The 54665-nt window shown below is 63.9% G+C and carries 59 protein-coding genes (2 of these 59 cut by a window edge); 39 read left to right on the top strand and 20 right to left on the bottom strand.

All coding sequences use genetic code 11. The annotated features are described in order from the left end of the window. Window positions 1–660 carry the 3' portion of a LysR substrate-binding domain-containing protein gene (locus AC1DMA_RS09515; protein WP_478144030.1) on the top strand. 300 nt of this gene lie to the left of the window's left edge, so 660 of the gene's 960 nt are visible here — the last part of the coding sequence; its start codon lies off the left edge, out of view; the stop codon is at window positions 658–660. Here AC1DMA_RS09515 and AC1DMA_RS09510 read toward each other — a convergent pair. Beyond that, window positions 636–1070 carry a DUF1841 family protein gene (locus AC1DMA_RS09510; RefSeq protein WP_478144029.1) on the bottom strand — a complete coding sequence of 145 codons (435 nt, stop codon included), beginning with the start codon at window positions 1068–1070 and terminating at the stop codon, window positions 636–638. The genes AC1DMA_RS09515 and AC1DMA_RS09510 overlap by 25 nt on opposite strands. Window positions 1071–1132: 62 nt before the next feature. On the opposite strand from AC1DMA_RS09510, the gene AC1DMA_RS09505 reads away from it, so the two are divergent. From AC1DMA_RS09505 to AC1DMA_RS09430, 16 genes are all read left to right on the top strand, one after another. Next, window positions 1133–2083, top strand: coding sequence for a LysR family transcriptional regulator (locus AC1DMA_RS09505; protein ID WP_478144028.1), 951 nt, complete (start codon window positions 1133–1135; stop codon window positions 2081–2083). A gap of 175 nt (window positions 2084–2258) precedes the next feature. After that, window positions 2259–2768: a cupin domain-containing protein gene (locus AC1DMA_RS09500; RefSeq protein ID WP_478144027.1), complete on the top strand. Its 510-nt coding sequence runs from the start codon at window positions 2259–2261 to the stop codon at window positions 2766–2768. Window positions 2769–2814: 46 nt separating this feature from the next. Next, entirely contained in the window at window positions 2815–3822 is a 1008-nt protein-coding gene (locus AC1DMA_RS09495) for a hydroxyquinol 1,2-dioxygenase (RefSeq protein ID WP_478144026.1), read from the top strand. A gap of 38 nt (window positions 3823–3860) precedes the next feature. Continuing rightward, a complete protein-coding gene (locus tag AC1DMA_RS09490) occupies window positions 3861–4331 on the top strand; it encodes a nuclear transport factor 2 family protein (protein ID WP_478144025.1) in 471 nt (156 codons plus the stop codon). Between the two features lie 68 nt (window positions 4332–4399). Then, window positions 4400–5863: an aldehyde dehydrogenase family protein gene (locus AC1DMA_RS09485; RefSeq protein WP_478144295.1), complete on the top strand. Its 1464-nt coding sequence runs from the start codon at window positions 4400–4402 to the stop codon at window positions 5861–5863. A gap of 5 nt (window positions 5864–5868) precedes the next feature. Further along, window positions 5869–6936 carry a maleylacetate reductase gene (locus tag AC1DMA_RS09480; protein ID WP_478144024.1) on the top strand — a complete coding sequence of 356 codons (1068 nt, stop codon included), beginning with the start codon at window positions 5869–5871 and terminating at the stop codon, window positions 6934–6936. 66 nt (window positions 6937–7002) lie between these two features. Continuing rightward, window positions 7003–8262, top strand: a complete 1260-nt coding sequence (locus AC1DMA_RS09475; RefSeq protein ID WP_478144023.1) for an ABC transporter substrate-binding protein — start codon at window positions 7003–7005, stop codon at window positions 8260–8262. Window positions 8263–8269: 7 nt separating this feature from the next. Continuing rightward, on the top strand, window positions 8270–8989 hold the full coding sequence (locus AC1DMA_RS09470; RefSeq protein WP_478144022.1) for an ABC transporter ATP-binding protein: 720 nt from the start codon (window positions 8270–8272) through the stop codon (window positions 8987–8989). Between the two features lie 4 nt (window positions 8990–8993). Further along, complete coding sequence (locus tag AC1DMA_RS09465) at window positions 8994–9695, top strand: ABC transporter ATP-binding protein (RefSeq protein ID WP_478144021.1); 702 nt, start codon at window positions 8994–8996, stop codon at window positions 9693–9695. Window positions 9696–9710: 15 nt separating this feature from the next. Continuing rightward, window positions 9711–10571: a branched-chain amino acid ABC transporter permease gene (locus AC1DMA_RS09460; RefSeq protein WP_478124798.1), complete on the top strand. Its 861-nt coding sequence runs from the start codon at window positions 9711–9713 to the stop codon at window positions 10569–10571. A gap of 23 nt (window positions 10572–10594) precedes the next feature. After that, window positions 10595–11665 carry a branched-chain amino acid ABC transporter permease gene (locus AC1DMA_RS09455; protein WP_478124797.1) on the top strand — a complete coding sequence of 357 codons (1071 nt, stop codon included), beginning with the start codon at window positions 10595–10597 and terminating at the stop codon, window positions 11663–11665. Then, complete coding sequence (locus AC1DMA_RS09450; RefSeq protein WP_478144020.1) at window positions 11649–12518, top strand: intradiol ring-cleavage dioxygenase; 870 nt, start codon at window positions 11649–11651, stop codon at window positions 12516–12518. The genes AC1DMA_RS09455 and AC1DMA_RS09450 overlap by 17 nt, the downstream gene beginning before the upstream one ends. 130 nt (window positions 12519–12648) lie before the next feature. Next, on the top strand, window positions 12649–13668 hold the full coding sequence (gene dctP / locus AC1DMA_RS09445; RefSeq protein WP_478144019.1) for a TRAP transporter substrate-binding protein DctP: 1020 nt from the start codon (window positions 12649–12651) through the stop codon (window positions 13666–13668). Continuing rightward, on the top strand, window positions 13665–14249 hold the full coding sequence (locus tag AC1DMA_RS09440; RefSeq protein WP_478144018.1) for a TRAP transporter small permease: 585 nt from the start codon (window positions 13665–13667) through the stop codon (window positions 14247–14249). The genes dctP and AC1DMA_RS09440 overlap by 4 nt, the downstream gene beginning before the upstream one ends. After that, complete coding sequence (locus AC1DMA_RS09435) at window positions 14249–15610, top strand: TRAP transporter large permease (protein WP_478124793.1); 1362 nt, start codon at window positions 14249–14251, stop codon at window positions 15608–15610. Before AC1DMA_RS09440 ends, AC1DMA_RS09435 begins: the two co-directional genes overlap by 1 nt. A gap of 78 nt (window positions 15611–15688) precedes the next feature. After that, window positions 15689–16504, top strand: coding sequence for a class I SAM-dependent methyltransferase (locus AC1DMA_RS09430; protein WP_478144017.1), 816 nt, complete (start codon window positions 15689–15691; stop codon window positions 16502–16504). Here the strand turns inward: AC1DMA_RS09430 and rbsK are convergent. Beyond that, window positions 16501–17439, bottom strand: a complete 939-nt coding sequence (rbsK, locus tag AC1DMA_RS09425) for a ribokinase (RefSeq protein ID WP_478144016.1) — start codon at window positions 17437–17439, stop codon at window positions 16501–16503. The genes AC1DMA_RS09430 and rbsK overlap by 4 nt on opposite strands. 126 nt (window positions 17440–17565) lie before the next feature. Here rbsK and AC1DMA_RS09420 point away from each other — a divergent pair, with 126 nt between their 5' ends. Then, window positions 17566–18579, top strand: a complete 1014-nt coding sequence (locus AC1DMA_RS09420) for a Bug family tripartite tricarboxylate transporter substrate binding protein (RefSeq protein WP_478144015.1) — start codon at window positions 17566–17568, stop codon at window positions 18577–18579. Between the two features lie 18 nt (window positions 18580–18597). Here the strand turns inward: AC1DMA_RS09420 and AC1DMA_RS09415 are convergent, their stop codons facing one another. Then, window positions 18598–19383, bottom strand: coding sequence for an IclR family transcriptional regulator domain-containing protein (locus AC1DMA_RS09415; RefSeq protein ID WP_478124789.1), 786 nt, complete (start codon window positions 19381–19383; stop codon window positions 18598–18600). A 128-nt stretch (window positions 19384–19511) separates the two neighbouring features. Here AC1DMA_RS09415 and AC1DMA_RS09410 point away from each other — a divergent pair, with 128 nt between their 5' ends. The 5 genes from AC1DMA_RS09410 (at window position 19512) to AC1DMA_RS09390 (ending at window position 22853) form a co-directional block, all read left to right on the top strand. Continuing rightward, window positions 19512–20213 carry a 3-oxoacid CoA-transferase subunit A gene (locus tag AC1DMA_RS09410; RefSeq protein ID WP_478124788.1) on the top strand — a complete coding sequence of 234 codons (702 nt, stop codon included), beginning with the start codon at window positions 19512–19514 and terminating at the stop codon, window positions 20211–20213. A 2-nt stretch (window positions 20214–20215) separates the two neighbouring features. Continuing rightward, on the top strand, window positions 20216–20860 hold the full coding sequence (locus AC1DMA_RS09405; protein ID WP_478125273.1) for a 3-oxoacid CoA-transferase subunit B: 645 nt from the start codon (window positions 20216–20218) through the stop codon (window positions 20858–20860). A gap of 22 nt (window positions 20861–20882) precedes the next feature. Next, window positions 20883–22088: a 3-oxoadipyl-CoA thiolase gene (pcaF, locus tag AC1DMA_RS09400; protein WP_478124787.1), complete on the top strand. Its 1206-nt coding sequence runs from the start codon at window positions 20883–20885 to the stop codon at window positions 22086–22088. 132 nt (window positions 22089–22220) lie between these two features. Further along, window positions 22221–22442, top strand: coding sequence for a hypothetical protein (locus tag AC1DMA_RS09395; protein ID WP_478124786.1), 222 nt, complete (start codon window positions 22221–22223; stop codon window positions 22440–22442). A 33-nt stretch (window positions 22443–22475) separates the two neighbouring features. Further along, window positions 22476–22853, top strand: a complete 378-nt coding sequence (locus AC1DMA_RS09390; protein ID WP_478124785.1) for a hypothetical protein — start codon at window positions 22476–22478, stop codon at window positions 22851–22853. Window positions 22854–22885: 32 nt separating this feature from the next. On the opposite strand, the gene AC1DMA_RS09385 is transcribed toward AC1DMA_RS09390, so the two are convergent. The 10 genes from AC1DMA_RS09385 to AC1DMA_RS09340 form a co-directional block, all read right to left on the bottom strand. Beyond that, entirely contained in the window at window positions 22886–23293 is a 408-nt protein-coding gene (locus AC1DMA_RS09385; RefSeq protein WP_478124784.1) for a MarR family winged helix-turn-helix transcriptional regulator, read from the bottom strand. 121 nt (window positions 23294–23414) lie between these two features. Beyond that, window positions 23415–25139 carry an acyl-CoA dehydrogenase family protein gene (locus AC1DMA_RS09380; protein ID WP_478144014.1) on the bottom strand — a complete coding sequence of 575 codons (1725 nt, stop codon included), beginning with the start codon at window positions 25137–25139 and terminating at the stop codon, window positions 23415–23417. A gap of 10 nt (window positions 25140–25149) precedes the next feature. Continuing rightward, on the bottom strand, window positions 25150–26877 hold the full coding sequence (locus AC1DMA_RS09375; RefSeq protein ID WP_478124782.1) for a tannase/feruloyl esterase family alpha/beta hydrolase: 1728 nt from the start codon (window positions 26875–26877) through the stop codon (window positions 25150–25152). A 40-nt stretch (window positions 26878–26917) separates the two neighbouring features. Beyond that, entirely contained in the window at window positions 26918–27646 is a 729-nt protein-coding gene (locus tag AC1DMA_RS09370; RefSeq protein ID WP_478124781.1) for an ABC transporter ATP-binding protein, read from the bottom strand. A 1-nt stretch (window position 27647) separates the two neighbouring features. Further along, entirely contained in the window at window positions 27648–29459 is a 1812-nt protein-coding gene (locus AC1DMA_RS09365) for a branched-chain amino acid ABC transporter ATP-binding protein/permease (RefSeq protein ID WP_478124780.1), read from the bottom strand. A 155-nt stretch (window positions 29460–29614) separates the two neighbouring features. Beyond that, window positions 29615–30655 carry a branched-chain amino acid ABC transporter permease gene (locus AC1DMA_RS09360; RefSeq protein ID WP_478124779.1) on the bottom strand — a complete coding sequence of 347 codons (1041 nt, stop codon included), beginning with the start codon at window positions 30653–30655 and terminating at the stop codon, window positions 29615–29617. 30 nt (window positions 30656–30685) lie between these two features. Next, entirely contained in the window at window positions 30686–31828 is a 1143-nt protein-coding gene (locus tag AC1DMA_RS09355; protein ID WP_478124778.1) for an ABC transporter substrate-binding protein, read from the bottom strand. A gap of 43 nt (window positions 31829–31871) precedes the next feature. After that, window positions 31872–32636, bottom strand: a complete 765-nt coding sequence (locus AC1DMA_RS09350) for an SDR family NAD(P)-dependent oxidoreductase (protein WP_478124777.1) — start codon at window positions 32634–32636, stop codon at window positions 31872–31874. Window positions 32637–32669: 33 nt separating this feature from the next. Then, window positions 32670–34580, bottom strand: a complete 1911-nt coding sequence (locus tag AC1DMA_RS09345; protein ID WP_478144013.1) for a feruloyl-CoA synthase — start codon at window positions 34578–34580, stop codon at window positions 32670–32672. Window positions 34581–34588: 8 nt separating this feature from the next. Beyond that, complete coding sequence (locus AC1DMA_RS09340; RefSeq protein ID WP_478124775.1) at window positions 34589–35362, bottom strand: crotonase/enoyl-CoA hydratase family protein; 774 nt, start codon at window positions 35360–35362, stop codon at window positions 34589–34591. A 114-nt stretch (window positions 35363–35476) separates the two neighbouring features. On the opposite strand from AC1DMA_RS09340, the gene AC1DMA_RS09335 reads away from it, so the two are divergent. Then, window positions 35477–36343, top strand: a complete 867-nt coding sequence (locus tag AC1DMA_RS09335; protein WP_478097890.1) for an amidohydrolase family protein — start codon at window positions 35477–35479, stop codon at window positions 36341–36343. Window positions 36344–36349: 6 nt separating this feature from the next. Here AC1DMA_RS09335 and kefC read toward each other — a convergent pair whose 3' ends face one another. Continuing rightward, entirely contained in the window at window positions 36350–38197 is a 1848-nt protein-coding gene (kefC, locus tag AC1DMA_RS09330) for a glutathione-regulated potassium-efflux system protein KefC (RefSeq protein ID WP_478144012.1), read from the bottom strand. 2 nt (window positions 38198–38199) lie between these two features. Next, complete coding sequence (gene kefF, locus AC1DMA_RS09325; protein ID WP_478125272.1) at window positions 38200–38838, bottom strand: glutathione-regulated potassium-efflux system oxidoreductase KefF; 639 nt, start codon at window positions 38836–38838, stop codon at window positions 38200–38202. A gap of 67 nt (window positions 38839–38905) precedes the next feature. Here kefF and AC1DMA_RS09320 point away from each other — a divergent pair, with 67 nt between their 5' ends. Both AC1DMA_RS09320 and AC1DMA_RS09315 read left to right on the top strand, forming a co-directional pair. Beyond that, entirely contained in the window at window positions 38906–39526 is a 621-nt protein-coding gene (locus AC1DMA_RS09320; protein ID WP_478125271.1) for a nucleotide-binding protein, read from the top strand. An 81-nt stretch (window positions 39527–39607) separates the two neighbouring features. Beyond that, a complete protein-coding gene (locus AC1DMA_RS09315; RefSeq protein WP_478124773.1) occupies window positions 39608–40066 on the top strand; it encodes a MaoC family dehydratase in 459 nt (152 codons plus the stop codon). A gap of 123 nt (window positions 40067–40189) precedes the next feature. Here the strand turns inward: AC1DMA_RS09315 and trmL are convergent, their stop codons facing one another. Both trmL and AC1DMA_RS09305 read right to left on the bottom strand, forming a co-directional pair. After that, the gene (trmL, locus tag AC1DMA_RS09310) at window positions 40190–40651 is read right to left on the bottom strand and encodes a tRNA (uridine(34)/cytosine(34)/5-carboxymethylaminomethyluridine(34)-2'-O)-methyltransferase TrmL (RefSeq protein ID WP_478124772.1); all 462 of its coding nucleotides are present in this window, start codon (window positions 40649–40651) and stop codon (window positions 40190–40192) included. A gap of 25 nt (window positions 40652–40676) precedes the next feature. Next, on the bottom strand, window positions 40677–41393 hold the full coding sequence (locus AC1DMA_RS09305; RefSeq protein ID WP_478124771.1) for a ComF family protein: 717 nt from the start codon (window positions 41391–41393) through the stop codon (window positions 40677–40679). 22 nt (window positions 41394–41415) lie between these two features. Here AC1DMA_RS09305 and AC1DMA_RS09300 point away from each other — a divergent pair, with 22 nt between their 5' ends. The 8 genes from AC1DMA_RS09300 (at window position 41416) to AC1DMA_RS09265 (ending at window position 47735) form a co-directional block, all read left to right on the top strand. After that, window positions 41416–42330, top strand: a complete 915-nt coding sequence (locus tag AC1DMA_RS09300) for a biotin synthase (RefSeq protein WP_478144011.1) — start codon at window positions 41416–41418, stop codon at window positions 42328–42330. Between the two features lie 121 nt (window positions 42331–42451). After that, complete coding sequence (locus AC1DMA_RS09295) at window positions 42452–42928, top strand: DUF2244 domain-containing protein (protein ID WP_286567805.1); 477 nt, start codon at window positions 42452–42454, stop codon at window positions 42926–42928. 66 nt (window positions 42929–42994) lie between these two features. After that, window positions 42995–44173, top strand: a complete 1179-nt coding sequence (coxB, locus tag AC1DMA_RS09290) for a cytochrome c oxidase subunit II (RefSeq protein WP_478124769.1) — start codon at window positions 42995–42997, stop codon at window positions 44171–44173. A 41-nt stretch (window positions 44174–44214) separates the two neighbouring features. After that, a complete protein-coding gene (gene ctaD / locus AC1DMA_RS09285; protein WP_478124768.1) occupies window positions 44215–45846 on the top strand; it encodes a cytochrome c oxidase subunit I in 1632 nt (543 codons plus the stop codon). A 13-nt stretch (window positions 45847–45859) separates the two neighbouring features. Continuing rightward, on the top strand, window positions 45860–45970 hold the full coding sequence (locus tag AC1DMA_RS09280) for a cytochrome oxidase small assembly protein (RefSeq protein ID WP_478124767.1): 111 nt from the start codon (window positions 45860–45862) through the stop codon (window positions 45968–45970). Between the two features lie 8 nt (window positions 45971–45978). Then, window positions 45979–46596: a cytochrome c oxidase assembly protein gene (locus AC1DMA_RS09275; protein WP_478124766.1), complete on the top strand. Its 618-nt coding sequence runs from the start codon at window positions 45979–45981 to the stop codon at window positions 46594–46596. Continuing rightward, on the top strand, window positions 46593–46808 hold the full coding sequence (locus AC1DMA_RS09270; protein WP_478144010.1) for a DUF2970 domain-containing protein: 216 nt from the start codon (window positions 46593–46595) through the stop codon (window positions 46806–46808). Before AC1DMA_RS09275 ends, AC1DMA_RS09270 begins: the two co-directional genes overlap by 4 nt. Before the next feature lie 45 nt (window positions 46809–46853). Next, complete coding sequence (locus tag AC1DMA_RS09265) at window positions 46854–47735, top strand: cytochrome c oxidase subunit 3 (protein ID WP_478124764.1); 882 nt, start codon at window positions 46854–46856, stop codon at window positions 47733–47735. Between the two features lie 71 nt (window positions 47736–47806). Here the strand turns inward: AC1DMA_RS09265 and AC1DMA_RS09260 are convergent, their stop codons facing one another. Next, window positions 47807–48028 carry a twin transmembrane helix small protein gene (locus AC1DMA_RS09260; RefSeq protein WP_478124763.1) on the bottom strand — a complete coding sequence of 74 codons (222 nt, stop codon included), beginning with the start codon at window positions 48026–48028 and terminating at the stop codon, window positions 47807–47809. 36 nt (window positions 48029–48064) lie between these two features. On the opposite strand from AC1DMA_RS09260, the gene AC1DMA_RS09255 reads away from it, so the two are divergent. The 5 genes from AC1DMA_RS09255 to AC1DMA_RS09235 are packed head-to-tail and all read left to right on the top strand — an operon-like array spanning window position 48065 to window position 52249. Beyond that, window positions 48065–48862, top strand: coding sequence for an SURF1 family protein (locus AC1DMA_RS09255; protein ID WP_478124762.1), 798 nt, complete (start codon window positions 48065–48067; stop codon window positions 48860–48862). After that, window positions 48801–49529 (top strand): SCO family protein, encoded by a 729-nt coding sequence (locus AC1DMA_RS09250; RefSeq protein WP_478144009.1) that lies wholly within the window; start codon window positions 48801–48803, stop codon window positions 49527–49529. The genes AC1DMA_RS09255 and AC1DMA_RS09250 overlap by 62 nt, the downstream gene beginning before the upstream one ends. 7 nt (window positions 49530–49536) lie before the next feature. Beyond that, a complete protein-coding gene (locus AC1DMA_RS09245) occupies window positions 49537–50721 on the top strand; it encodes a COX15/CtaA family protein (protein ID WP_478124760.1) in 1185 nt (394 codons plus the stop codon). Then, window positions 50718–51623, top strand: coding sequence for a heme o synthase (gene cyoE, locus AC1DMA_RS09240; protein ID WP_478124759.1), 906 nt, complete (start codon window positions 50718–50720; stop codon window positions 51621–51623). The genes AC1DMA_RS09245 and cyoE overlap by 4 nt, the downstream gene beginning before the upstream one ends. Next, window positions 51620–52249 carry an SCO family protein gene (locus AC1DMA_RS09235; protein ID WP_478144008.1) on the top strand — a complete coding sequence of 210 codons (630 nt, stop codon included), beginning with the start codon at window positions 51620–51622 and terminating at the stop codon, window positions 52247–52249. The genes cyoE and AC1DMA_RS09235 overlap by 4 nt, the downstream gene beginning before the upstream one ends. 110 nt (window positions 52250–52359) lie before the next feature. Here AC1DMA_RS09235 and rpoH read toward each other — a convergent pair whose 3' ends face one another. Next, window positions 52360–53301: an RNA polymerase sigma factor RpoH gene (gene rpoH, locus AC1DMA_RS09230; protein ID WP_478124757.1), complete on the bottom strand. Its 942-nt coding sequence runs from the start codon at window positions 53299–53301 to the stop codon at window positions 52360–52362. Window positions 53302–53564: 263 nt separating this feature from the next. After that, a protein-coding gene (gene ftsY, locus AC1DMA_RS09225) for a signal recognition particle-docking protein FtsY (protein WP_478144007.1) crosses the window boundary here: on the bottom strand, window positions 53565–54665 show its 3' portion. Its footprint extends 159 nt past the window's final position; the window shows 1101 of its 1260 coding nt (coding positions 160–1260); its start codon lies beyond the right edge, outside the window; the stop codon is at window positions 53565–53567.

Below are 54665 nucleotides of genomic sequence, written 5' to 3'. Positions count from 1 at the left end.
TCCGGCGAACGTCCAGCGCGGCTTCGTATAGGCGCGCTGCCCAGCGTCGGGCCCTCACTGCTGCCGCCAGCATTGGCTGCGCTGCGCGAGCGCGTCCCTTCGCTGCAAGTGCAAGTCCAGACGGGCGCCAACGCGTCCTTGCTCGACGCCCTTCGAGCGGGAGACCTGGACCTGGTCGCAGGTCGCATGAGCGACCCGCAGTTGATGACGGGGCTGACCTTCGAATTGCTCTACACCGAGCCGCTGGCTGTGGTCGCCAGAGTCGGGCACCCCTTGGCAGCCGGCACGCCGTCGGTCCAGGATGTGTTGGCCTATCCGCTCGTGATCTACGGCGAGGGGACGATACCGCGCCATCACACCGAGAGCTTTCTTTCGGGGCTCGGGCTGCGCCTGCCGCCCCATACGACCCAGACGCTGGACCTCTCGGTGGCGCGTGCGTTGCTGGTTCGATCGGATGCCCTGTGGTTCACACCGATCGGCGCCGCTTCCGACGACCTGGCTTCGGGACGGCTTGCGCGGCTGGCGATCGACACGGCCGGCACCGAAGAGCCAGTGGGTCTCCTGCTGCGAACCGACGCTGAAGCATCACCCGCGAGGCAGGCATTGATCGCGCTGCTGCGCGAAGCGGGCGCGAATCAGTCGCGCGTGGCGCGCCGCTGAACGCAGGCGACGTAGGCTTCGCCATCAGGCGGGCGGCCGGCGCGCTGGCTTTCCCACATCATTTGGCCGAGGCACTCCATGGCCTCGTGGTGCGCGTCGAGCAGCGAGTCGCGGCGCGCAGCGAGAAGTTCGACAGCCTGCCGGATGCCGCGCGGCTGATCGATCGAGCACTGCTCGCTGATCGACAGATGCATCGACAGATGCAGGAATGGGTTCTCGCGACCGTCCTTGCCGTCGTACACGCGCGCCACGGCGGCGTCGGCGTCGGCAAGATCGGGGTGGTATTCAGGGTGCTCGTCAATCCATCGGCTGGCGATGATTTCGAGCGCTTCCATCGGCTCGCCGCGACGGCTCTTGGCGAAGACGTCGCAAAAAAAACGACGCACTTCCTCTTGGGAGGGATTGAACATCCGCCGAGGTTAGCACCGACCCTCAGAGCGCATTGCCCCGCTCGCCGCTACATTGCCAAGCCATGGATCGCCTGGAAAACATCGAGACCTTCGTCCGCGTTGCGCAGACCCAGAGCTTCGCGGAGGCCGCACGGCAGATGCGGGTCGCGAAGTCGGTGGTGACGAGCCGCGTCAAGCAGCTCGAGGATCACGTCGGCGCGCCGCTCTTTCATCGCAGCACGCGCGTTGTGAGGCTCAGCGACGTGGGGCAGGCTTTCTTGCGCGACTGCACGGAGCTTGTCGGCCGCGCCAACGACATCATGGACCAGATGCGCGGCGCGCGGGTCGGGCCGACGGGCACGCTACGAATTCATGCGCTGACGGGATTCGTGCTCGGTCATTTCGCGACCTTGCTGCGGGCGTTCCAGGTGAGCTTTCCGGATATTCACCTCGAGCTGATCGTCAGCGACGCGGTCGTCGATCCAGTCAAGGCAGGCGTCGACTGCGCGCTGCAGATCTTTCCGGCCGCTTCGACCGAACTGGTGTCGCGGCCGCTCTTTCCGGTGAGGCGCGTGTTCTGCGCCACGCCGGAATACCTGCGCATGCACGGCACGCCGGAGAGTCCGCGCGATCTGCACAAGCACACGCTGGGGCTGTATTCGGGCTATCCGACGCGCGATCGCTGGACGTTTCACCATGAAGGCGAACAGATCACGCTCTACATGAGCGCGGCATTGCTGACGAACAGCGTGCATCTGCTGCGCGAATACGCCATGGAGCACGCCGGGATCGTCTGCCTGCCGACGCTGGTGGCCGGAGATGCGATCCTTCGCGGCGACCTGCAGGTCGTTCTTGCCGAGCACCAGCTGTCGTCGTTCTCCCTGAGCGCGGTTTATGCGGGGACTTCGCGCAATGCCTTCAAGCTCAAGTTGTTCATTGAGCACATCACGGCGGCTTTCACACGGGTGCCGCCATGGGACGCGGCCATGGTTGAACGCGGGCTCCTGCCTGCGGAGTTGATCGCCGACGTGTAGACCGCTTGGCCATGCAGCCCGCGTCGAAAACTCGTCCGATCGGGTAAACCCTGCCGATTGACCGGAATCGGCGAACAATGCGGCCCGGTTTTGATGCCTACCGCAGACCGTCCCTGTTTCCTACAGTGCGTTCACCGCAGCAGAAACGCTGCCTTTGCCACTCAGGAGACAACCCATGACCACTGCCTACCAGACCCGCTTCGGGTCGCTGAAGCATTTCGAGAAGGGCCATGTCGAGCCGATCGACGATGACGTCCGGCACTACGCGATGTCGAACTGCTTCGACATCGCGAACAAGAGCAAGCCGTACGAGAAGGTCGTTTTCGGCCAGAACCAGATCTACGTGCTGGAGGCGCTTCGCGCTGAAGGTACGTCGCCCTGGTACACGAGCGCGCACGACGAGTTCGCGCTGGTGATGGACGGTGAGGTCGAGGTGCATCTGGTCAAGCTGGACGCGAGCCAGACAGTCCTCGACGAAAACAAGAACGGCGCCGTGCTCGTCCAAGGCGAGCCCAAGGGCCAGAAGATGGGCTGGATGAAGCTCACGCGGGGCCATCAGGGGCTGTTGCCGAAGAACACCGCCTATCAATTTCGCGTCGCTGGCGATCCGGGAGTGATCGTCCTGCAAACGTGCAAGGGCGACCTCTCCGTCGAAAAGTGGGCAGACATCTGCCAGACCCACTGAGCCAGACCCACTGAGCAGACACGTTGATTCAAAAAGGAGCACCTCCATGAACGCACCCGCTGAACTCGCTAACGTCATCGCGTCGCAACCCGACGCCACGCTTGGCTACAAGGATTTCTCTCTTGGGAGTTTCGGCTTCCGCCGCGACGAGTATTTCGCCCACGTCACCTGGAAGACCCGCGACGGCCGGCCGATGAGTCACACGATGGATATCGGCAATTACCTGCGCGCGCTCATGCGCGACGTCGCCTGGGGCTTCTTCTATGGTTGGGTCAACTTCGACGACGTAGTCGGCACCGTGAATCACTACCAGTCGGTGGACCTGTATGCAGGCAGCTTCAACGGCACGATGAAGGAAGCCGGCATCGACTTGCTGGAGAACTTCCCGACCGCGCAGATCCGCGCGACCTTCGAAGCCATGCTCGACGACTGGACCAACGAGAGCTTCGATCCGTTCTCGGCACCGCAGGAAACCGGCTCGCCCTACGGTCGCAAGAACGGCAACAACACCGCCAAGATCACCCGAGCGCGCGAACTGGCCAAGCGCTGCGTCGGCCTCAAGGGCGATCTCGATCTGCGCAGCGACGAGCGGGGTGCGCCCATCAACCGTGCTTTCGCGGATGTTCCGCAAGCGCAGCCTGAGTTGCATCCTGAGCCGGGCTTCGAGAACGAAGTGCATGCCTTCAACCTCTTCGGCTTTCTCAGTCGCTCGCAGGTGACGTGGAACCCGAGCTTCACTTCTGTCGTGAAGCACAGCTTCATGTGCCCGACTACGGAGGAGCACATCCTGCCGATCATCCATGGCAATGATCGTGTCGAGTGGTTCTTCCAGATGACCGACGAAATCCATTGGGACTGCGGCGACAAGAACACGGGCAAGCCGATGGCGCGCGTGATCATGAAGGCCGGTGACATGGCGGCCATGCCCGCCTACTGCAGGCACCAGGGCTTCAGCCCGAAACGCTCGATGCTGCTGGTCTGGGAGAACGGGTCGCCCAGTCTCGTGTACGAGATCCAGAAGGGCGAGAGCCCGGAGATCCCCGTCGAGTTCTAGTCGCAAGCGGTCGTCGAAGTGAAAGAAGGAGGCTCACCATGGCACTCACACGTCAAACCATGACTGACGAGCAACGCAAGTCGGTAGCTCTCGAATACCTCAAGGCCTATGACAACGGCGGGGTCACTTCCACCGGTGGCTCGATCCTCGACCTTTTTGCGGAAGACGCGCAGGTCTACTTTCCGAAGTGGGGCCTCGCAAATGGCAAGGCGCAGATCGGCCAACTGTTCGGCGAGGTGGGCAGCCGTGGAAAGTCCATTCGGCATGACTACGCGGGCTTCAATTGGCTCTTCACAGGCACCGACCTCTTCGCCTGCGAGGGCACGAGCTTCGGCGAGCACGCCGATGGTCCCTGGCGGGCCGGTGTACCTGAATGGGGCGCGGGCCGCTGGTGCGACGTTTTCGAGATCCGTGATTGGCTCATCCAACGCTGCTTCATCTATCTCGATCCCGACTACGCAGGCAAGGACACCGCCCGCTATCCATGGCTGGCCGACAAGACTCAATGATCAAAACTTCACGGCAGGAAGCCATGACTCTCGCAGATATCCAAAGGGCGGCGGGGCTGAAGACACCCATTCGGCACCAGCTTTTCATCGACGGGCGGTTCGTTGACGCGGAATCGGGCGAGACCCTGGCGACGCTGAATCCTTTCGACAACTCGACGATTGCTGAGGTCGCGCTGGCCGGGAAGGCCGATGTGGACAAGGCTGTGGTTGCGGCGAAGCGGGCTTTTCCGCTGTGGAGCCGCATGGCGGCGGCGGATCGAGGGCGGATTCTCCTCAAGTTGGCCGATCTGATCGAGGCCAATACGGAGGAACTGGCGCGGCTCGAATCGCTGGATACGGGGCATCCGGTGCGCGATTCGCGGCGGCTCGACGTGCCGCGCACGGCTGCCTGCTTCCGGTACTTCGGAGGCATGGCGGACAAGTTCCAGGGCGAGACGATTCCGGTGGAGGCGGGCTTCCTCAACTACACGCTGCGCGAGCCCGTGGGCATCGTCGGACAGGTCGTTCCGTGGAATTTCCCGCTCATGTTCACGAGCTGGAAGATGGGGCCGGCGCTCGCAGCGGGCAATTGCATCGTGATGAAGCCGGCGGAGATCACGCCGCTGAGTTCGCTGAAGATCGTCGAGCTGATGGCGGAAGCCGGGATGCCCGATGGCGTGGTCAACATGGTTCCGGGACTGGGACACGTCGTTGGGCAGTACATCGCCGAGCATCCAGACATCGCGAAGATCGCGTTCACGGGCAGCACCGCCACCGGTCGGCGTGTTGTTCAGGCGAGCGCGGGCAACCTGAAGAAGGTCCAGCTCGAACTGGGCGGCAAGGGACCGAACATCGTGTTCGAGGATGCCTTTCTGCCGGCTGCGATCAATGGCAGTGCGTGGGCCATCTTTCACAACCAGGGGCAGGCCTGCATCGCAGGTTCGCGGCTGATGTTGCACGAGAAGATCGCCGATGCGTTTCTCGACAAGTTCATTCCGCTTGCGCAGTCGATCCGTCTGGGCAACCCGCTGGACGAAGAAACCGAGATGGGTCCGCTCACGAGCGCCCAGCATCAGGAGCGCGTCCTGAGCTATGTCGATGTCGCGAAAGGCGAGGGCGGCGAGGTTCTTGCCGGCGGCCGATCACCGGGCGGCGAGCTGGCGGGCGGCTGCTTCGTCGAGCCGACAGTGGTGCGCGCGAAGTCCTACCGCGACCGCGTGGCGCAGGAAGAGGTCTTCGGTCCTTTCGTCACGGTGCTCACCTTCAAGTCCGACGAAGAGGCGATGGAGATTGCCAACGGCACCGACTATGGCCTCGGCAGTGGCTTGTGGACCAGCAACCTGCAGCGAGCGCATCGCGTGGCGCGCGACCTGCATGCCGGCATGGTCTGGATCAACAGCTACAAGCGCGTGAACCCCGGTTCGCCTTTCGGCGGTGTGGGCCAGAGCGGCTACGGCCGGGAGATGGGATTCGATGCGATGCGCGAATACACGCAGGTCAAGAGCGTGTGGGTGAACATCGACGCGCAGATTCCTCCCCACTTCGCTCGCTGACTGCCATGCGCGACTTCATCTACACCAGCCATCCGCAGCGCGTCGTCTTCGGCGCGGGTTCGCTGCAGCATCTCGCGCGCGAGATAGACACGCTGGGCGCGCGACGGGCGCTCGTGCTGTCGACGCCCGAGCAGCGCGGCCAGGCTGAGCTTGTGGCGGAAATGCTCGGGTCGCAGGCTGCGGGCATCTTCGACCGCGCGGTGATGCATGTGCCGATCGAAACTGCACGGGAAGCGCGTGAGCTTGCATTGCGGCTCGACGCCGACTGCGCGGTCGCCATCGGCGGGGGCTCGACCACCGGGCTTGGCAAAGCCATCGCGCTGGATTCGGGATTGCCGATCGTCGCGATCCCGACCACCTATGCCGGCAGCGAAATGACGCCGATCTACGGACTGACGGAGGCGGGGCTCAAGAAGACGGGCAAGGATCCCCGCGTGCTGCCGCGCACGGTCATCTATGACCCGGAGCTTTCGCGCACGCTGCCCGTGGGGCTCAGCGTCACCAGCGGCATCAATGCCGTTGCGCATGCCGCCGAAGGGCTCTATGCGCAGGACAGCAATCCGGTCATGGACCTGATGGCGCAGGAAGGCATTGCTGCGATCGCGCGATCGTTGCCGGTCATCCGTCGAGCGCCCCAAGACATCGAGGCGCGGGCCGATGCGCTCTGCGGTGCCTGGCTCTGCGGCAGCGTCCTCGGCAGCGTCGGCATGGCGTTGCATCACAAGCTCTGTCATACGCTCGGCGGCAGCTTCAACCTGCCGCATGCGGAAGTGCATACCGTCGTGCTGCCGCATGCCATTGCGTTCAATGCCGAGGCCGCTCCACGTGCCATGGAACGCATTGCGCAGGCCCTCGGTTCGACATCGGCGCCGCTGGGACTGCAGGCGCTGGCCCGCGACAACGGCGCGCCGGTAGCCCTCAAGGACATCGGCATGCGCGCCGAAGACCTCGGCCGCGCGGCCGACCTCGCGGTGAGCAATCCCTACTGGAACCCGAGGCCCTTTGGCCCGGCGCAGCGCGATGAGATCCGTGCGCTGCTGCAGCGCGCCTTCGACGGCGACCCGCCGGGCTGAGCAAGCGAGCGATCACCCAGCGATTTGTGCAGGTAGAGAACGAAAACCGAAAAGAAGGAGACGACCATGTCATTGAATCGCAGACAGTTCACCCAGGCCGCGGCCGCCTTGGCGGCCACCGGCACGGCGCCGTTGGTGTTTGCCGCCGACACGATCAAGATCGGCTATGTGTCGCCGCAGACGGGCCCGCTCGCACCTTTTGGTGAGGCGGACAAGTGGGTCATCGACCAGATGAAGACGGCCTTCAAGGACGGCATCAGCGTTGGCGGCAGGAAGTACGCGGTGCAGATCGTGCTGAAGGACAGCCAGTCGAACCCCAACCGCGCGGGCGAGGTCGCGAACGACTTGATCCTCAAGGACAAGGTCGCGCTGGTGCTCACCGCCGGAACGCCCGAGACAGCGAATCCGGTGAGCGATGCGTGCGAGCTCAATGAGCTGCCCTGCATTTCGACGGTCGTCCCTTGGCAGCCCTGGTTCTTTGGACGCAAGGGCGACCCGGCCAAGGGCTTCAACTGGACTTATCACCTCTTCTGGGGCCTGGAGGACGTCATCGCCAACTACACCACCGGCTGGAAATCGCTGCAGACCAACAAGAAGGTGGGCGGGCTGTTTCCGAACGATGGCGACGGCAATGCATGGGGCGACAAGGAACTCGGCTTTCCGAAGCCGCTGTCGCAGATGGGCTTCACGCTCATCGATCCGGGCCGCTTCCAGAATGGCACGCAGGACTTCAGCGCGCAGATCGCGGCCTTCAAGGGTGGCAATGTGGAGATCGTCACGGGCGTGGTGATCCCGCCCGATGCAAAGACTTTCCTCACGCAGGCGAGGCAGCAGGGATTTCGTCCGAAGATCATCACCTTGGGCAAGGCGCTGCTTTTCCCGGGCGCCATCGACGCGCTTGGCGATCTGGGCGACGGCCTGTCGACGGAGGTGTGGTGGAGCCCTTCTCATCCCTTCACGTCGAGCCTCACCAAGCAGAGCGCCAAGGCGCTGGCCGATGCCTACGAGGCCGGCACGAAGAAGCAGTGGACGCAGCCCGTCGGGTTCGCGCATGCACTGTTCGAGGTCGCTGCCGATGCCCTCAAACGGGCCAAGTCGGACAAGGCATCGGACGTGCGCGACGCTGTCGCGGCGACGACGCTCACGACCGTGGTCGGCCCGGTGAAGTGGGGCGGCCAAGGTCCGTTCAAGAACGTCAGCAAGACGCCACTGGTGCTCGGCCAGTGGGGCAAAGGCACGAAGTACAAGCACGAGCTCACCATCGTGAGCAACGAAGGTGCGCCGAACATCCCCGTCGGCGGAACCCTGCGCCCCATGCCGGCATGAAAAAGCCATGACCCTGCTTGCCCTTCATGCCGTCAGCAAGTCCTATGGCGCGCTCAAGGTGATGGACGACATCACGCTCTCCGTGACCGAAGGCGAGACGCTTGGCATCCTTGGGCCAAACGGTGCAGGCAAGACGACGCTGTTCAACCTGATCTCCGGTGATGTTCGTGTGGATGCCGGGCGTGTCGAGTACGAAGGGCACGACGTGACCACGCTCAAGCCGCACCAGCGTTGCCATGCGGGCATCGGCCGGAGCTATCAGGTGCCGCAGCCCTTCGGCAACATGAGCGTGTTCGAGAACCTCGTGACCGCAGCCTGCTTCGGCGCGCAGGAGCGCGAGCAGGATGCCTGGCAGACGGCGCATGAAGTATTGGCGCAGACGGGTCTGATGCCGCACGCGAACAAGCCCGCGGGCGGGCTCATGCTGCTCGACCGCAAGCGCCTCGAACTCGCGCGTGCGTTGGCCACGCGGCCAAAGCTGCTGCTGCTCGATGAGATTGCGGGCGGGCTCACCGAACCCGAGGCGAAGCAACTCGTCGAGGAACTGCAGCAGATCAAGGCGCGCGGCGTGACCATGATCTGGATCGAGCACGTGGTGCACGCGCTTCTGTCGTTGGCCGACCGGCTCTTCGTCATCAACTTCGGGCAGAAGCTGGCGGAGGGTGAGCCGCGCGCGGTGATGAACGACCCAGAGGTTCGGCGCGTGTACATGGGGATGGAGGCATGAAGCCATGACCGCACTGCTCGCAGCCCACGGTCTCAAGGCCTTCTACGGCGATGCCCAGGCGCTGTTCGGCGTCGACTTCAAGCTTTCGCAAGGCGAACTGGTGGCGATCATCGGATCGAACGGCGCAGGGAAGTCGACTTTGCTCAAGTGCCTGACGGGGCTCGTGCGTGCGCCGCGTGAGGCGGTGCAATTCAAGGGCGAAGCAATCGGCGGCTTGCCACCGGGCGACGTCGTGAAGCGCGGGTTGGCCATGGTTCCGGAAGGCAGGCGTCTTTTTCCGAGCCTGAGCGTCGAGGAGAACCTGCAGATCGGCGGCCTCACGGGCCGCAAGGGGCCATGGAACCTGCAGCGTCTCTATGCCCTGTTTCCGATCCTGGCGGAGAAGCGACATAACCCCGGCACGGCACTCTCGGGCGGCCAGCAGCAGATGGTGGCGCTCGGCCGCGCGCTGATGAGCAATCCGGAAGTGCTCTTGTGCGACGAGTTGTCGCTGGGCCTCGCGCCGATCGTTATCCGCGAGATCTACGCTGCGATGCCCGCCATCACGCGAGAGGGCATGACCGTGGTGATCGTCGAGCAGGACGTGACGATGGCGCAGCGCGTGTCCCAACGCATCTATTGCCTGCAGGAGGGTCGCGTGTCGCTCCAGGGCCGCTCGGATTCGATCACGCGCGAGCAGATTTCGCAGGCCTACTTCGGCATGTGAGCGAGGAGACATCCCGTGCTTGAAACCATTGTCCAGGGCGTGCTGCTCGGCGGCCTCTATACCTTGTTTGCGCTGGGGCAGTCGTTGATGTTCGGCGTCATGCGCCTTACGAATACCGCGCAGGGGGACTTCATCATCCTCGGCGCATTCGCCGTCATCGGCGGCGTCACGCTTTTCGGCGACGCTCCGCTGCTGATCTCGCTGGCGGTGCTGCCGATTGCCTTCGGCTTCGGCTATGCCTTGCAGCGCTATGTGCTCAACGGCACGCTGGGCAAGGACCCATTGCCCTCGCTGGTGGTGACCTTCGGCTTGTCGATCGTGATCCAGAACCTGCTGCTCGAGTTGTTCTCGGCCGATCCGCGCTCGATCGAGACCGGAGGACTCAGCACGCAGGGCTTGCAACTGGGTGAGTCGCTGTCGGTCGGCGTCCTGCCGCTGATCGTGCTCGCGGTCGCGCTGGTTGCGACGGGGGCGCTCCAATGGCTCTTCGCCAATACCTCGCTCGGTCGCTCCTTTCGCGCCGTGTCGGACGACAGGGAAATCGCCGAGCTGATGGGCCTGAACGCAAAGAAGGTCTATGCGCTGGCCACGGCCATCGCTTTCGTGCTGATCGCCATCGCTGGCGCTCTGCAAGGCATGCGGACCACAGTGTCGCCATCGGATGGACCACTGCTGCTGCTCTTTGCCTTCGAGGCGGTGATCATCGGCGGCATGGGCTCGTTCTGGGGCACGCTCGCGGGCGCGATGATCTTGGGCATTACGCAGCAGATCGGCTTCAGGCTGGATCCAGGCTGGGGCATCTGGATGGGCCATCTGGTGTTTCTGCTGGTGCTGGTGTTGCGGCCTCAAGGGCTCTTTCCGAAGACGCGCGGCTGAGTACGGACACCATGGAACCTGTCATGACCAACAATTTCAACGTGGTTCGCAGCACGGCCGTCAGCCGCTCTGCGCTTTGGGCAGCGGTGGCGCTTGTGGTGCTGGCCGCAAGCCTGCCGCTGTGGGGCGAATCGAGCTGGATGCGCGAATTCGTCGAGATCGCCTGCTACTTCATCTTCGCGATGATGTGGAACCTACTCGCGGGATACGGAGGCATGGTGAGCATCGGGCAGCAAGCGTTCTTCGGCTTCGGCGGCTACGTGATGCTGATGCTGGGCAACTTCGCGGGGCTCAACCCCTTCATCGCGATTCCGCTGGGTGCGATCGCCGCGGGGTTGATCGCAGTGCCGGTTTCGTTTGTCGCGTTTCGGCTGTCGGGCGGCTACTTTGCCATCGGCACCTGGGTCATCGCCGAAGTGTTCCGGCTCAGCTTCGCGAACGTTTCAGCGGTGGGTGGTGGGTCGGGCACGACGCTGACGGCGCTGCGCGGCATCGAGAAGGCGACGCGCGAGAGTGTCACGTACTGGATGGCGTTGGCGTGCGTGGTGGCGGCGATCGCGCTGGTCTATCTGTTTCTGCGGAGCAAACGCGGCCTTGCCTTGCTCGCCATCCGCGACAACGAGGTGGCGGCGGAATCGCAGGGCATTCCGGTGGCGCGCATGAAGCTCGCGGTATACGTGGTCGCTGCCTTCGGCGCCGGACTGGCGGGCGCGCTCTATTTTGTCGGCAACCTGCGCATCAGCCCTGATGCCGCCTTCAGCGTGAACTGGACTGCCTTCGCGATTTTCATGGTCGTGATCGGCGGGATCGGCCGCATCGAGGGGCCCCTCGTGGGTGCCGTGATTTTCTGGGCGCTCAACAAATTCCTGAGCGACTACGGGACCTGGTATTTGCTGGGCCTCGGCCTTCTCGCGATCGTCGTCACCATCTTCTTCAAACAGGGACTGTGGGGCTTCGCGCAGCAGCGCTGGGGCTGGTCGCTGTTCCCCACCCAGCGGCGCCTCGTGGTGCTCGACCGCATCGGGGCGAAGCGCGTCGAATCGTTGGCCCGTTCCTCTGACCTGGAGTTCCATCCCCATGCGAAACATCAATGAAAACACCATCACCGCCGCGGTGCTCGAACGCATCGCCGGCACCCCGAACGCACGGCTGAAGGAGATCATGTCGGCGTTGGTGCGCCATATGCATGACTTCGCGCGCGAAGTGCGCCTGACGGAAGCCGAGTGGGCAGCCGGCATCGAGTTCCTGACGGCGACCGGGCAGAAGTGCAGCGACAAGCGGCAGGAGTTCATTCTGCTGTCGGACACGCTGGGGCTGTCGATGCTCACGGTGGCGCTCAACCATGCGAAGAGCGCGCAGGCGACCGAGGCGACGGTGTTCGGCCCTTTCCATGTACACGGCGCCCCTCACCTTGAACTCGGCGCCGACATCTCTGGCGGCGCCAAAGGTGAGCCCCTGTTCGTGAACGCCACGGTGCGTGGCCGAGACGGAGAGCCGGTCGCCAATGCCCAGGTGGACGTCTGGGAGGCGGATGCGGAAGGCTTCTACGACGTTCAGCGCGCCGGATTGGACGTTCCGCAGGGACGCGCCGTGTTCCGCACGGACGACAAGGGATTGCTGTGGTTCCGCGGCGTCATGCCGGTGGCGTACCCGATCCCGACGGACGGCCCGGTGGGCGACATGCTGCGCGCCACCAAGCGGCATCCGTGGCGGCCGGCCCACGTTCACTTCATGATCCAGGCGCCGGGCTACGAAACCCTCATCACGCATGTGTTCAGGGACGGCGACGAGTATCTCGACAGTGACGCGGTCTTTGGGGTGCGCAGCTCGCTCATTGGCGATTTCGTGTCGCATGCGGCAGGCGTCGCGCCGGACGGCACTGTGCAGGCAACCCCTTTCCATACGTTGAAGTTCGATTTCGTGCTGGAGCCGAACGCGGTGAAGTGACGGGTGCCCGGTCGACCGCGGCGCGTCTGGGCGGCGGAATGTCATGGATAACACCGAGGGCGCCGCTGCGCCATCGCCAATAAGGTGTATGTCTGGCGCCGCGCAAAGACGGCAACTGGAGACACACGCTATGAACTTCAAACGACGCGACGTCCTGTCCGCCGCGGCAGCGGCGTCACTTTTGGCGATAACTGGCCGCGCCGGTGCGCAGTCGAGCACTCTCAAGATCTCGCATCAGTTTCCCGGTGGGACGCTGACCGAGGGTGACTTCCGTGATCGGCTGTGCCGTCGCTTCGCCGCTGACATCGAAAAGCGCAGCAATGGCGCGCTGAAGGCGGAGATCTACCCCGGCTCTTCGCTGATGAAGACCAACTCTCAGTTTTCCGCGCTCCGAAAGGGCGCGCTCGACATCGGGCTGGTCCCGTTGTCGTATGCCGGCGGCGAAGTGCCCGAAACCAACATTGGCCTGATGCCCGCACTTGTGCCGAGCTATGAAGTCGGCGCGGCGTGGAAGACCGCCGAAGTCGGCAAGCTGCTCTCGAAAATGCTCGACGACAAAGGCGTCATCGTGCTGAGCTGGATCTGGCAGGCCGGCGGCGTCGCGAGCCGCACCGCTCCGCTGGTGGCGCCTGAGGATGCCAAGGGCCAGAAGGTGCGTGGCGGCAGCCGCGAGATGGACATGATGCTCAAGGCGGCAGGCGCTTCGGTGATCACGCTGCCATCCAACGAGATCTACGCCGCGATGCAAACGGGCGCGATGGATGCCGCGATGACTTCGTCGACCAGCTTCATCTCTTTCAAGCTCGAAGAGATCGCGAAGAACTTGACGAGCGGCCGCAACAGGGCCTATTGGTTCATGTTCGAGCCGCTCATGATGTCCAAGGATGTCTTTGCCAAGCTGCCGAAACCGCAGCAGGACATCATCATGGCCGCTGGTGCCGAGCAGGAGAAGTTCGCCATCGACTCGGCACGCGCCGACGACAAGCTCGCCGCCGAGGTCTATGCCAAGGCTGGCGCGAAGGTCTTCGACATCGACGATGCGACGATGAAGAAGTGGCAGGTCATCGCACGCGAGACTGCCTGGAAGGACTACGGCGAGCGCAACGCGTCTTGCAAGGCGTTGCTGACGGCCGCGCAGAAGCTTCTGTGAGCGGCGCGCTGCAGCCTGCGCCACTCGGGCTCGGCATACCGATCGATCCGGCCACGCCGCGCGTGCTGCTGCCGCTGGCGCGCGCACTGCAAGCGGTCAATCGCATCGCGATGGCCCTCGGCATGCTTGCGCTCCTGGCCGCTTCGGTGGTGCTTACCTACAGCGTGGTGTCGCGCTACTTCATGAAAGCGTCCACCGACTGGCAGGACGAGGCCGCGGTGTTCTGCCTGGTCGGCATGACGTTCATGTGCGGCGCGTTCGTGCAGTCGATTCGTGGGCATATCGGGATCGAGGCCATCAGCTCCCAGTTGTCGGCGGCCGCGAATCGCGTGCGAATGGTGGTGATCGATTTCGTCAGCCTGGCCTTTTGCGGCTTCTTCGCGTGGAAATCGTGGACCCTGTTGCATGAGGCATGGGTCGATGGCATGACGTCATCGTCTTCTTGGGCGCCGCCCTTGTGGATTCCCTATGGGCTGATGTCTCTCGGCATGAGCCTGCTCACGCTGCAACTGCTGGTGCAGCTTTGCGCCAGCATCAACCGGGTTGTGAACCGGACCGCCAGCGGAGCAGAGGTGCATTGATGTCGATGCTCGCGCTGGGGCTCCTGTTCGGCGTCGCGACGCTGTTGCTGATGTTTTCGGGAACGCCGATCGCGTTTGCCCTCGGCGCGGTTGCCGTGCTGTTCATGGCCTTCTTCATGCCGGGATCGTCGCTTGATACGGTGACGCAGAACGTCTATGAGGAGATGTCGAGCATCACGCTGTTGTCGATTCCGCTTTTCATTCTGAAAGGGGCGGCCATCGGCCGTTCACGAGCGGGACAGGATCTGTACGCGGCGATGCACGTGTGGATGCACAAGGTGCCCGGCGGCCTGGGCATCGCCAACGTATTCGCCTGCGCGCTCTTTGCCGCCATGGCCGGATCGAGCCCCGCGACCTGTTCGGCCATCGGAAGTGCCGGCATTCCGGAGATGCGCAAGCGAGGCTACTCGCCGGGCTTTGCGGCCGGCATCATCGCGGCCGGGGGCACGCTCGGAATCCTGCTGCCGCCGTCGATCACGATGATTCTTTACGCGGTTGCGGCCGAGCAATCCCTGGGACGCCTATTTTTGGCGGGCATCGGGCCGGGCGTGCTGCTGGTGGCGCTCTTCGCGGGCTACGCGATGCTCAACTACCGGAAGGAGTATGGCCGCGCCAGGCGTGCATTCGAACGCGACGGCAGCACATCGGCGTTGCTCGATGACGAGCACTTCAGCCTGCGGCAGAAGTTCGAGATGCTGCCGCGCGTGGTGCCGTTCGTGGTGCTGCTCATCGGCGTGATGGTGGCGCTGTACGGCGGCTTTGCCACGCCTTCGGAAACGGCCGGCCTTGGCGGGCTTCTGGCGCTGCTGCTCATCGCGGTGATCTATGGCGTGTGGCGCATCAGGGATCTTGCGCCGATCCTCGCGGCCACGATCAAGGAATCGACCATGTTGATGTTCATCATCGGCATGTCGCTGCTTTTTTCATACGTGATGAGCTACCTGCACATCAGCCAGTCGATGGCGAGCTGGATCGTCGCGCTTCACTTGTCGAAGTGGCTGCTGCTCGCGGCCATCCTGGTGCTGGTGATCGTGCTGGGGTTCTTCCTGCCGCCCGTGAGCATCATCCTGATGACGGCGCCAATCTTCCTGCCGCCTTTGAAGGCTGCGGGGTTCGATCTCATCTGGTTCGGCATCCTGATGACGATCGTGATGGAAGCCGGATTGATTCATCCACCGGTCGGGCTCAACATCTTCGTGATCAAGAACATCGCGCCGGACATTGCGCTGTCGGAGATCATCTGGGGCGTCCTGCCCTTCGTGCTGCTGATGTTCGTGGCGGTGTTCCTGATCTGTGTCTTCCCAGGCATCTCCACTGCGTTGCCCGATCTGGTGATGGGGCCGGTGCCGGGTAAATCTTAGGGTCGATCCCTGCATCAATCCCCGCGTCAATCACTGGGTCACAATCGCCGCCAGGGATTCGAAGGAGGACCCGAAGTCATGGAAACCGCGAACGTGCAATCTGCTGAACACCAGGGTCGTCATGGCGGGCGCAAGGAGGATGCCGACTTGCAAGCCGAGGTGCTCGCGCCTCACGTCCCGCTGCCGGCCTACTACGGAGACGAAGCCGAGCATCAGCAGTTCCTTCGCCGCATCTTCGATGACACGGCGCCCGACTACGACCGGATCGAGCGTGTGCTGGCGCTGGGCTCGGGCCCTTGGTATCGGCGTTCGGCGCTCCAGCGGGCGGGCCTCTCCAAAGGCGCGGAGGTGCTGGACGTCGGCATCGGCACCGGGCTGGTCGCGCGCGAAGCGCTCACCCTCATTGGTCCCCAAGGCAGGCTGGTCGGCGTCGATCCAAGCCCCGGGATGATGGGAGAAGTGAAGTTGCCAGGCGTGGAACTCGTTCGCGGGCGCGCGGAGGCATTGCCTCGCCCTGATGCGAGCAGCGATTTCATCAGCATGGGCTATGCGCTGCGCCATATTGCCGACGTGAATGCGGCTTTCGCGGAGTTCTTTCGTGTGCTGAGGCCGGGTGGCCGGCTGCTGGTTCTCGAAATCAGCAAGCCCAGCGGTCGCATCGGCACTGCCGTGCTCAAGGCGTACATGCGGGGCGTGGTGCCAGTCATTGCCAAGGTGGTCGCGCACCAGCACGATACGGCCGAACTCTGGCGCTATTACTGGGACACGATCGAGGCCTGCATCGCACCGGCATCCGTGATGGACGCACTGCGTACGGCCGGCTTTGTCGATGTGAAGCGGAACGCCGAACTTGGCATCTTCTCCGAATTCACCGCGGTCAAGCCGGGCATCTAGTAAGGAATGAGCGTCCGCGGACGGCCTACCGGCGGCAGCCCCGAGAGTTCGTGCCGGTACGGAATGGAAGCCTGGGCGCCGGCTCGGGTCACGCACACGGCCGCCGCCTGGATGCCCAGGGCGATGCCCGCGTCGATCGCGTCGCCTCTCGCGAGTGCGGCGCACAGCGCGCCGATGAAGGTGTCGCCGGCGGCCGTGGTGTCGATGGCATTCACCTCGAGTGCCTCGAAGTGCCGGCAACCTGCAGCGTCGCAAGCGATGACGCCCTCGGCGCCCATCGTGAGGATCACGTGGACGGGCCCTCGCTCAAGCAACACCTTGGCCGCGCGCGCGGCGCTGCCCAGATCCTTCACGGCGATGCCGCTCAGGAGGGTGGCCTCGGTTTCATTCAGCACGAGGATGCCCACTTGCTGAAGCAGCGAATCAGGCAACTGACGGGCCGGTGCAGGGTTCAGCACCACCGTCACACCGGCCCCATGCGCGAGTGCTGCTGCGTCTGAAGCGGCCTCCATGGGGACCTCGAGTTGAAGCAACAGGAGTTTCGCGGGCGCGAAATCCAATGCCCATCGCCGCGCGTCTTCGGCATTCACGCAAGCGTTGGCGCCCGAAATCAGGGAGATGCGGTTCTGAGCGCTGTCGTCCACCATGATCAGCGCCACCCCCGTCGAGGCGGCGGCCGTGGCGACGTGGGTCACGTCGATGCCGTCGCTGGACATGGACGCCTTCAAAGCCATGCCGAAGTCGTCATCGCCCACCCGGCCGATCATGGCGACCTTCGCGCCCTGTCGCGCGCAGGCGACTGCCTGATTGGCGCCCTTGCCGCCAGGTGTGGTCATGAATGAATGCGCGTGCAGGGTTTCTCCTGCCGCCGGAATGCGCGGCACGCGGACGACCAGATCCATATTGAGACTGCCAAAGACTGCGATGTCGGGCATGGCTGTGTTGACTTCAGTGAAAGGTTGAATTCTCAGGGCGACCCTGGCGAAACGAAGCATTTGGGCTGACTTGCATACGGGAGCGAGCTCGCGTAACGTTCTGTAACTCGATTAACCCGCCATTCGATGATCACCAAACGCCGCCTTCTGCAGACCTTTGCAGCATCGCTCTGTACGACCGGCGCATGGGCGGACGACGCTTCCCGCACGCGCACCGCGCCGAGTCTGGCCGCGCCGCCCGTTTGGCCCTCGAAGCCCATCCGCATCCTCGTCGGATTTCCGGCCGGTGCTTCGCCGGACCTTGCAGCGCGCGCGGTGGCGGAACCGCTCTCGAAGCTTCTCGGGCAACCTGTGTTGGTGGAAAACCGGCCGGGTTCGAGCGGCAACCTCGCAGCCGATCAGGTGGCAAAGGCGCGTGACGACCACACCATCGGCGCGCTGATCAACGGCAATCTCACGATCGCAAAGCTCCTGAACCCCAACACCCCGTTCGATCCGGAGAAGGACTTCGCGCCGGTGAGCCTGATCGGCACTGCGCCTCTGGTACTCGCCGTTTCAGGCGACGCTGCCGGCACCAACGCCGAGGAGTTGCTCCTATGGGCGCGCAACCTCAGCAGCGCGGGAAAGTATGGGACTCCCGGGGTCGGGACGGTGGGCCACCTGGGCATGGAACTGCTCAAGAGCCGAACCAACATCACCGCGCAGCACGTGCCCTTCACCGGCAATCCTCAGGTCATCAACGCGATGCTTGCGGGGCAGATTCAACTGGCGCTTCTGCCGCCGGGGCTGGCCAAGCCGCATGTGAAATCAGGCAAGCTGAAGGCCGTGGGGGTGACTTCGCCCGATCGAAGCCCGCTGTTTGCCGAATTGCCGACCTTGCGTGAAGCCAATGTCCGGGGCGCGGATCTCGAGATCTGGACCGCACTCGCTGCGCCTGCGACGCTTCCGCAGACAGCGGTCGCCAAGCTGAACGCGGCGCTGGCGGAGGTCGTTCGGTCGCCGGATGTAAAGGCGCGCTTGCTCGCCGCAGGATGGCAGGCGCAAGGCGGTACCCCGCAGGCGCTGGGCTACCGCATGCGCAGCGACACCGCACAGCTGGGCGGCGTGATTCTGATGCGAGGCATTCGGTCAGACGCCTGACCGGGGCTTCAGAGGGCCTCAGAGAAGCCGCGATATCTCCGCGGCCGAGGCGAGCAGCCCCGGCAGCATGGTGTCCTGCATCACCTTTGCGCTCGTCCGGTTGGCCTGGCCGCTGATGTTGAGCGCCGCGACCGCGCGGCCTGCGCGATCCACGATGGGCGCTGCGATCGAAACCAGTCCTTCTTCGAGCTCCTGGTTGACGAGGCACCATCCCTGCTTCCGCGCCTGAAGTACCTTCGCGAAAAGTGCGTCCACGTCAGTCAGCGTGTGCTTGGTGAAAGCCTCGCGCGTGGAGGCGGCGAGCCTGTCCCGGATTTCCTGGTCTTCGAGGTCTGCGAGCAGGAGGCGGCCCATCGAGGTGCAGTAGGCCGGCAGGCGAGAGCCCACTCCGAGGCTGATGCGCATGATCTTGTGCGTGGGCACGCGCAGAACGTAGACGATATCGGTGGCGTCGAGCACGGCCGCCGAGCAGGACTCCTGCACCTGCTGCACGAGCGCTTCCATCACCGGCTCGGCGCGGTTCCAGATCGGCATCGACGACAGGTAGGCAAAGCCCAGGTCCAGGATGCGCGGCGTGAGTGTGAAATGCTTTCCGTCGCTGTGGACATACCCGAGCGTCTGTAGTGTGAGCAGGATGCGGCGCGCCCCCGCGCGGGTGAGTCCGCTCGCGGCGGCAACTTCGCTGAGCGTCTGACGCGACGTGTTGGCGCTGAACGAACGAATAACCTGGAGACCGCGTGCGAAGGACTGCACGTAGCTGTCGCCGGGTGCGGGTGCAACGGGGTGTTTCCGATGGGTTGCCATGGGTGGTGATCTTCTCTAGAATTCATTATACGAACAACTGTTCGCGTATCGAACAAATTGGCAAAAAATCGCAGCCGGCGCGTTCGACCTTTCACTCGGCTTCTTTTTCTTCCCCGGAGACAGAATTCATGATCAACAAGATCGCGCCTTCGATCGCTGATGCCATGGCCGGCATCCAGGATGGCGCCACAGTGCTGATCGGCGGCTTCGGCACCGCCGGCATTCCCAACGAGCTCATCGACGGCCTGATCGAACAAGGGGCCAAGGACCTCACCGTCGTCAACAACAACGCTGGCAACGCCGAAGCCGGCCTTGCGGCTCTCCTGAAGGCCGGACGCGTTCGCAAGATCATCTGCAGCTTCCCCCGCCAGGCCGACAGCTACGTGTTCGACGAGCTCTATCGCTCCGGCAAGCTCGAACTGGAACTCGTGCCGCAGGGCAATCTGGCCGAGCGCATCCGTGCCGCGGGAGCTGGCGTTGGCGCCTTCTTCTGCCCCACGGGTTATGGCACGCAACTGGCAGGCGACCGCGAAACGCGCGAAATCGACGGCAAGCAGTACGTGCTCGAATACCCCATTCGCGGTGACGTGGCATTGATCAAGGCCGAGAAGGGGGACCGTTGGGGCAACCTCGTGTATCGCAAGGCCGCGCGCAACTTCGGCCCGGTGATGGCCATGGCAGCCGACCGGACGATCGCCACCGTGCACGAGATCGCCGAGCTCGGCGAAATGGACCCCGAGACCATCGTCACGCCGGGCATCTTCGTCAACCGGATCGTCAAGATCGAGCGCGTCGCCACCGAGGCCGGCGGCTTCAAGAAGGCAGCATGACCATGAGCAACTACCAACGCCGCACCAAGGACCAGCTCGCAGCGCGCGTCGCGCAGGACATCTTCGACGGGGCCGTCGTCAATCTGGGCATCGGTCAGCCCACGCTGGTCGCCAATCACCTGCCCGCCGGCCGTGAAGTCATCCTGCACAGCGAAAACGGCATCCTGGGCATGGGCCCGGCGCCTGCTGAAGGCCAGGAAGACTATGACCTGATCAATGCCGGCAAGCAGCCGGTCACGCTGCTGCCCGGCGGGGCGTACTTTCACCATGCCGACAGCTTTGCGATGATGCGCGGCGGCCATCTCGACATCTGCGTGCTGGGCGCCTTCCAGGTCTCGTCGACCGGCGATCTCGCGAACTGGAGCACCGGAGAGCAAGGTGCCATCCCGGCGGTCGGCGGGGCAATGGACCTTGCCATCGGCGCCAAGCAGACATGGGTCATGATGGATCTGCTCACCAAGAAGGGCGAGAGCAAGATCGTCGAAAAGTGCACCTACCCGCTGACTGGCATCGGTTGTGTCAAGCGGGTGTATTCCGATCTCGCTACCCTCGAATGCACGCCGACGGGGCTGAAGCTGATCGACAAGGTCGACGGCCTCGAGCATGTCGAACTCGAAAAACTGGTCGGCCTGCCGATCGCCATCTGAATCGACGAAGAGACACATCATCATGACCAACCAAGCCTTCATCTGCGACGCCGTTCGCACCCCCTTTGGCCGCTACGGCGGTTCGCTCGCCAGCGTGCGCGCCGACGATCTCGGCGCCGTGCCGCTCAAGGCGCTCATGGAGCGCAACAAGAACGTCGATTGGCAAGCCGTCACCGACGTGCTCTATGGCTGCGCCAACCAGGCCGGCGAGGACAACCGCAACGTGGCGCGCATGTCGGCGCTGCTGGCGGGCTTGCCGCTCGAACTCGGCGGCGCCACGATCAACCGCCTGTGCGGATCGGGCCTGGATGCGCTCGGCAGCGCCGCGCGTGCCATCAAGGCCGGCGAGGCGGGCCTGATGATCGCCGGCGGCGTCGAAAGCATGAGCCGAGCGCCTTTCGTGATGCCGAAGGCCGAGAGTGCCTTCAGCCGCGCGAACGCGGTGTATGACACCACCATCGGCTGGCGCTTCGTCAACAAGCTGATGAAGGCGCAGTACGGCGTGGATTCCATGCCCGAGACGGCCGAGAACGTCGCCACCGACTACAAGATCGAGCGCGAAGCGCAGGACCGGATGGCGCTCGCCTCGCAGCAGCGTGCCATTGCCGCGCAGAAGTCAGGCTTCTTCGACGCCGAGATCGTGCCGGTCACGGTCGCGCAGAAGAAGGGCGATCCGATCATCGTCTCGAAGGACGAGCATCCGCGCGACACCAGCCTGGAAGCCTTGGCCAAGCTCAAGGGCGTCGTGCGCCCTGACGGCACCGTGACCGCCGGCAACGCCAGCGGCGTGAACGATGGCGCGGCCGCGTTGCTGCTCGCTGACGAAGCCAGTGCTGCCAAGTACGGTCTCAAGCCGCGCGCTCGCGTGGTCGGCATGGCGACGGCCGGCGTGCCGCCGCGCATCATGGGCATCGGCCCGGCGCCTGCGACCGAGAAGGTGCTCAAGCTGACGGGCCTCAAGATCGACCAGATCGACGTGATCGAACTCAACGAAGCTTTCGCCGCACAAGGGCTGGCCGTATTGCGGCTCCTGGGCCTCAAGGACGACGATGCGCGTGTGAATATCAACGGCGGCGCGATCGCGCTGGGCCACCCGCTCGGCGCCAGCGGCGCGCGGCTCGCAACGACGGCTGTGAACCAACTTCACAAGGGCGGCGGTCGCTACGCGCTATGCACGATGTGCATCGGCGTCGGGCAAGGCATCGCGGTCATCCTCGAGCGCGTCTGACCGCGGGGGGAGCGCTTCCCGCCGTCGTGCGGAGCGCGATGAAGTAGGCGGTCCGCCGGGGGGTATCGGGCTGCCGATGTAATGCAAACCTCTACGATTGCGGCGCGGCTCGGGCATGTGCAGAATTTCGGCATGTCCGCCCCGTCGCAGTCGCCCGGATCTCTCGAGGATGAAGAGCTTCATAACCTCGCATCGGGATGGCGGCTGCGCGCGATGCAGGGCGACCAGCTCGCCCATCGCATGGCGCAGGCCCTCGAGGCCGAGCAGCGCCGCAGGATCCGCGATACCGGGCTGCAAACTCTGCCGCCAGCACCATCGAGTCGCGCTTCCACGCCCTGGTGGAAATTCTGGTGACAAGCTCCTGCCACCGACTTCCTCTCTGACTGAATGATCACCATCGATTTTGGAATCGGTCTGGCCCTGCTCAGCTTGTTTGCCGCAACGTTTCTGTCCAACGTGCTTGCGCGTCGGCGAGACAGGTATCGAGAGCTTGATCCACTGATGCGCGAGGCGCGCGAACTTCTGCTGCTGGAGCGCACGGCGCCGAATCCGCAAAGCCCTACATTGACGCCCGCGCACTGGTCACGCATTGAATCGCTGCAGCCCAGTTGGCGGCGACAGGCATTTCAATCGGCGCGGACTCGCTATATCCAGGCGCGATCGGCGTTTTCGCGTCATGAGTTCAATGGCGAGCTCTACTACCCGAATCCTTCATTGATCGCTGACGCGGCCTACGACGTGCTGCGCCTGACGGAACGCTTCTAGGCCTGCACGGGCGCTGTGGCTCGCGGCTGCGGCTAGTGGTAGATCTTCTGGAGCAACCGGATCAGCGTTTCGCGCTCGCGGGGGGTGAGCCGTGCGCTGGCGTCAGCTTCGAGTTGCATGACCGTTTGCTCTGCCTCGCGAATCAAGTCTTCGCCGGCGGGCGTGAGGTAGAGGCCGATGGCGCGGCCGTCATGCGGATGCGGCCTGCGCTCAATGAGCCCGCGGCTGTCCATTGCAGCAATGAGGCTCACCAGATTGGGCGGCAGGATGTCGAGCGTCGAACACAACTGCCTCGAAGTGGCGCCGGGATTGTGCGCGATGAGCGACAGGACCGAAAAGTCGACCTGCTTCAGTCCATAGGCTGCCATGCGCTCCGCGAACACTTGGCTCACGACCAGCCATGCGCGCCGAGCGTTGTAGCCGACGAGTGTCTCTAGCATTCGGATATCCAGTGTGTCAGGCCGCTGAGCGTGGGCACGGGCATGGATGTCGGAAGTGGGCTTCTTTCGGGAAACTGCCATGGCGCAAGCGTAACTGTCTTCGAGCTTCGAGTGGCGATTCTCAGGCGACAACTCGCGCGGTGACCGCTTCGCAGGCGCGCTTGACGATCCCGAGGCGCATCTCGAATTCCGGCAACACCCAGCGACGGAACGCCGCCGCCGAAGCGGACCAGCGAGCGTCGTCGGGCGAAGCGCTTTCGATGCGAGCCCATGCCCATGCCAGCAGGGTGAGCATGACGATCCTCAGATAGTCATCGGCCACCTCGTAGGACAACGTGGTGTCAGCCTGCGCCGCCATGGCGATGGTGGTCGTGAGATAACGAAGCTGCGCCAGCCTTCGCTGCACGTCGGCATCGACTTCGCGGGCCGCTTCCAGCTCGTCACGCAATTCGACCAGCAGCGCCGACATCCCCGCGCCGCCATCGGCGAGCACCTTGCGCACCAGCAGGTCGATAGCCTGGATCTCGTTGGTGCCTTCGTAGATCATGGTCACGCGAGAATCACGCACGATTTGCTCGATACCCCATTCGCGCACATAACCATGCCCGCCGAACACCTGCAGGCATTCGCTTGCGCCGTAGAAGGCCTGCTGCGTGCAGGCAGCCTTGAGGACGGGCGTGATGAGCGCACACCAGCGCTGTGCGCGTTCGCGTGCCTTGGGATCTGCGTCGTGGCGCGCGACGTCGAGTTGCACGGCGGTGCGATAGGCGATCAGGCGCGCCCCGTCGATCCAGGCACGCTGGGTGTCGAGGATGCGGCGAATGGCCGGATGTTCAGCGACCAGGTCCGATGGTTCGCCGCCGCGGCTGACCGGCGCGGGGCCAGGCGCGCGCATTTGCCGCCGCTCGTGTGCATAGGCATCCGCCTTCTGCCAGGCTGCATCAAGCAGGCCGATCCCCTGCAATGCGACATGCAGGCGCGCCGCGTTCATCATGACGAACATCGCGGCGAGACCTCGGTTCGCATCTCCGATCATCCAGCCTATGGCTTCATCGAAGCGCATGACGCAGGTCGAGCTGCCGTGCAGGCCCATCTTTTCCTCGATGCGCTCGCAATGAACGCCATTGCGCGATCCGTCGGGCAGGACCTTTGGCACCAGCACCAGCGACAGGCCCTTCGGCCCTGCCGGCGCGTCGGGCAGGCGGCAGAGCACCAGGTGAACGATGTTGTCCGAGAGATCGTGATCGCCGCCGGAAATGAAAATCTTGCTGCCCGACACCAGGAAGCTACCGTCCAGAACGGGCACTGCGCGCGTGCGCACCTGACCCAGATCGCTGCCTGCATGGGCTTCGGTCAGGCACATCGTGGCCAGCCATTCGCCGGTGGCGATCTTCGAGAGATAGCGTTGCTTCAACTCGTCGCTGCCGTGATGCTTGAGGCACTCGTATGCGCCGTGCAATAGCCCTGGCGCCATCGTGAGGCCGTGGTTCGCGGCACTCAGCCATTCGAAGAGCACCGCTTCGAGCACGGCAGGCAAGCCCTGTCCGCCGTCTTCAGCCGCGGCTGAGAGTGCAGGCCAGCCGGCCTCGACAAAGGCGCGATAGGCGTCGCGGAACCCCGGCGGCGTGACGACCTGACCATCGACCATGCGGCAGCCGATTTCATCGCCACCACGGTTCAGCGGCGCGATGACTTCGGCGACGAACTTGCCGGCTTCGTCGAGCACTTGCGTTTGCAGCGCAAGGTCGAATTCTGCAAAGGGCGGCAGGGCGCCCAACCGCGGAACGGCACCCAGTACGGCGTTCAAAACGAAGCCCACATCGTCGGGGCGTGGCTGGTAGTTCATGGCGATGTCTTCAATGGGCAGGCGCGCGGCATGCAAAGCTGGCGGCGGTTTCGATGTCGCCGCCCGTGTAGGCCGCAACCTGCGGATAGGGGCACAGTGGACGCGTACGGTGCGGCGACCATCCGGCTGGCGCTTCGGGATTAGCCGTCGCGGCGCCAGGGCCGCGCGCGCTCGCAACTACCCGCGCGGGCGCCTGGCCTTGCTCGACCCAGCCCACCAGCGCCGTCAGCATGTCGAACTGGTCGGTGGCCGGACCACCGGCGCAATGGTTCATTCCGGGCACGGGAAAGTAGCGCGCGAAGGCCGAGGCATCTCCGCCGTTCGCCACCTGCAGTCGCTCGTACCACTCGGCCGTGTCGTCGGACGAAAACACCGGGTCGCTCGTGCCGTGATAGACGATCAGTTTGGCGCCGCGCTCGCGCAGTACCGCAAGGTTGTCCGGCTCTGGCGGCGGCATGAAGGACATGGCCGATTCGCTGTAGATGCCGCTGCTCGCGTAGATGGTGGGTGCGTCCGTATCCATGTCGAAGCCGAGCGCGAAGGGCAGTCCGGCCGGGCGATCCGCCATCGGCGGCGACGCGAAGATGAAGGCGACCGCGCCGGCGTCGCGGGTTGCCGGACTGGCAAACTTCCACTCGCGCCAGTTGCTCCCGCTGATTCCGGCATCGAACGGAAAGGTGTTGTAGATCGGTTTTCCGAAACTGTTGTGTGCACCGGCAAACACGCTGGACAACACGGTCTTCTGCGCGCTGGTGAGACATTGCCCGTCTCGGGCGCCGATGCACGTGGGTACGTCGTTTTCGAGGTGAAAGCGCGATTTGCATGACTTCACGTCAGCGACGATTCCATCCGCGAGCCCATCCAGCGCATCGCAGCGCGCCAGTACACGGTCTGCAACCAGCTTCAGTTCCGCAGGCGTGAAAGCGGTCTGCAGATCGGGCTGGCCTGCGGACGTCGCAGCGGCCACCTTTGCGTACTGCTGTGCGCCATAGAGCTGCGCGACAGCGGCCCGAGGCAGGTTGTAGCCCGGGTCACCGGCGATGATGCCGTCGTATTGGCCTGGCGACCGTGCAGCTGCGACCATCGCGTGCCGGCCGCCGTTCGAGCATCCGCCGAAATACGAGCGATCCGGTCCGCGGCCATATGCCTTCGCAATCAGGTTCTTGGCCATGGGGGTGAGCTGTGCGACCGCGTTGTAGCCGTAGTCGAGCCGTGCTTGCAGGTCGATGCCGAAGCGCGGGCCGAGAGAACCTGCATGCCCCGCATCCGAGCTGATGACGGCGAATCCCATCTGTAGCGCAGTGCTCGTGGGCCCACCGCCACCAATGCCGCCGACGGCCGGAATCACGACACCGTCGAGCCCGCCGTTCGCCTGGTAGAAAAAGCGGCCGTTCCATTCGAGCGGGAGGCGCATCTCGAAGCCGATTGCATATCGATTGCCGTCGACCGGACTGACCCGATCGTTCATGCGGCCCTGCACCAGGCAATGAGCGGGCGCGGGTACCGTGGCATTGCCGACAGTGAGCGCGCCGGCTGGGACCGACGTGACTTGCGTATAGACCGTTCCTTGCATTGCAGCCTTGTTCGCCAAGTCGGCGCACGACAACAGCGCGCCGGGCTTTGCGGAGGTGAGCTGCGGCAAGGCACGACCAGGGTGCCCCGGGCTCGCGCAGGCGGCTGCCAATAGGGCGCAAGCGAGTGCGATCGCGCAGATCGACAGGCCTTTTCGTGCATCCATCATGCGTCTCCGGCTATGGCGCTGGTTTGCGCCGCGGTTCTCAGGCGCGCTTGGCGCCAAGATAGGTGTCGATCACACGCGAATCGCCGGCGAGTTGGCGCGCTTCGCCTTCGACGCTCACGCTGCCCATCTCGAGCACGTACCCGTGATCCGCGACTTCGAGGGCTGCGCGTGCGTTCTGCTCGACAAGGAGGATCGTCACGCCCGTCTGGCGCAGCGCGGTCACGGTGCGGAAGATCTCCTGCACCACGAGCGGCGCCAGGCCGAGGCTGGGTTCGTCGAGCATCAGCAGCGCTGGCCGCGACATCAGCGCGCGGCCCACCGCCAGCATCTGCCTTTCGCCGCCCGAGAGCGTGCCCGCGAGTTGAGCGCGACGCTCCTTCAGGCGCGGGAAGATGGTGTAGACCTCGTCGATGCGATCACGCCACTGGCGATTGCCGAGGCGCACCTGACGGAAACCGCCGAGCACGAGGTTGTCTTCCACCGGCATCGTGCCGAAGAGTTCGCGCTTCTCGGGCACCAGCGCGACGCCGAGCATCACGCGTTCCTCGAGCGACAGGCCACCAATGGCCTGGCCACGAAACTCGATGCTTCCCTTGGAAGGCAGCACGCCCATCAGCGCATTGAGCAAGGTGGATTTGCCAGCGCCGTTCGGGCCGATCACGGTCACCACGCTGCCTTCGCCCGCCTGCAGGTCGATGCCGTGCAGCACCTCGGCGCGGCCATAGCCGGCGCGCAGGTCCTTGATTCTCAGAAGGGGCGTCGTCATGTCAGTGTTCCGTTCCGAGATAGGCCGCGCGCACCTTGGGGCTCTGCTGCACTTCCGCCGGCGTGCCTTCCATCAGGTGAGTACCGAATTCCATCACCACGATGTGGTCGCAGATGTCCATCACGAGATCCATGTCGTGCTCGACCAGCAGGATGCTCATGCCCTCGCCACGCAAGGTCCGCAGCACATCGGCGAGCGCCTGCTTCTCCTTGTGGCGCAGGCCGGCAGCGGGTTCGTCCAGCAGCAGCAACGCCGGATCGGCGCACAGCGCGCGGGCGATTTCAAGCAGGCGCTGCTGACCCATCGCGAGATTGCCGGCGAGTTCCTGCAGGTAGTCGCCCATGCCGACGCGCTGCAGTTGCCGTTCGGCTTCACGAAATAGTTGGCGTTCTTCGGCGCGATCGGCATGCAGCATCGCCGCAACCGCGCCCTTGTGGCCGCGCAGATGCCCGCCGAGTGCGACGTTCTCCAGCACCGTCATGTCCGGAACCATCTTGACGTGCTGGAAAGTGCGAGAGACGCCGCGCTGGGCGATGGCCCGCGACGAGAGCCCGCCGATGGCCTCGCCGCGAAATTTCACCGCGCCGCTCGTGAGGCTCAGCACGCCCGTCACCAGGTTGAAAGTCGTGGACTTGCCAGCACCATTGGGGCCGATCAGGCCGACGATCTGGCCCGCGCGGGTCTGGAAGCTGATGTCGTTCACCGCCACCAGGCCGCCGAAGGTCTTGCGGATCGATTGGACATCGAGCACCACGTCGCCAGCGGCCGGCTTCGTTCGTGCCGGCAGATCCGCAGCGCCGTTCCAGTCGATGGGGCGTGGCGCACGCGGCAGGCGCCGGTCGACGAAGTCCCAGAGCCCATCGGGCAGGTACTTGAGGACCAGCACGATCATGATGCCGAACACGATGAGCTCGTAGCTTCCGCTCGTGCCGATGAGCTTGGGTAGCAGCACCTGCAACTGATCTTCGAGCAGCTTGACCACGCCGGCGCCCGCCATCGCGCCCCAGACATGCGCCGCGCCACCGAGCACCACCATGAACAGGTACTCGATGCCCATCTTGATGCCGAAGGGCGACGGGTTGACCGTGCGCTGGAAGTGCGCAAAGAGCCAGCCGGAGATCGAAGCCAGCATCGCGGCCAGCACAAAAATGCCGACCTTGTGCCGCAGCGTGTTCACGCCCATGGCTTCAGCCATTTGCGAACCGCCCGCGAGCGCGCGAATGGCGCGGCCGCTGCGCGAATCAAGCAGGCGGATCACCGCGAAAGTCGCGAGCAGGGCAAAGGTCCAGGTCACTGCATAGAAAACCCGCTGCTGACCAACTTCGATGCCGAAGAGAGTGAGACCCTTGACGCCCAGGATGCCGTCGTACTTGCCGAGGGCCTCAAGATTGCCCATCAGGTAATACAGCGAGAGCGCCCACGCAATGGTCGCCAGCGGCAGGTAATGCCCGGACATCCGCAGCGTGATGCCGCCGATGATCGCGGCGCTTAGTCCCGTGAGCGCAAGCCCGATGAACAGCGTGAGCCAGGGAGACAGCCCGTAGTTCACGCTCAGGTAGGCGGTTGTGTAGGCACCGATGCCGACGAAGGCTGCTTGCCCGAAGGACGTGAGCCCGCCTACACCGGTGAGCAGCACCAGCCCGAGCACCGGCAGGGTGTAGATGCCGATGTAATTGAGCTGGATGATCCAGAAATTCGGCAGCGGCAGCAGCGGCAGCACCGCGAGGAACACGACTAGCGCGAGAGGGCCCCACGTGCGCAGCCCGCTCTTGCGAGGTGCCTCGGTCGCCGGTGGATTGAGCGTAGCTTGCATATCAGTTTTCCACTAAGCGATGACTTGGCCCGCGACGCAAGTGGTGCGCCCGAGGCCAAAAACCCCGCGGAACCGGCTCTGCCGGGCCGCAGGGGTTGCCCCCGGACGGGGGGTGGCGGCCACACGAAGTGGGCAAGCCTGGGGGAGAGCTTTCATCAGTGGTCCTCATCCGAGTGGCCGCTGCGCAGCGAACGCCAGAGCAATACCGGCAGGATGATGGTGAACACGATCACTTCCTTGAACGAGCTGGCCCAGAACGAGCCGAAGGATTCGATGACGCCCACCCCCAATGCGCCGATCAGCGCACCGGGATAGCTCGCGAGCCCGGCGATGACGCCAGCCACGAAGCCCTTGAGCCCGATCAAAAAGCCCGAGTCGTAGAAGATCGTCGTCGTCGGTCCGATCAGCAAGCCAGAGAGCGCACCGATCAATGCGGCCATCGCGAAGGTGAGCTGCCCCGCGGTCTGCGTGGAAATGCCCATCAGGCGCGCGCCGAGGCGGTTCACGGCCGTGGCCCGCAGCGCCTTGCCATACAGGGTGCGCTCGAAGTACAGCCACAGCATCACGATGAGGGCAGCAGACGCGATGAAGATGATCACCGCCTGGCCATTGACATTGAGCGGCCCGATGGCAAAGCGCTCGTCCCAGAACGGCGGATTGCGAAAGCCTTCGGCGCCGAAGAAAAGCAGCCCGAGGCCAGTCATCGCGAAGTGCACGCCGACCGAGACAATGAGCAGCACGAGCGAACTCGCGCCTGCGAGAGACTGGTAGGCGACGCGATAGACCAGCGGGCCATACGCCGTGACGATGCAGATCGTCAGCAGCGCCTGCAATGCAAGCGGAAGCTGGCGCGGCGCGGCCCATGCGGAGATGGCGCAGATGACGGCAGGCACGGCAAACGTGCGCACAGCCGCCACCAGAGCGGGCGCGAGCCGCCCGCGGTGCCGCCAGGTGCTCGCCAGGTCCATGAGCGCGGCGACTCCGGCAAGGATCAGCAGCAGCCAAACCGTGCCAGGCACCTTGCCCGTCTGGAAGATCGCCAGCGTGAGTGCGCCGTAAGCGACGAACTCACCCTGTGGGATGAAGATGACGCGTGTGACGGTGAACACGAGCACGATGCCCATGCCGAGAAGCGCATAGACCGCCCCGTTCGTGAGTCCGTCCAGCGTCAGGATGCTGGCTATTGAGAAATCCATGGCGGGGCTTGCGCTCGAGTTCGTCCGTGATCAGGGTTGCGCGTCGACCTTGAACTGGCCGTTCACCACCTTGAGCATCACGCCGGTTTCGTTCGTGTAGCCCCAGTGGTTGTCGGGCGTCCAGTTGAGCACGCCATGCGCGAGCACGGTGCGACCCATGGTCTCCATGGCATCGCGCAGCGCGGCGCGGAATTCAGGCGTGCCGGGCTTGCCCTTCTTGAGCGCGATCGGAACTGCCTTTTCGAGCACCGTGAGCGCGTCGGCGCCGTGGCCCGCGAACTGGTTGCGCGAGCCCGGGCCATAGGCCTTCTCGTACTGCTGAACGAATGCGACCGCTGCCTGCTTCGACGGATGGTTGTCGGGCAGCTGCTCGGCGACGGTGGCGGGGCCCGAGACAACGAAGGTGCCTTCAGCGTCCTTGCCGGCGGTGCGCATCAGATCCTGCGTGGCGGCGGCGTGCGTCTGGTAGACCTTGCCCTTGTAGCCGCGCTCCATCACTGCCTTCTGCGGCATGCCGGCGCCGCTGCCCGAGGCGACGATCAGGATGGCGTCGGGGTTGGCCGACGTGAGCTTGAGCACCTGGGCGGTGACGCTGGTGTCGGCGCGGCCGAAGCGCTCAGCGGCGACGATCTTCATGCCGTTCTTCTCGGCTTCGGCAGTCAGCGCCTTGAGCCACAGTTCGCCATAGGCGTCGGTGTAGCCCAGGAAGCCGATCGTCTTGATCTTCTGTGCCTTCATGTGCTGCACCACGGCGTAGGCCATGACGTCGTTCGACTGCGGCAGGCGGAAAGTCCACTTGTCCTTGCCGGGGGGCAGGCCTGCTGGCGATGCGGCGAGTTGCACCGTGCCCGATTCCGCAGCCACGTCGGCCATCGGAATCGCCACCGGCGTAGCCGCCGAGCCGATGATGACGTCGACCTTGTCTTCCGTCACCAGGCGCTGGGTGTCCTTGACGCCGGTGGTCGGATCGGTCGCATCGTCGAGCATGACGACCTTGAGGTTTTCGCCCGCAATGGTCTTCGGCCACAGCGCGATCTGGTTCTTCATCGGAATACCCAGGCCCGAAGCCGGGCCGGTGAGCGGCAGCACGACACCGACCGTGAGGTCAGCATGCGCGGCGCCGAAGAGGCCGAGCACGAGCGCGGCAGCGAGGGTTGCTTTCTTGAAGTTCATGAGGACTGTCTCCTTGGGTAGCTAACAAAAACTCGGGACTTGGTCAGCGTGGGGCCATGCGAAGCGCGCCGTCCAGGCGGATTACTTCGCCGTTCAGGTGCCCGTTGGTCACGATATGGCATGCCAGTTCGGCGAACTCCGAGGGTTTGCCCAGGCGCGGCGGGAAGGGGATCGAAGCCGCGAGCGATTGCTGGACCGGTTCCGGCAGTTCCTTGAGCAGCGGGGTCGCGAAAAGCCCCGGTGCGATGGTGCAAACGCGGATGCCGTGCTGCGCAAGATCACGCGCCATCGGCAGCGTCATGCCGACCAATCCACCTTTTGACGCGCTGTAGGCCTGCTGGCCCACCTGGCCGTCGAAGGCCGCCACCGATGCGGTGAACATCATCACGCCACGCTCGCCGCCTTCGACCGGGTCGAGCTTGGCGCAGCGCGCTGCGTAGAGCCGGCTGATGTTGTAGGCGCCGATGAGATTGACGTTGACCACTCGCACGAAGTCTTCGAGCGGTGCGGGATTGCCGTCCTTGCCGACGATGCGCTTGGCGCTGCCGATGCCCGCGACGTTCATGAGGATACGAGCAGGGCCGTGCGCAGCCTCGGCCTTGTCGAGGGCCGCCGTGACGCTGTCGGCTTGCGTGATGTCGCAGACGCAGGCGATGCCGCCGATTTCGGCCGCAACTTTTTCGGCGAGAGCGGCGTTGACGTCGAGCACAGCCACCTTCGCGCCCAGCCGCGCGAGTTCGCGTGCGGTGGCTTCACCGAGGCCGGATGCCCCACCGGTGACGAGTGCTGCTTGTCCTTGGATGTTCATGGCGGTTGTCTCCTTGGGTGGTCCTTGGGTGATTTAGCGGGGTTTGAGCGTGAAGGGCAAGGTGTCGTTGTGCAAGGCCTCGGCCAATGCGGCGCGATGCTTCAGCACGGCGCGCTGGTTGATGGAGCCCTTGTCGGTCACTTCTCCCTTGTCGATCGATGGCGGCTCGGAAACGATGTGCGCGCGCGCGATGCGGTTGGCGCTGCCGGTACTCGCGGCGGCGAGCGTGTCCAGAAGTTCCTGGAACCGCGCCTGCACGGGTGCGCTTTCGACGACATCCTTCATGGAAGCGCCCTCCGGAAGGCCCGAGAGTTGCCGCACCGCCTGCGTCGGAAAGATGAGCGCGCCGACTTCCTTCAGGTTGATGCCGGTCAGCACCACGTCCTGTACGTAGGGCGCCCCGGCCGCGCTGATCCGGGCCCGCAGCGGTCCCACGCTGACGAAGGTGCCGGTGGCGAGCTTGAAGTCTTCCGCGATGCGGCCATCGAAGCGCAAGCCGCGGTGGATGTCTGCATCGTCGATCCACTGAACCGCGTCACCCGTGCACAGGAAACCTTCTTCATCGAAAGCTTCGCGCGTTGCTTCAGGGGCTCGCCAGTAGCCGGGCGTGACGTTCGGTCCGCGATAGCGCACCTCCACCTTGCCGTCGACGTCGACCAGCTTGAGCGTCATGCCCGGCGTCGGCACGCCGACATCGCCTGCGCGCACGTCGGGGCTGTTGATGAACATCGCCGAAGGGCCCGATTCGGTCATGCCGAGGCCGGTTGCCATCACGATGCGCTCGCCGATCTCCGCTTCCTGGATTTCGTGCAGCAGGTCCCAGACGGGCTGCGCCAGCGCGGCGCCGGAATAAAAGAACATGCGCACGCGCGACAGCAGCGTCTTGCGAAGCTGCGCATCTTCTTTCATGGCGTGGGCGATGGCCTCGAAGCCGGTCGGCACGTTGAAATAGACGGTGGGGGCGATCTCGCGCAGGTTGCGCAGCGTTTCTCCCATCAGTGCCGGCGTGGGCTTGCCGTCATCGATGTAGAGCGTGCCCCCGTGATAGATCGTGATGCCGACGTTGTGATTGCTGCCGAAGGTGTGGTTCCACGGCAGCCAGTCGACCAGCACCGGCGGTTCTTCGGCCAGCGAGGGCATGGATTGCGCGATCTGGACCTGATTGGCGCACCACATGCGCTGCGTGTTGATGACGGCCTTGGGCATCTTGGTCGAGCCCGAGGTGAATAGAAACTTCGTGATCGTGTCCGGCCCGGTCGCTTCCATGGCCCTGTCCACCGCGTGCGTGGCCGGTGTGGCCAGCAGGCTGTCGAAAGTGGTGATCTTGCGGCCGGCCAGATCGGGTGAAGCCGCACCGACGTCCGCCGCGCCGCCATGGCCCTGCTGCAGCACGATTTCGACGTCCGCAGGCGCGACTGCGGCGATTGCCCGGCCGAAGCGCGCGGCATCGCTCGCGAAGACGAGTCCTGGAGTGAGCGTCTCGAAAATGTGTCGCAGCTTGTCGTAGTCCTGACTGACGATGGAATAGGCAGGCGATACGGGGCAGTAGGGGATTCCGGCGTAGATGCATGCCAACGACAACTGGGCATGCTCCAGGCTGTTCTCGCTCAGGATCATGACCGGCCGCTCGGCGTTCAGCCCACGGTTCAGCAGAGCCTGCCCGATGCGCCGTGCATCCTGCAGCGCCTGCGCATAGCTGAGGTGCCGCCATTCCCCGGTGCTCCCGTCAGGAAGCTGCGCGCGACGCGCCACGAAAGTGCGATCGGGCGCCACGTGCGCCCAGTGCATCAGGCGGTCGGTGATGCGCTCAGCGTATTCCTTGAGCGGCTCCGTCGCCTCGATGTAGCGGACGCCCGCGGCGCCTTCGCGCACGCTCACACGACGCACGCCGAAGGTCACGGGACGGTAGCGCGGCGTGATTGCCGCTGAGCGAGGGGCTTGCATGGATGACCTCAGTTTTTCTGCACTTTGCCGGCCTTGCCTTCGAGGAAGGCGCGCACCCGCTCCTTGGCCTCTGGCGCGCTTTGCGCGATGCCTGCCATCAGCGCTTCGGTGAAGAATCCGTGGTCCGCGGGTTGCTCGGAGATTCGCGGCAGCGCGTGCATCAGCGCGTAGTTGGTCAGCGGTGCATTCGAAGCCACGCGCCTGGCGAGTTCGACCGCCTTGTCCAGGGCGGTGCCTTCGGGGACGAGGTATTGAGCGAAGCCGGCGCGCTCGCCCTCTTCGGCGTTGTAGACGCGGCCCGTCATCATCATGTCGGTCATGCGGGCGGTGCCGATCAGCTTGGGAATGCGCACCGAACCTCCTCCGCCGACGAAGATGCCGCGAGAGCCTTCGGGCAGCGCGTAAAAGGTGGTCGCATCGGCAACGCGGATGTGGCAGGCACTGGCGAGTTCGAGTCCGCCGCCAACCACGGCGCCGTGGAGCGCCGCGATCACGGGCACAGGGCCGTGCTGCACGAGTTCGAGCGCCGCATGCCACATGCGCGAATGCACGAGGCCCTGGCCGGCGTCGCGCTCCTGGAGTTCCGACAGGTCGAGCCCGGCGCAGAAGTGCGGCCCTTCGCCGTCGATCACGGCTGCGCGCACGGAACTGGGCAGCTTTTCGAAGGTGTTGCGCAGGGCGAGGATCAATGCGTCGGACAGCGCGTTGCGTTTGCTGGCGCGGGTGAGGCGCACGATGGCGATGTTGTCCTGGATGTCGAGCTGGAGGTCGGTGTGGATCATGATTGCATTCCGGAGTGCGATCGATTATGGTTATAGAAAATAATCAATTCAAGCCGCATGAAGGTGTGCGGCATGAGGACTTACCCTAAGCCCCCAACCCTTGGAGACACTGCCATGGACTATCAGAACCTCATCGCGATCGACACGCATACGCATGCCGAAGTGAGTTGCTGGAATCCCTTTGATAACTACGGCGAGGAATACGATCGCGCCGCGGACAAATATTTCAGGTCGAGCCGCCGCCCGACCATCCAGGAGAGCATCGACTACTACCGCGAGCGCAAGATCGGCCTGGTGATGTTCATGGTCGATGCCGAGTCGAACATGGGTCGGCGCCGCATTCCCAACGAGGAGATCGCCGAAGCGGCCCAGAAGAACTCCGACATCATGATTGCGTTTGCCAGCATCGATCCGCACAAAGGAAAGATGGGCGCACGCGAAGCGCGGCGATTGATCGAGGAGCACGGCGTCAAGGGCTTCAAGTTCCATCCCACAGTGCAGGGTTTCCACCCGTACGACAAGATGGCCTGGCCGATCTACGAAGTGATCAATGAGTACGCGCTGCCGGCGGTCTTTCATACGGGGCACAGCGGCATCGGCTCGGGCATGCGCTGCGGTGGCGGCCTGCGGCTCGAGTACAGCAATCCGATGCACCTGGACGACGTCGCCATCGACTTCCCCGACATGCAGATCGTCATGGCGCATCCGAGCTTCCCATGGCAAGACGAGGCGCTCAGCGTTGCAACGCACAAGCCCAACGTCTGGATCGATCTCTCGGGCTGGAGCCCGAAGTACTTTCCCAAGCAGCTCGTGCAGTACGCCAACACGCTGCTCAAGGATCGCGTGCTGTTTGCGAGCGACTATCCGCTGATCACGCCCGACCGCTGGCTCAAGGATTTCGAGGATGCGGGCTTCAAGCCCGAGGTGGTGCCCGGCATCCTGAAGGACAACGCGGTTCGCTTGCTCAAGCTCGCGAAGTAAGGCGGCCTACGAGGTCTGCTCCTGCTCGTTCTTGTCCCAGTCAAGATGGGTGGTGCGTTGGCGGTGCTCTTCGCGCTCACGTGCGATCTGCTCTTCGAATTGATGGCGCCCTTCCTTTTGGGCGGCGATCAGCTTGGCGCGGTCCTTGTAGTGCGGATAGACCTCGTGCATGAGCTGGATATTGCGAAGCCTGAAATGCATCGCCGTTTCGCGCGCCTCGTGCGCGGGCCAGCCGAGGCCTTCGAGCACCGAGCGGGCGCTCCGTAGCGAAGACTCGAAGAGTTCCCGTTCGACGTGTTCGATCTTGCGGTCGAGCAGTTGATAAACGTGCGCCACGTTGCGCGCGCGCGCAACGATCCTGGCATTCGGGAAATTCTGCCGGACGAGATCGACGATCTTCAGCGACTGCTCCATATCGTCGACGGCCACCACGACGACCTTGGCCGTGCCCGCGCCTGCGGTGCGCAGCAGGTCGAGCCGCGTTGCATCGCCATAAAAGACGCGAAAGCCGAATTCGCGCAGACTTTCGATGGTGTCCGGATCATGGTCGAGCACGGTGATCTTCAAGCCCTGGGCGCTCAGCATGCGCCCAACGATCTGCCCATATCGCCCGAAGCCGCAAATCACGACCTTGGCGTCCTGTTGTTCTGAGATCTCCTCCATGGTGGTCGGCGCTTGCGTGCTGTAGCGCGGCATCACCCATTTGTCGATCGCCACCAGCAGCAGGGGCGAGATCAACATCGAAAGCGCCACTGCACCGATCAGGAACGATGCGACGCCGCGCGGCAGCACATCGGGGCCAGCGGCCTGAAACACCACGAAAGCGAATTCGCCGCCCTGCGCAAGCAGCAGCGTGAACACCGGCCGCTGCTGATGCGGCACGTGCATCAACTTCGCCAGCCCATAGATCACGCCGAACTTCAGCAGCATGAAGCCGATCACGACTGCCGCCATCAGCGCAGGGTGACTCAGCAACACACCGAAGTCGATGCTCATGCCCACCGCGATGAAGAAGAGGCCGAGCAGGAGCCCCTTGAACGGTTCGATGTCGGTTTCGAGTTCGCGCCGGTATTCGCTTTCCGCGAGCAGCACGCCGGCCAGGAATGCACCAAGCGCCATCGAGAGGCCGATGAATTGCATCAGCGCCGCGATCGCGACCACCAGCAGCAGTGAGGCGGCGGTGAAGATCTCGGGAGTCTTGCTGCGTGCAATCCACCTCAGCACAGGCCGGAGGGCCAGACGCCCGCCGATCACGATGCCGGCGATCACGCCGATGATCTTCAGCCCCTGCAGTGCCCGCTCCATGCCCGAAATGCCGTCGCTGGCGTCAGGACCGACGGCCAGCAGCGGAAGCAGCGCAAGGATCGGAATGGCAGCCACGTCCTGGAAAAGCAGAATTGAGAAGCCAGCCTGCCCGCTCGGCGTCAGGAGCAGGTTGCGCTCGCCGAACACTTGCAGCGCGATCGCCGTGGACGACAGCGCCAGTCCCAGCGCTGCCACGAGCGCGACGCGCCAGTTTGCTCCTGCGAGGAAGCCGACCAGGAAGAGCACTGCGGCGCAGCCCAGCACCTGTGCCGAGCCCCAGCCGAAGATGGGTCCGCGCAGACTCCAGAGCCGCTTCGGCTCCAGTTCGAGGCCAACGAGGAAAAGCATGAGCACCACGCCGAACTCCGCGAAATGCAGGATGTCCTCGACATTGGTCACCAGCCCCAGTCCCCACGGTCCGATGGCAATGCCGGCGGCGAGATAGCCAATGATCGAACCCAGCCCGAGTGCCTTCGACAGTGGCACCACCAGCACTGCGGCGCCGAGGTAGATCAGTGAATTGATGAGCCAGACAGGGATGTGTGCCATCGTCAAGCCTCTTCCTGGCTCAGGGGGCGGTCGATTTCCGGCACGACGCAACTCGGGCAGGCGGCAATGTCGTCCATCTCCGGCCAGTTCGGATAGGTTCGAAGTCTTTCACTGAAGACTTCCACGTGTGCGGCAATCTCGGATGGCGGCGCGCTGCGGGCTCCATGAAACACCAGCGGCGGCAGGAAGCGCATGCCGCACAGTGCTGCGGTCTGCTCGTAGGGTGGCAGGAAGGCGTCGAAGAAATAGCGGTTGTAGCTTTGCGGGTGATAGCTCTCTTCAGGGCCGCCGGTGGTCGCGACCAGCCAGAAGTCCTTTCCTTCCAGCTTGCTGCCGCCCTTGCCGTAGGCCCAGCCATAGCTGAACACTTCATCGATCCAGAGCTTCTGGAGCGCCGGCATCGAATACCACTGAATAGGGTGCAGCAACACGAGTACGTCGGCGCGGGCCAGGCGCGCCTGCTCGGTCTTCACGTCGATGGAGTAGTCGGGATAGCTGTTGTAGAGATCGTTGACGTCGATGCCGGGTATCTCTCGCGCTGCCTTCAGCAACTGGAGATTGACCCGGGAATCGCGCCAGCGCGGATGCGCGGCGATCACGTAGATATGGGGCGTGCTTTCCGTGCTTGTTGTTGTCGGCATGCCGCGAACATAGCGCACTCCGCGGGCGGCTACCATGGCGCCTGTCTTCAGCCTCGAGGAGCCTCAGATGCCGGTGGTCCTGGTCGCCAATCCCAAGGGCGGGGTCGGCAAATCCACGCTCGCAACCAACGTCGCGGGCTACTTTGCCAGCGGTGGCCATCCGGTGATGCTGGGCGACATCGATCGCCAGCAGTCCTCCAAACTGTGGCTCGGCCTGCGCCCGCCCGTGGCGCGCGGGATCAGGACTTGGGACGCGACAGCGGACGGCGACGTCGTTCGCCCGCCGCGCGGAACCACGCATGCCGTCATCGACACCCCCGCCGGGCTGCACGGCTCGCGCTTCAAGGACGTCGTCGCCTTGGCCGACAAGGTGCTGGTGCCGCTGCAGCCGAGCATCTTCGACATCTACGCGACGCGCGATTTCCTGGACCGTCTGCTGTCGCATCGCCGGGTCGACAAAACGCAGGTCGCGCTGGTCGGCATGCGGGTCGACGCGCGAACCCTGGCGGCCGATCGCCTGCGCGAATTCGTTGCCGGTCTTGAAGTGCCGGTCCTCGGCGAATTGAGGGATACCCAGAACTATGTGCAACTTGCCGCGCGCGGGCTGACGCTGTTCGACATCGCGCCGGGGCGCGTGCAGCGTGACCTGGAGCAATGGGCGCCGATCTGCCGCTGGCTGGACGCTTGAGGCATCGCTCGTGGTTTTCCCTGAACATGCATGTCGCAGCGTCGACACCCGCAACCGAACCAGACCGCTACAGTGATCCGCATGAAACAGACATTCCAGACTCTCGAGGATCTCGCCGCATGCGTCGGCCAGGAAGTCGCCGTGAGCGACTGGATCACCATCACGCAAGAGCAGGTCAACCTGTTTGCGGAGGCCACGGGGGATCACCAGTGGATTCACGTGGATGTCGAGCGGGCCAAAGCCGGGCCGTTCGGCGCGCCCATTGCACATGGGTTCCTCACGCTGTCCTTGCTCCCCCGCATCTATGAGACTTCCTTCAGCGTGGTCGAGTCGCGCATGGGCGTCAATTACGGATTGAACCGGGTTCGATTCATGTCGCCGGTGCCGGTGGGCGGGCGCGTCCGTGGTCGTATGAAGCTCTTGACTTCGGAGCCGATCGCCAATGATGGGCTGCAGATGACTTGGGAGACCACCATCGAACTGGAGGGCTCTCCGAAGCCGGCCTGCGTGGCTGAGTCTGTGGTCCGACGGTATAAGTAGCTCGCCCCCAGGCTGCGCGCACTTCGTGTCGCTTCGCCTTCCCTCTACCGGGGGCACCACCAGCGGCCCGGCGGAGCCGGTTCCGCGGTGGTTCTGGGAGGGGAGCGGGGTGCGGCGCTCTTTTTATGCAAATCCGTTTTGGCGCCAGGCTTCGAAGACTGTGACTGCGACGGCGTTGGAGAGATTGAGGCTGCGCTGGCCTTCTCGCATGGGGAGGCGCAGGCGTTGGGGTTCGGGGAATTGTTCGCGCAGTTCGGGGGCCAGGCCTCGGGTTTCTGAGCCGAAGATCAGCCAGTCGCCGGGGTGGAAGGCTACGTCGTGGACCTGGCGGGTTCCGCGGGTGGTGAGGGCGAACATTCGATCCGATGGGGGGCGCTCGGTTTCGAGCAGCGCCTGCCACGTGGGGTGCCGGCGGACTTCGGCGTATTCGTGATAGTCGAGGCCGGCCCGGCGCAGGAGTTTGTCGTCCATCGAAAAACCCAGAGGCTCCACCAGATGCAAGGTGCAGCCGGTGTTGGCCGCCAAGCGGATGACGTTGCCGGTGTTGGGCGGGATTTCGGGTTCGACGAGAACGATGTGAAACATGGGGCAATTGTCGCGAGGGGCGTGTTCAGGGCGTTGCCTCGGTGCGCGCGAGCACGATGGCGGTGATGTGCGCCGCGCCGCCCAGCCGCAGCACCTGCGCTGCGGCGAAGAGCGAAGCGCCGGTGGTCATGACGTCGTCGACCAGCACCACGCGACGGTTCCGAACAGCCGTTGGCTTGAGCGGCTCCAAGGCAAATGCGCCGCGCAGGTTGCTCAGGCGCTCGACTCGGGTCAAGCCGCTTTGGGCGCTCGTTTCGCGGGTTCGCAGGAGTACGCCGGCATCGGTCTTTCGCGGCGCCAGCCGGCGTGCGAGTTCATGGGCCTGATTGAAGCCTCTTTCGCGCAGACGGGCCGGCGCCAACGGCATCGGCAACAGCAGGTCGGCGTTTTCGATCGCCCGCTCGACCCAGGGTGCACTTCGGAGCAATGTTGCCAGCGGTGCGGCCAGTCCGGCGTCGCCGCGAAACTTGAATTCAGCAATGCACTCCGGCCAGGGCCACACATACGCGCAGGCTGCAAGGCAGGCATCGAGCGGAGGTGGGTCGCGCAGACAGCCGCCGCACCGGTCGATACCCGCCGGGACAGCCAAGGCGCAGGTGACGCATCGCGGCACGGGTGGCGCAAAGCGAGCCACGCACGCATCGCACACCGGCCGGGCGGGCCACGTGCGACACACGAAGCACTGGCTCGGCACGCGAGCCGCAATGGATGAAAAAGTCCTTTCGGACCAGCTTTTGAACATCCCTCAATATACTGAGCGGCTCATGCCTCCCGACTCTCCCCAGCGACCGCCGACCATCGATGCCACGGCGGCTGGCCGCTGGAGCCGCCTCGCGCAAGCCGCCGCTTCTCCTTGGCTGCACGAGGAAATAGGACGGCGCATGGAAGACCGGCTTCAATGGATCAAGGCGCAGCCGCGCCACTGGGCCGATTGGTCGCCGCTTCGCGGGGGCCTTGAGGCGCACGCATTGGTCGCCCGCCGCTACCGAAACGCCACCGCCTACGTCGTCGAGCCCGAGCCGTCGCTCGTGGCGCCGACCGCGAAGGTGCTCGCGGCGCCCTGGTGGACGGCACGGCGTTGGCAGGAGGCGCAAGCAACCTTCGATGCGCCGCCTGAGGAGGGCGTGGACCTGCTGTGGGCGAACATGGCGCTGCACATGGCGGCCGACCCGGGCGCGCTGATCGGCGAATGGCATCGTCGGGTGGCGACAGATGGCTTCCTGATGTTCTCCTGCTTCGGACCCGACACCTTGATGGAGCTGCGCGCGCTTTACCAGCGGCTTGGATGGCCGCCCGCAAGCCATGAGTTCACCGACATGCACGATTGGGGCGACATGCTCGTCGGCGCCGGCTTCGCAGAACCCGTGATGGACATGGAGCGGATCGTCCTGACGTGGGCCGATGCCGATGCCGCCGTGGCTGAGTTGCGCACCCTCGGGCGAAACCTGCACCCGAGTCGATTTGCAGCATTGCACGGCAGAGGCTGGCGCCAGGCGCTCGGCCGTGCGCTGCCCGAACTCGCGCCGGCAGCAGACGGGGGAGGGCGCATCGCACTGACCTTTGAAATCATCTACGGCCATGCATTCAAACCCGCACCGCGAGTCGCCTTGTCGGCCGAAAGCGCGGTGTCTCTTCGAGAGATGCGATCGATGCTTCAGCGCGGTCGCCCAGGCGCATGAGAGGGTGCTGCTTCACCGCTACAATCCGGCGCTGCGTGAACTCCCGGGTATTGTCCCGTGATCGAGGTCTGTCGAATATGGGTTCGACAGAGATCGACGCACCGATTTGCTGAACTCGCCCGTGTCGAATTCCGTGTTTCGTTTTGCCACTGTTTCAGGCCAGAGCATCCACTGGTTCCTGAAGCGCAATTGCTCGGTCACGCCGAGCCAGCTTGGCTGGCTCTACGCGTCGCTCTGCGTGGTATCACTTGGCATCGGAACCGTTTTCTGGCTGAACGGCGCACGGCTCGTGTTGCCGTTCGCCTGGCTTGAACTCGCCGCAGTGGGTTTCGCGTTCGTCCTGTATGCGCGGCATGCGACCGACGGCGAAAAGATCGCCTTGCAGGGCGGCCGGTTGGTGGTCGAACTCGAGAACGGTGGGCACTACGAGCGTACGGAATTCTTGCCGCACCAGGTGCGGGTCGAGCCTCAGGACAGCGATCGTTCGCTGATCGAGGTCTCGGGTCAGGGTCGTTCGGTCAGGGTGGGGCGGTATGTGCGCCCGGAGTTGCGCGCAGCGTTGGCGCGTGAGATTCGCATGGCATTGCGAAGTGCCTGAGCAGGCATTCGCAGTGTTTCACCGTGGGGACCGGTGGGTTAACTGGAAAATGAAGAAGTGAACACGATGAAGAGCATTTGGCGCAACAAGATCTTGCCGGCGAATTTGCTGCTGGCGGCCGGCGCGGCTTTCAGTGGCGCGGCGCATGCAGTCAATGACCTGCCCGGCGGACCGTCCGTGCGTCAACTGAACCTCCCTGTGGGCGTCACCAAGATCGCTCAGGAGCAGCATTTCCTGCACACGGTGATGCTGGCCTTGTGCACCGTAATCTTCGTGGCGGTGTTCGCCGTCATGTTCTATTCGATTTGGAAGCATCGCAGATCCGTCGGCCACAAGGCCGCCAACTTCCATGAGTCCGTGGTGGTCGAAGTCATCTGGACCATCGTCCCCTTCGTCATCGTCATCCTGATGGCGCTGCCGGCCACCCGGGTGCTCGTCGCACAGAAGGACACGACCAATTCCGACCTCACCATCAAGGTCACCGGCTACCAGTGGAAGTGGGGCTACGACTACATCAAAGGCGAAGGCGAGGGCCTTTCGTTCATCTCCACGCTGGACGCCTCCCACCGCGCCATGTCCGACGCGGGCGCCCGTGGTGACATTCCGGACAATTACCTTCTCAAGGTCGACAATCCGCTCGTGGTGCCCGTCGACACGAAGATTCGCATCATCACCACCGCCAACGACGTGATCCACGCATTTGCGGTTCCGCAATTCGGCATCAAGCAGGATGCAATCCCCGGTTTCGTCCGGGACACCTGGTTCCGCGCGGAAAAGGTGGGTGACTACTACGGGCAGTGCCAGGAGCTGTGCGGCAAGGAGCACGCCTTCATGCCGATTCACGTCAAGGTGATGGCGGCTGCCGACTACACCGCCTGGGTCGATGGCAAGCGCAAGGAAGCCGCTGCCAAGCAGGACGATCCGAACAAGGTCTGGACGCTGCCTGAATTGCTGGCGCGTGGCGAGAAGGTCTACGCGGCCACGTGCGCCGCCTGCCACCAGGCCAATGGCAAGGGCGCGGGCCCGGTCAAGCCGCTTGACGGCTCGGCGACGGTGCTCAACTCGGACCACAAGCTGCAACTTCACGTGGTGCTCAATGGTCAGAACAACGGGGCGATGCCCTCGTGGAAACAACTCAGCGACACCGACATCGCTGCCGTGGTGACTTTCACGAAGAATGCCTGGTCGAACAAGACGGGCCAACTGGTGCAGCCGGCTGAAGTGCTGGCCGAGCGCGGCAAGTAAGCCGCGAGCTCCACGAAGACGAGTTTGCAAGGAATATCAAGATGAGCGCAGTCCTCGATCCCCACGCCCACGGCCACGGCGACCATTCCCACGACGAGCACCACCACGCGCCGACCGGCTGGCGGCGGTGGGTTTTCGCGACCAATCACAAAGACATCGGAACGCTGTACCTGCTGTTCTCCTTCACGATGCTGATGGTCGGCGGCGTGCTGGCCTTGATGATTCGCGCTGAGCTGTTCCAGCCCGGCCTGCAACTGGTCAATCCCGAACTCTTCAACCAGTTCACGACCATGCACGGCCTGATCATGGTGTTCGGCGCGATCATGCCGGCGTTTGTGGGCTTCGCGAACTGGATGATTCCGATGCAGATCGGCGCATCCGACATGGCGTTCGCGCGCATGAACAACTTCAGTTTCTGGCTTTTGATCCCGGCCGCGCTGATGCTGGTGGGCTCGTTCTTCATGCCTGGCGGCGCACCCGCAGCCGGCTGGACGCTCTACGCGCCGCTGACCCTGCAAATGGGCCCCTCGATGGACGCCGGCATCTTCGCGATGCACATCATGGGTGCTTCGTCGATCATGGGCTCGATCAACATCATCGTGACCATCCTCAACATGCGCGCCCCGGGCATGACGCTGATGAAGATGCCGATGTTCTGCTGGACCTGGCTCATCACTGCCTACCTGTTGATCGCGGTGATGCCTGTGCTCGCAGGTGCGATCACCATGACGCTGACCGACCGGCACTTCGGCACCAGCTTCTTCAATCCCGCCGGTGGCGGCGATCCGGTGATGTACCAGCACATCTTCTGGTTCTTCGGCCACCCCGAGGTCTACATCATGATCTTGCCGGCGTTCGGCATCATCAGCCAGATCGTTCCGGCCTTCGCGCGCAAGCGGCTCTTCGGCTATGCCTCGATGGTGTATGCCACGTCTTCGATTGCCATCCTGTCGTTCATCGTGTGGGCGCACCACATGTTCACGACCGGCATGCCGCTCACGGGCCAGCTGTTCTTCATGTACGCGACGATGCTGATCGCCGTGCCCACGGCCGTGAAGATCTTCAACTGGATTGCGACCATGTGGCAGGGCTCGATGACCTTCGAGACGCCGATGCTGTTTGCCGTCGGCTTCATCTTCGTGTTCACCATGGGCGGGTTCACGGGGCTGATCCTCGCGGTCGCGCCCATCGACACGCAGTTGCAGGACACCTACTACGTTGTCGCCCACTTCCACTACGTTCTGGTGGCGGGTTCGCTTTACGCGATGTTCGCCGGCTTTTACTACTGGTCGCCCAAGTGGACCGGTGTCATGTACAACGAAACGCGCGGCAAGATTCACTTCTGGTGGTCGCTCATCTCGTTCAACCTGGCCTTCTTCCCGATGCACTTTCTGGGCTTGGCCGGCATGCCGCGTCGCTATGCCGACTACCCGATGCAGTTTGCGGACTTCAACGCTGTTGCCAGCGTGGGCGCATTCGCCTTCGGACTGGCCCAGGTCTACTTCTTCTTCTTCATCGTGCTGCCCACCATGCTCGGCAAGGGCGAGAAGGCCGGGCAGAAACCTTGGGAAGCCGCCGAAGGGCTCGAATGGGAAGTGCCTTCGCCCGCACCTTTCCACACCTTCGAAACTCCGCCCAAGCTGGACGCAACCGCTACCAAGGTCATCGGCTGAAGGGCCGCGCGCCATGACACCTGAACAAAAGAGGAACAATCGTCGCATGGGGCTCACGCTGGCCTCCATTGCGCTGCTGTTCTTCATCGGCTTCATCATCCGCATGGTCTGGATCGGGCATTAGGCGCACCCATGGCCATCGGTCAACGTATCCGTCGCGAAAACGTCCGCATGGTCGGCAAACTGGCCATTGTGGCGGCCGGCATGTTCGGATTCGGCTATGCGCTGGTACCCGTCTACCGGGCTATTTGCGAAATGACCGGCATCAATATCCTGGCGCTGTCGGAACTCGAGGTTCCAGGCGGGGCGTCGGGCGGCAAGAGCGTTCGCCTGCCTGACAACTCGCAGGTGGACATGAGTCGCACGATCACCGTGGAGTTTGATACGAACGTCCGCGGGCTGTGGGACTTCAAGCCCGCGCAGAACTCGATGCAGGTGCATCCGGGCGAACTCCACACCGTGATGTACGAGTTCCAGAACGTGCAGGACCGCCGGATGTCCGCGCAGGCGATCCCGAGCTATGCCCCGCAGCAGGCAGCGCCGTATTTCAACAAGCTCCAATGCTTCTGCTTCAACCAGTACACGCTGGATCCGGGCGAGAAGAAGGAGTGGCCCGTGGCGTTCGTCATCGACCCGAAGATTTCCAAGGACGTCAAGACGATTACGCTGTCGTACACATTCTTCGAGGTCGGCGGGAAGACGCCTGCAGCGCCCGTGGCCAGCAACGCGGCAGTGGGGCCTCGCTCATGACTGCGCCCGTCGGACAGCAAAAGAAGTCAGGGTCGCTGCTGCGAACGGCCAGGGCCGTTGCTTGGTCGTTTTTCGGCGTGCGCAAGAACAGCGGGTTTCAGGACGACATCGCGAAGCTCAATCCGCTGCACATCATTGCAGTTGCACTCGTTGCGGTGGCGCTCTTTGTCTGCGCCTTGATCCTGCTCGTGCGCTGGGTTGCCGCATCCTGAAGATCTACAAAATCTGAACCGAGAGAGAAGAAAGCCAGACCTGATATGAGTTCAACCACGCACGGCAACACGCCCTATTACTTCGTGCCCGGGCCTTCTGCCTACCCGGTGATGGCCGCGACAGGCCTGCTCTTCGTCATTTTGGGAGCGGCCCAGTGGATCAATGGCCATCAATGGGGCGCCTGGTCGCTGCTGGCTGGGATGATCGGTTGGCTGGGCACGCTCTTCGTGTGGTTCCGCACGGCGATCGGCGAAAGCGAGAGCGGCCAGTACGGCTACAAGGTCGACCTCTCGTTCCGCTGGAGCATGAGCTGGTTCATCTTCTCGGAAGTGATGTTCTTCGGCGCCTTCTTCACCGCGCTGTGGTGGGCTCGGACTCATTCGCTGCCGTCCCTCGGCAGCCTGGACAACGCACTTCTTTGGCCCGACTTCAAGGCCGTCTGGCCGACGATGGCCGCAGGCGCGACCGGCTCACCGGCCGACATCGTCGAGCCCTTCCAGACGGTTGGACCCTTCTGGCTGCCGACCATCAATACGGCGTTGCTCCTGAGTTCGGGTGTGACGCTCACGATCGCCCACCACGCGCTGCGTGCGGGCCATCGTGCGCAGACCGTCCGGTTCATGTGGCTGACCGTGTTGCTGGGCCTGACATTCCTGTTCGTGCAGGGCTACGAATACCATCACCTATATACCGAGCTGAATCTGAAGCTGAGTTCCGGCACGTACGGCTCGACCTTCTTCATGCTGACAGGCTTCCACGGCCTGCACGTGTTCATCGGTATGCTGATGTTGCTCTTCATCACCTTGCGCATTCGTGCGGGGCACTTCACGCCGGAGCGTCACTTCGGCTTTGAGGGGGCGGCGTGGTATTGGCACTTTGTCGACGTCGTGTGGCTCGGTCTGTACATCACGGTCTATTGGCTTTGAGTAAGAACGACGGCACAAGAAAAAAGCGCCGCAAGGCGCTTTTTTCATGGTTCTCGGGAAACGATCAGCAGCTACTTGCCGACCGGAAGACCCCCTGGCTGGATGTAGCCGAGTTTCCACGCCACCAGAATGCAAAGGAACAAAACGACCGAGAGGGCAATCCGAACGGTCAGCGCGCGCGCCATGCCGCCACTTTTGGCTCGTCCATTGCGCCCGTCCTTCAGCATGAAAAAGAGCGCAAATCCGAGGCTCGCCAGAATGCCCGCAAAGGCGAGGGCGACAAAGTATTTCATGACCCACATTATCGGCCGCAGAGGCCGCATCATGGTTTGAACACAGATCTTTCGGCCACGGGACCGCGCTCCCGTGGCGGTCGTTTCTGGCTGATCACCGCGGTCGCCCTGATCACCATTGCGGGTACCGCGGCGCTGGGTCGCTGGCAGCTCTCGCGCGCTGCGCAGAAGGAAGCCATCCAGGCCGAGATCGATGCGCAGAAGAACCTTCCTCCGCTCGATCAGCAAGCCTTTCTTGCACTCGAAAACCCAGCGTCCACACTCCACAGGCCGGTCCGCTTGCGGGGGCTCTGGCTGACACCCCACACCGTGTATCTGGACAATCGCCAGATGCATGGCGTGCCGGGTTTTTATGTGCTGACGCCGTTCGCGATCGAGGGAACCAACCAGACCGTGATGATCCAGCGTGGCTGGATCCAACGCAATTTCACGGAAAGAGCCCATCTCGAGCCCGTCGCCACTCCTTCCGGCCTGGTGGACGTGACGGCAAGCATCGCTCCGCCGCCAGCGCGCTTGCTCGATCTTGGGAAGGTCGAACAGGCCGCTGCAACGCCAACTGCCGCGGGGTCTTCGCCCATCCGGCAGAATCTCGACCTTGAAGCGTATCGGACCGAGACAGGACTGCCCCTGCGGACCGATATTTCGCTGCAGGAGACCGGTGAGCCATCCGAAGGTCTGCAGCGCGATTGGCCGGCTCCCGCACTCGGTGTCGAAAAGCACTACGGCTATGCGTTCCAGTGGTTCGGCTTGTCGGCTCTTGTCGTAATTCTCTATGTCTGGTTCCAACTCATCGCCCCCCTCCGCCGCCGCGCACGCCTTGCAGGCCGCCGCTGACGAGCCCCTTGGCCTGACCGTGCATTCCATGCCGTCGCCTCGCCAGGCACTCGCCGGTGCCGAAGCGCGCCGGACCGTGCTCGGGCGTTGGAAGATGGTCATCGTGCTGCTCTGCTGCGCTGCGCCAGTGGTCGCCTCCTACTTCACCTATTACGTGATTCGGCCCGAAGGCCGGAGTGTCTATGGCGAGCTGGTCGATCCGCAGCGCCCCGTTCCGAACATCGCGGGTACTTCACCCGACGGTGCGAAGTTTCAGCTTCCGGCGCTCAAGGGACAATGGTTGCTCGTCGCCGTCGCAAATGCTGCCTGCGATTCAGTCTGCGAGCAGCAGCTCTACTTGCAGCGGCAGCTTCGCGAGAGTCTCGGCCGCGAAAAGGATCGCCTGGACCGCGTATGGCTCGTCAGCGATGCGGCGCCGATCCCCGCGCGGCTTGAAGCCGCGCTGCGGGGCGCCACGGTTGTCCGGGTTCCTGCGGACCAGCTTGAACAGTGGCTGGCTCCCAGCGCAGGCCATGCGGTAGGCGAGCACCTCTACGTGGTCGATCCGATGGGCAACTGGATGATGCGTTTCCCTGCTCGCATGGACACCGCAGGCGCCAGCCGCGCCAAGCGAGACCTCGACAGGCTGTTGCGCGCTTCCGCGTCCTGGGACGAGCCGGGGCGCTGATTCGGCCATGGACCCAACCTCCCTCTACGACCTCACTCCCATCGCCTGGTTGATGGCCGTCGGCGTGCTGCTCGCGCTCGGACCGCTGATCTGGGTCTGGCGCCGCAATGCCGGTGCCGGTCCCGCACGTCGGCTGCACGCGCTGACCGTGCTCACGCTTTTCCTGACCTTCGATCTGACTTTGTTCGGTGCCTTCACGCGTCTCACGGACTCTGGCCTTGGCTGTCCCGATTGGCCGGGCTGCTATGGAAACGCCAGTCCGGTCGGAGCGCGCCACGACATCGCAATGGCGCAGGCGGCGCAGCCCACGGGTCCGGTCACGCATAGCAAGGCTTGGGTCGAAATGGTTCATCGCTATCTCGCCACCGGCGTCGGCGCTCTCATCTTGGCGCTGGCAGTGGCGACTTTGGTAGCGCGACGCCGTCAGCACCTTCCCGGCCATGCCGGTGGGCGTCCTTTGAGCGCCTGGTGGCCCGCGGCTACGCTGCTGTGGGTTTGCCTGCAAGGTGCGTTCGGCGCGCTCACCGTCACCTGGAGGCTCTTCCCCGCCATCGTCACGCTTCACCTCCTGGGGGCGATTGTCCTGCTGGCCCTGCTGTGCATCCAGGCCGTACGCTATCAGCAAGACGCCATGCAACGCTTGCCTACACCTCTGCCTGCGATTTTGCGCAATCTGCTGATTGCCACGTCCGCGCTGCTCGCACTGCAGATCGCGCTCGGCGGTTGGGTCAGCACCAACTATGCAGTCTTGGCTTGCACTCAGTTTCCGACCTGCCAGAACAGCTGGTGGCCGCCCATGAATTTTGCGCAAGGCTTTCAGCTGTGGCGACATCTTGGCGAGACCGCTGATGGCGTGCCGATCGACTTCACGGCGTTGACCGCGATCCACTATGCGCATCGCCTGATGGCCTACCTTGTCTTCATCGCGCTGGCTGTGCTTGGCTGGTCATTGCACCAGGTGAAGCCGCTGCGTCCGCAGGCCCGCTGGCTCGCAGGATTGGCGCTGCTCCAGCTCGCCACCGGCCTGGGCAACGTGCTTCTCGGCTGGCCGCTCGTCGCGGCCATCCTGCACACGGGCGGCGCCGCGGCGCTTGCGGTCGTCGTGACGTGGACCCTCTGCGAAAGCAGGCGCGAGCGAACGCTGGTGCCTGCCGGTGCTGGTGCGCGCCGCGAACGAATGGAGGCCGCATGAGTGCGCCAGTTTCCCTGCACGGGCCGACGACGGCGAGCGTGCTGCGCCAGTTCTACGCCCTCACCAAGCCGCGCGTCGTCCAGTTGATCGTCTTCTGCGCGCTGATCGGCATGGTGCTCGCGGTGCCGGGCGTGCCGGGTCTCGCCGAAGTGCAGCAGGGCGCGCTCGCATGCATCGGCATCTGGCTGGTCGCGGGGGCTGCGGCGGCATTCAACTGTCTGGTCGAAAAGGGCATCGACGCAAAGATGAAGCGAACCGCGTGGCGACCTACCGCTCGCGGAGAGCTGAGCGATCGACAGGCATTGATCTTCTCGGCCGTGCTGTGCAGCGCAGGGTCGGCGCTCCTGTGGTTCGCGGTCAATCCGCTCACGATGTGGCTCACATTCGCCACGTTCGTTGGCTATGCGGTCATCTACACGGTCATCCTCAAGCCGCTGACGCCCCAGAACATCGTGATCGGCGGCGCTTCAGGGGCCATGCCGCCGGTATTGGGATGGGCCGCAATGACGGGAGAAGTAAGCCCCGAAGCGTTGATCCTCTTCCTCATCATCTTCCTATGGACGCCACCGCATTTCTGGGCACTGGCGCTCTATCGGGTCGAGGACTATCGCAAGGCCGGCTTGCCGATGCTGCCGGTGACGCACGGAAACGAGTTCACGCGGCTGCACGTGTTGCTCTATACCTTCATCCTCTTTGCCGCCTGCCTCATGCCCTTCATCTATGGCATGAGCGGATGGCTCTATCTGGTCGTTGCGTTGGGCGTCAGCATCGGATTCACCGGCTATGCATTCGCGCTGTGGCGAAATTATTCCGATGCGCTCGCGCGCAAGACCTTTCGCTTTTCACTGATTCACCTGAGCGTGCTGTTTGCAGCGCTGCTCGTCGACCACTATCTTCGATGACTCCATCCATCAACAAGCGTCAGGCTCTCCGCAGAATCGCCCGGGCAACTGCAACGGTCGGTGTTGTCGCCATTGCGAGCCTCAACCTCTCAGGCTGCACTGAAGCAAAGCCGACGTTCAATGCGGTTGACATCACCGGCGCCGACTACGCCAAGGACTTTTCGCTGACCGATGCGAGCGGACGTGCGAGAACGATGGCGGATTTCAGGGGTAAGGTGGTCGTGCTGTTCTTTGGCTACGCCCAGTGTCCGGACGTCTGCCCGACGACCATGAGCGAAATGGCACAGGTGAAGCAGCAGTTGGGAAGCGATGGCGACAAGCTGCAGGTTCTGTTCGTCACGGTCGATCCGGAACGCGATACGCCGGAAGTCATGAAGGCGTACATGGGAGCTTTCGATCCTTCGTTCGTCGCGCTGATCCCCACGCCAGAGCAGCTTCCGGCGCTCGCCAAAGACTACAAGGTCTACTACAAGAAGGTCGACGGCAAGACTCCGACCAGCTACTCGATGGACCACTCAGCCGCTAGCTTCGTCTATGACCCGCAGGGGCGCCTGAGACTCTACATGCGCTATGGCGCGGGCGTTCCCGCGATGGTGGACGACATCAAGGCACTGCTCAAGTCCTGAGCAGCGCCCCCGCGGAAGCTGTAAGGGGGTGCCTGAGCCGCACCGCGCCAAAACGAAAAAACCCGGCCATCGGGCCGGGTTCATGGAGGGCAAAAGACGCGAAGCACGCGTTACGCGTATTCGGCGAGCGCCTTCTTCATCTTCTTCATGGCCGCCACTTCGATCTGGCGAATGCGTTCGGCGCTTACGCCGTAGACCGCGGCGAGATCATGAAGCGTCATGCCGCCCGATCCGTCGTCGTTCACCTTGAGCCAGCGCTCTTCGACAATTCGGCGGCTGCGATCGTCCAGCGACGCCAGTGCGGTCGAAATACCGTCGGTCGACAACCGATCACGTTGACGTGATTCGATCTGCGCAGTCGGCTCCTGGCTTGCGTCCGCCAGGTAGGCAATGGGGCCGAAGCCTTCATCGCCGTCGTCGGAAGGGCTCGGGTCCAGCAGCACGTCTCCGCCGGAGAGGCGCGTTTCCATTTCCAGCACTTCTTCCGGCTTCACGTTCAGGCGCGTGGCCATTTGCGTGACCTCGTCGGCGCTCAGGGTATCGCGGTGCGTGTCGCCGTCCAGGGCGGCGGCATCTGCCTTAAAGCCCTGTTTCATCGATCGCAGATTGAAGAAAAGCTTGCGCTGAGCCTTGGTCGTGGCGACCTTGACCATGCGCCAGTTCTTCAGGATGTACTCGTGAATCTCGGCCTTGATCCAGTGCATGGCATAGCTGACCAGCCGCACGCCCTGGTCCGGGTCGAAGCGCTTCACGGCCTTCATCAGGCCGACATTTCCTTCCTGGATCAGATCGCCGTGCGGCAGACCGTAGCCCAGGTATTGACGGGAAATCGAAATGACGAGGCGCAGGTGCGACAGGATCAACGCGCTGGCGGCTTCCAGGTCGTTGTGATCGCGCAGTTTGCGCGCAAAACCCTGCTCTTCCTCGAGCGTCAGCAAAGGCAGCCGGTTGGCTGCCGAGATATAGGCGTCCAGGTTACCCAGCGAGGGGACCATCGACCAGGGATTGGCGACGGCAAGCTGGTTGGCAGAGGCTCCAGACAGTGATGTCATTCGGGAAACTCCTTTGTTGATGACCATATTAGCACTCGATTAGACGGAGTGCTAAGGTCAGGGTTCCCACCTACTCTCTATGGGGTCGATAGCCAAAAGCCAACCAAAAACCCTCCGTGCTTTGTCAATCAAAGCAAAGGGGCGGCGGCTTACGCTAAATATGGCGGCGGGAAGCGGCAGTTCAAGGCGGCATTGCAAGGCTGCGCAACACTGCGCAAGGCGTGTATGACCGCCAAGAGCAAAGCCGGTTCCCTATCGCTCTTCTATCCAAGCAGCGCCTGGGCGAATTCCCGGGCGTTGAAGGTTTCCAGATCTTCCAGCTTTTCACCGACGCCGATGAAATAGACCGGGACCGGCCTTTCGCGGGCAATGGCGCAGAGCACGCCGCCCTTTGCCGTCCCGTCGAGCTTGGTGACGACCAAGCCGGTCAAGCCGAGTGCTTCGTCGAAGGCTCTTACCTGGGCGAGTGCGTTCTGACCGGTGTTTCCGTCGATAACGAGAAGCACCTCGTGCGGTGCGGTTGCGTCAGCGCGATTGACCACTCTCTTGATCTTCTTCAACTCGTCCATGAGGTGGATTTGAGTCGGCAGCCGCCCCGCCGTGTCGACCAGCACGACATCCTTGCCGCGCGCCTTGCCTGCTTGAACCGCATCGAAACTGACGGCCGCAGGATCCCCACCCTCCTGGCTGACGATCTCGACCGTATTTCGATCGGCCCAGACGAGCAACTGCTCTCGCGCTGCGGCTCGGAAGGTGTCGGCTGCGGCCAGCAGCACTGACGCGCCCTCATTGGCGAGATGCTTCGTCAGCTTTCCGATGGATGTGGTTTTCCCGGCGCCGTTCACACCGGCGACCATGATCACGGTCGGGGTGTATTCGCCGATCACGAGCGATTTTTCAAGCGGGCGCAGAAGATCCGTGATCGCGTCGGCCAAGAGGATCTTTACCTGGCCGGCATCAGTCGCCATATTGCTTTTGACGCGGCGTCGCAGATCGTCCAGCAAATGCTCGGTCGCTTTGACGCCTGTGTCGGCCATGAGCAGCGCTTCTTCGAGTTCCTCATAGAGGGCGTCGTCGATTTGGGCGTTGACGAAGGCCGCCGTGATGGTGTTGCCCGTCTTGCGCAGGCCGCTCTTGAGCTTGCCGAGCCATCCAGTCCGTTCAGGTGCAGGGGGCTCGACTGGCGGTGCAAGCACGATTGACGCTGGCGTCGGCACGGGCGGAGGGGAGGGAGGTAGCGCAAATGTCGGCGCAGGAGCGGGAGAAGGAGCAGGGGCGACGATGGACGCCTCCGATTTCTCCTGCAGTTCCTCCAACTTCGCAGGCGCGGGCAACGGCTCCGCTTCCGGCTTTGGGATCGTTGC

Source organism: Variovorax sp. 05N34, assembly GCF_056397405.1.
This window is presented reverse-complemented; position numbering and strand designations above follow the sequence as displayed.

Coding starts and splice junctions, on each gene's coding strand:
- AC1DMA_RS09490 (WP_478144025.1), top strand. CDS start 3,861: ATGGCACTCACACGTCAAACCATGACTGACGAGCAACGCAAGTCGGTA.
- AC1DMA_RS09380 (WP_478144014.1), bottom strand. CDS start 25,139: ATGAACTACCAGCCACGCCCCGACGATGTGGGCTTCGTTTTGAACGCC.
- AC1DMA_RS09480 (WP_478144024.1), top strand. CDS start 5,869: ATGCGCGACTTCATCTACACCAGCCATCCGCAGCGCGTCGTCTTCGGC.
- trmL (WP_478124772.1), bottom strand. CDS start 40,651: ATGTTTCACATCGTTCTCGTCGAACCCGAAATCCCGCCCAACACCGGC.
- AC1DMA_RS09355 (WP_478124778.1), bottom strand. CDS start 31,828: ATGAACTTCAAGAAAGCAACCCTCGCTGCCGCGCTCGTGCTCGGCCTC.
- pcaF (WP_478124787.1), top strand. CDS start 20,883: ATGACCAACCAAGCCTTCATCTGCGACGCCGTTCGCACCCCCTTTGGC.
- AC1DMA_RS09250 (WP_478144009.1), top strand. CDS start 48,801: ATGTCTGGTTCCAACTCATCGCCCCCCTCCGCCGCCGCGCACGCCTTG.
- AC1DMA_RS09305 (WP_478124771.1), bottom strand. CDS start 41,393: ATGTTCAAAAGCTGGTCCGAAAGGACTTTTTCATCCATTGCGGCTCGC.
- AC1DMA_RS09475 (WP_478144023.1), top strand. CDS start 7,003: ATGTCATTGAATCGCAGACAGTTCACCCAGGCCGCGGCCGCCTTGGCG.
- AC1DMA_RS09375 (WP_478124782.1), bottom strand. CDS start 26,877: ATGGATGCACGAAAAGGCCTGTCGATCTGCGCGATCGCACTCGCTTGC.
- AC1DMA_RS09235 (WP_478144008.1), top strand. CDS start 51,620: ATGACTCCATCCATCAACAAGCGTCAGGCTCTCCGCAGAATCGCCCGG.
- AC1DMA_RS09505 (WP_478144028.1), top strand. CDS start 1,133: ATGGATCGCCTGGAAAACATCGAGACCTTCGTCCGCGTTGCGCAGACC.
- AC1DMA_RS09465 (WP_478144021.1), top strand. CDS start 8,994: ATGACCGCACTGCTCGCAGCCCACGGTCTCAAGGCCTTCTACGGCGAT.
- AC1DMA_RS09265 (WP_478124764.1), top strand. CDS start 46,854: ATGAGTTCAACCACGCACGGCAACACGCCCTATTACTTCGTGCCCGGG.
- AC1DMA_RS09370 (WP_478124781.1), bottom strand. CDS start 27,646: ATGACGACGCCCCTTCTGAGAATCAAGGACCTGCGCGCCGGCTATGGC.
- AC1DMA_RS09495 (WP_478144026.1), top strand. CDS start 2,815: ATGAACGCACCCGCTGAACTCGCTAACGTCATCGCGTCGCAACCCGAC.
- AC1DMA_RS09510 (WP_478144029.1), bottom strand. CDS start 1,070: ATGTTCAATCCCTCCCAAGAGGAAGTGCGTCGTTTTTTTTGCGACGTC.
- AC1DMA_RS09390 (WP_478124785.1), top strand. CDS start 22,476: ATGATCACCATCGATTTTGGAATCGGTCTGGCCCTGCTCAGCTTGTTT.
- AC1DMA_RS09385 (WP_478124784.1), bottom strand. CDS start 23,293: ATGCTAGAGACACTCGTCGGCTACAACGCTCGGCGCGCATGGCTGGTC.
- AC1DMA_RS09340 (WP_478124775.1), bottom strand. CDS start 35,362: ATGATCCACACCGACCTCCAGCTCGACATCCAGGACAACATCGCCATC.
- coxB (WP_478124769.1), top strand. CDS start 42,995: ATGAAGAGCATTTGGCGCAACAAGATCTTGCCGGCGAATTTGCTGCTG.
- AC1DMA_RS09430 (WP_478144017.1), top strand. CDS start 15,689: ATGGAAACCGCGAACGTGCAATCTGCTGAACACCAGGGTCGTCATGGC.
- AC1DMA_RS09245 (WP_478124760.1), top strand. CDS start 49,537: ATGGACCCAACCTCCCTCTACGACCTCACTCCCATCGCCTGGTTGATG.
- kefC (WP_478144012.1), bottom strand. CDS start 38,197: ATGGCACACATCCCTGTCTGGCTCATCAATTCACTGATCTACCTCGGC.
- AC1DMA_RS09405 (WP_478125273.1), top strand. CDS start 20,216: ATGAGCAACTACCAACGCCGCACCAAGGACCAGCTCGCAGCGCGCGTC.
- AC1DMA_RS09315 (WP_478124773.1), top strand. CDS start 39,608: ATGAAACAGACATTCCAGACTCTCGAGGATCTCGCCGCATGCGTCGGC.
- AC1DMA_RS09345 (WP_478144013.1), bottom strand. CDS start 34,580: ATGCAAGCCCCTCGCTCAGCGGCAATCACGCCGCGCTACCGTCCCGTG.
- AC1DMA_RS09320 (WP_478125271.1), top strand. CDS start 38,906: ATGCCGGTGGTCCTGGTCGCCAATCCCAAGGGCGGGGTCGGCAAATCC.
- cyoE (WP_478124759.1), top strand. CDS start 50,718: ATGAGTGCGCCAGTTTCCCTGCACGGGCCGACGACGGCGAGCGTGCTG.
- AC1DMA_RS09500 (WP_478144027.1), top strand. CDS start 2,259: ATGACCACTGCCTACCAGACCCGCTTCGGGTCGCTGAAGCATTTCGAG.
- AC1DMA_RS09365 (WP_478124780.1), bottom strand. CDS start 29,459: ATGCAAGCTACGCTCAATCCACCGGCGACCGAGGCACCTCGCAAGAGC.
- kefF (WP_478125272.1), bottom strand. CDS start 38,838: ATGCCGACAACAACAAGCACGGAAAGCACGCCCCATATCTACGTGATC.
- AC1DMA_RS09415 (WP_478124789.1), bottom strand. CDS start 19,383: ATGGCAACCCATCGGAAACACCCCGTTGCACCCGCACCCGGCGACAGC.
- AC1DMA_RS09420 (WP_478144015.1), top strand. CDS start 17,566: ATGATCACCAAACGCCGCCTTCTGCAGACCTTTGCAGCATCGCTCTGT.
- dctP (WP_478144019.1), top strand. CDS start 12,649: ATGAACTTCAAACGACGCGACGTCCTGTCCGCCGCGGCAGCGGCGTCA.
- AC1DMA_RS09300 (WP_478144011.1), top strand. CDS start 41,416: ATGCCTCCCGACTCTCCCCAGCGACCGCCGACCATCGATGCCACGGCG.
- AC1DMA_RS09395 (WP_478124786.1), top strand. CDS start 22,221: ATGTCCGCCCCGTCGCAGTCGCCCGGATCTCTCGAGGATGAAGAGCTT.
- rbsK (WP_478144016.1), bottom strand. CDS start 17,439: ATGCCCGACATCGCAGTCTTTGGCAGTCTCAATATGGATCTGGTCGTC.
- AC1DMA_RS09360 (WP_478124779.1), bottom strand. CDS start 30,655: ATGGATTTCTCAATAGCCAGCATCCTGACGCTGGACGGACTCACGAAC.
- AC1DMA_RS09275 (WP_478124766.1), top strand. CDS start 45,979: ATGGCCATCGGTCAACGTATCCGTCGCGAAAACGTCCGCATGGTCGGC.
- rpoH (WP_478124757.1), bottom strand. CDS start 53,301: ATGACATCACTGTCTGGAGCCTCTGCCAACCAGCTTGCCGTCGCCAAT.
- ctaD (WP_478124768.1), top strand. CDS start 44,215: ATGAGCGCAGTCCTCGATCCCCACGCCCACGGCCACGGCGACCATTCC.
- AC1DMA_RS09270 (WP_478144010.1), top strand. CDS start 46,593: ATGACTGCGCCCGTCGGACAGCAAAAGAAGTCAGGGTCGCTGCTGCGA.
- AC1DMA_RS09260 (WP_478124763.1), bottom strand. CDS start 48,028: ATGAAATACTTTGTCGCCCTCGCCTTTGCGGGCATTCTGGCGAGCCTC.
- AC1DMA_RS09350 (WP_478124777.1), bottom strand. CDS start 32,636: ATGAACATCCAAGGACAAGCAGCACTCGTCACCGGTGGGGCATCCGGC.
- AC1DMA_RS09335 (WP_478097890.1), top strand. CDS start 35,477: ATGGACTATCAGAACCTCATCGCGATCGACACGCATACGCATGCCGAA.
- AC1DMA_RS09435 (WP_478124793.1), top strand. CDS start 14,249: ATGTCGATGCTCGCGCTGGGGCTCCTGTTCGGCGTCGCGACGCTGTTG.
- AC1DMA_RS09470 (WP_478144022.1), top strand. CDS start 8,270: ATGACCCTGCTTGCCCTTCATGCCGTCAGCAAGTCCTATGGCGCGCTC.
- AC1DMA_RS09450 (WP_478144020.1), top strand. CDS start 11,649: ATGCGAAACATCAATGAAAACACCATCACCGCCGCGGTGCTCGAACGC.
- AC1DMA_RS09455 (WP_478124797.1), top strand. CDS start 10,595: ATGACCAACAATTTCAACGTGGTTCGCAGCACGGCCGTCAGCCGCTCT.
- AC1DMA_RS09410 (WP_478124788.1), top strand. CDS start 19,512: ATGATCAACAAGATCGCGCCTTCGATCGCTGATGCCATGGCCGGCATC.
- AC1DMA_RS09280 (WP_478124767.1), top strand. CDS start 45,860: ATGACACCTGAACAAAAGAGGAACAATCGTCGCATGGGGCTCACGCTG.